Origin of the sequence: Aeromonas sp. s4 (genome assembly GCF_040907855.1) — a bacterium.
In the GTDB taxonomy this organism is placed as follows: Bacteria; Pseudomonadota; Gammaproteobacteria; order Enterobacterales; family Aeromonadaceae; genus Aeromonas; species Aeromonas caviae.
In genome coordinates, this window is sequence record NZ_JBFOCP010000037.1 from 1 (window position 1) to 54,780 (window position 54,780).

The 54,780-nt window shown below is 62.2% G+C and carries 51 protein-coding genes, 6 tRNA genes and 1 riboswitch; of the genes, 26 read left to right on the forward strand and 31 right to left on the reverse strand.

Translation table 11 applies throughout. The features are described from left to right. The first annotated feature begins 4 nt into the window (after positions 1-4). The 3 genes from AB5Y89_RS12210 (at position 5) to AB5Y89_RS12220 (ending at position 621) form a co-directional block, all read left to right on the forward strand. Positions 5-90 (forward strand) — tRNA-Leu (locus AB5Y89_RS12210). Between the two features lie 71 nt (positions 91-161). Beyond that, positions 162-247, forward strand: a tRNA-Leu gene (locus tag AB5Y89_RS12215). A gap of 101 nt (positions 248-348) precedes the next feature. Beyond that, positions 349-621 (forward strand): late competence development ComFB family protein, encoded by a 273-nt coding sequence (locus AB5Y89_RS12220; protein ID WP_029314828.1) that lies wholly within the window; start codon positions 349-351, stop codon positions 619-621. Here the strand turns inward: AB5Y89_RS12220 and AB5Y89_RS12225 are convergent. Then, positions 618-827 (reverse strand): hypothetical protein, encoded by a 210-nt coding sequence (locus AB5Y89_RS12225; RefSeq protein WP_045522094.1) that lies wholly within the window; start codon positions 825-827, stop codon positions 618-620. The two genes, AB5Y89_RS12220 and AB5Y89_RS12225, sit on opposite strands and share 4 nt — an antisense overlap. 300 nt (positions 828-1,127) lie before the next feature. Here AB5Y89_RS12225 and nhaC point away from each other — a divergent pair, with 300 nt between their 5' ends. The 7 genes from nhaC to AB5Y89_RS12260 all read left to right on the forward strand — a co-directional run bounded on the left by nhaC (position 1,128) and on the right by AB5Y89_RS12260 (position 9,243). Further along, entirely contained in the window at positions 1,128-2,537 is a 1,410-nt protein-coding gene (nhaC, locus tag AB5Y89_RS12230) for a Na+/H+ antiporter NhaC (protein WP_368223864.1), read from the forward strand. Positions 2,538-2,642: 105 nt separating this feature from the next. Then, positions 2,643-3,566 (forward strand): LysR family transcriptional regulator, encoded by a 924-nt coding sequence (locus AB5Y89_RS12235; RefSeq protein ID WP_043152857.1) that lies wholly within the window; start codon positions 2,643-2,645, stop codon positions 3,564-3,566. 196 nt (positions 3,567-3,762) lie between these two features. After that, positions 3,763-4,908 (forward strand): ABC transporter substrate-binding protein, encoded by a 1,146-nt coding sequence (locus tag AB5Y89_RS12240; RefSeq protein WP_323950872.1) that lies wholly within the window; start codon positions 3,763-3,765, stop codon positions 4,906-4,908. A gap of 73 nt (positions 4,909-4,981) precedes the next feature. Further along, on the forward strand, positions 4,982-5,995 hold the full coding sequence (locus AB5Y89_RS12245) for an ABC transporter ATP-binding protein (RefSeq protein ID WP_029302107.1): 1,014 nt from the start codon (positions 4,982-4,984) through the stop codon (positions 5,993-5,995). Next, positions 5,992-6,960, forward strand: coding sequence for an ABC transporter permease (locus AB5Y89_RS12250; RefSeq protein ID WP_024944801.1), 969 nt, complete (start codon positions 5,992-5,994; stop codon positions 6,958-6,960). Before AB5Y89_RS12245 ends, AB5Y89_RS12250 begins: the two co-directional genes overlap by 4 nt. A gap of 7 nt (positions 6,961-6,967) precedes the next feature. Next, on the forward strand, positions 6,968-7,783 hold the full coding sequence (locus AB5Y89_RS12255) for an ABC transporter permease (protein WP_323950876.1): 816 nt from the start codon (positions 6,968-6,970) through the stop codon (positions 7,781-7,783). Positions 7,784-7,812: 29 nt separating this feature from the next. Then, positions 7,813-9,243 carry a gamma-aminobutyraldehyde dehydrogenase gene (locus AB5Y89_RS12260; RefSeq protein ID WP_368223865.1) on the forward strand — a complete coding sequence of 477 codons (1,431 nt, stop codon included), beginning with the start codon at positions 7,813-7,815 and terminating at the stop codon, positions 9,241-9,243. 126 nt (positions 9,244-9,369) lie between these two features. On the opposite strand, the gene cyoE is transcribed toward AB5Y89_RS12260, so the two are convergent. The 4 genes from cyoE to AB5Y89_RS12280 are packed head-to-tail and all read right to left on the reverse strand — an operon-like array spanning position 9,370 to position 12,486. Then, on the reverse strand, positions 9,370-10,275 hold the full coding sequence (gene cyoE / locus AB5Y89_RS12265) for a heme o synthase (RefSeq protein ID WP_323950868.1): 906 nt from the start codon (positions 10,273-10,275) through the stop codon (positions 9,370-9,372). Beyond that, on the reverse strand, positions 10,272-11,282 hold the full coding sequence (locus AB5Y89_RS12270; protein WP_323950867.1) for a COX15/CtaA family protein: 1,011 nt from the start codon (positions 11,280-11,282) through the stop codon (positions 10,272-10,274). Before AB5Y89_RS12270 ends, cyoE begins: the two co-directional genes overlap by 4 nt. Positions 11,283-11,341: 59 nt before the next feature. After that, entirely contained in the window at positions 11,342-11,824 is a 483-nt protein-coding gene (locus AB5Y89_RS12275; protein ID WP_048208520.1) for a hypothetical protein, read from the reverse strand. Beyond that, positions 11,821-12,486 carry an SURF1 family protein gene (locus AB5Y89_RS12280; RefSeq protein WP_234935869.1) on the reverse strand — a complete coding sequence of 222 codons (666 nt, stop codon included), beginning with the start codon at positions 12,484-12,486 and terminating at the stop codon, positions 11,821-11,823. Before AB5Y89_RS12280 ends, AB5Y89_RS12275 begins: the two co-directional genes overlap by 4 nt. A gap of 78 nt (positions 12,487-12,564) precedes the next feature. Here AB5Y89_RS12280 and AB5Y89_RS12285 point away from each other — a divergent pair, with 78 nt between their 5' ends. Then, a complete protein-coding gene (locus tag AB5Y89_RS12285; RefSeq protein ID WP_113978217.1) occupies positions 12,565-12,771 on the forward strand; it encodes a DUF2909 family protein in 207 nt (68 codons plus the stop codon). Between the two features lie 8 nt (positions 12,772-12,779). Here the strand turns inward: AB5Y89_RS12285 and AB5Y89_RS12290 are convergent, their stop codons facing one another. The 6 genes from AB5Y89_RS12290 to AB5Y89_RS12315 all read right to left on the reverse strand — a co-directional run bounded on the left by AB5Y89_RS12290 (position 12,780) and on the right by AB5Y89_RS12315 (position 19,716). Then, on the reverse strand, positions 12,780-13,661 hold the full coding sequence (locus AB5Y89_RS12290; RefSeq protein ID WP_103859227.1) for a cytochrome c oxidase subunit 3: 882 nt from the start codon (positions 13,659-13,661) through the stop codon (positions 12,780-12,782). A 2-nt stretch (positions 13,662-13,663) separates the two neighbouring features. Beyond that, a complete protein-coding gene (locus AB5Y89_RS12295) occupies positions 13,664-14,218 on the reverse strand; it encodes a cytochrome c oxidase assembly protein (protein WP_368223867.1) in 555 nt (184 codons plus the stop codon). 9 nt (positions 14,219-14,227) lie between these two features. Further along, positions 14,228-15,826 carry a cytochrome c oxidase subunit I gene (ctaD, locus tag AB5Y89_RS12300; protein WP_368223868.1) on the reverse strand — a complete coding sequence of 533 codons (1,599 nt, stop codon included), beginning with the start codon at positions 15,824-15,826 and terminating at the stop codon, positions 14,228-14,230. Positions 15,827-15,835: 9 nt separating this feature from the next. Beyond that, entirely contained in the window at positions 15,836-16,966 is a 1,131-nt protein-coding gene (gene coxB, locus AB5Y89_RS12305; RefSeq protein WP_324031534.1) for a cytochrome c oxidase subunit II, read from the reverse strand. A 366-nt stretch (positions 16,967-17,332) separates the two neighbouring features. After that, positions 17,333-19,405 carry a tRNA(Met) cytidine acetyltransferase TmcA gene (locus tag AB5Y89_RS12310; protein ID WP_368223869.1) on the reverse strand — a complete coding sequence of 691 codons (2,073 nt, stop codon included), beginning with the start codon at positions 19,403-19,405 and terminating at the stop codon, positions 17,333-17,335. After that, positions 19,402-19,716 carry an HlyU family transcriptional regulator gene (locus tag AB5Y89_RS12315; RefSeq protein WP_048208524.1) on the reverse strand — a complete coding sequence of 105 codons (315 nt, stop codon included), beginning with the start codon at positions 19,714-19,716 and terminating at the stop codon, positions 19,402-19,404. Before AB5Y89_RS12315 ends, AB5Y89_RS12310 begins: the two co-directional genes overlap by 4 nt. A 138-nt stretch (positions 19,717-19,854) precedes the next feature. Here AB5Y89_RS12315 and AB5Y89_RS12320 point away from each other — a divergent pair, with 138 nt between their 5' ends. The 3 genes from AB5Y89_RS12320 (at position 19,855) to AB5Y89_RS12330 (ending at position 21,381) form a co-directional block, all read left to right on the forward strand. After that, entirely contained in the window at positions 19,855-20,061 is a 207-nt protein-coding gene (locus tag AB5Y89_RS12320) for a bacterioferritin-associated ferredoxin (protein ID WP_268451430.1), read from the forward strand. A 131-nt stretch (positions 20,062-20,192) separates the two neighbouring features. Then, on the forward strand, positions 20,193-20,672 hold the full coding sequence (bfr, locus tag AB5Y89_RS12325; RefSeq protein ID WP_010675778.1) for a bacterioferritin: 480 nt from the start codon (positions 20,193-20,195) through the stop codon (positions 20,670-20,672). A 250-nt stretch (positions 20,673-20,922) separates the two neighbouring features. After that, positions 20,923-21,381: a methylglyoxal synthase gene (locus tag AB5Y89_RS12330; RefSeq protein WP_041211864.1), complete on the forward strand. Its 459-nt coding sequence runs from the start codon at positions 20,923-20,925 to the stop codon at positions 21,379-21,381. Positions 21,382-21,445: 64 nt separating this feature from the next. Here AB5Y89_RS12330 and AB5Y89_RS12335 read toward each other — a convergent pair whose 3' ends face one another. Continuing rightward, positions 21,446-22,033 (reverse strand): superinfection exclusion B family protein, encoded by a 588-nt coding sequence (locus AB5Y89_RS12335; RefSeq protein ID WP_041213974.1) that lies wholly within the window; start codon positions 22,031-22,033, stop codon positions 21,446-21,448. Between the two features lie 190 nt (positions 22,034-22,223). Next, positions 22,224-22,330, forward strand: a riboswitch (yybP-ykoY riboswitch). Positions 22,331-22,419: 89 nt separating this feature from the next. On the opposite strand from AB5Y89_RS12335, the gene AB5Y89_RS12340 reads away from it, so the two are divergent. Beyond that, a complete protein-coding gene (locus tag AB5Y89_RS12340) occupies positions 22,420-23,406 on the forward strand; it encodes a sodium:calcium antiporter (protein WP_368223870.1) in 987 nt (328 codons plus the stop codon). Between the two features lie 94 nt (positions 23,407-23,500). Here the strand turns inward: AB5Y89_RS12340 and ansB are convergent, their stop codons facing one another. From ansB to AB5Y89_RS12355, 3 genes are all read right to left on the reverse strand, one after another. Continuing rightward, on the reverse strand, positions 23,501-24,559 hold the full coding sequence (gene ansB / locus AB5Y89_RS12345) for an L-asparaginase 2 (protein ID WP_048208529.1): 1,059 nt from the start codon (positions 24,557-24,559) through the stop codon (positions 23,501-23,503). A 129-nt stretch (positions 24,560-24,688) separates the two neighbouring features. Further along, positions 24,689-24,883 carry a heavy-metal-associated domain-containing protein gene (locus tag AB5Y89_RS12350; protein WP_042015137.1) on the reverse strand — a complete coding sequence of 65 codons (195 nt, stop codon included), beginning with the start codon at positions 24,881-24,883 and terminating at the stop codon, positions 24,689-24,691. A 111-nt stretch (positions 24,884-24,994) separates the two neighbouring features. Next, positions 24,995-25,945, reverse strand: coding sequence for an AEC family transporter (locus AB5Y89_RS12355; RefSeq protein WP_368223871.1), 951 nt, complete (start codon positions 25,943-25,945; stop codon positions 24,995-24,997). A 134-nt stretch (positions 25,946-26,079) separates the two neighbouring features. Here AB5Y89_RS12355 and treR point away from each other — a divergent pair, with 134 nt between their 5' ends. The 4 genes from treR (at position 26,080) to AB5Y89_RS12375 (ending at position 31,017) form a co-directional block, all read left to right on the forward strand. Further along, positions 26,080-27,027 carry a trehalose operon repressor TreR gene (gene treR, locus AB5Y89_RS12360; protein WP_041211765.1) on the forward strand — a complete coding sequence of 316 codons (948 nt, stop codon included), beginning with the start codon at positions 26,080-26,082 and terminating at the stop codon, positions 27,025-27,027. A 186-nt stretch (positions 27,028-27,213) separates the two neighbouring features. Continuing rightward, positions 27,214-28,644, forward strand: coding sequence for a PTS trehalose transporter subunit IIBC (gene treB, locus AB5Y89_RS12365; RefSeq protein ID WP_039039721.1), 1,431 nt, complete (start codon positions 27,214-27,216; stop codon positions 28,642-28,644). A gap of 88 nt (positions 28,645-28,732) precedes the next feature. Beyond that, positions 28,733-30,397, forward strand: coding sequence for an alpha,alpha-phosphotrehalase (treC, locus tag AB5Y89_RS12370; protein ID WP_368223872.1), 1,665 nt, complete (start codon positions 28,733-28,735; stop codon positions 30,395-30,397). Beyond that, the gene (locus tag AB5Y89_RS12375) at positions 30,397-31,017 is read left to right on the forward strand and encodes a sugar O-acetyltransferase (RefSeq protein ID WP_368223874.1); all 621 of its coding nucleotides are present in this window, start codon (positions 30,397-30,399) and stop codon (positions 31,015-31,017) included. Before treC ends, AB5Y89_RS12375 begins: the two co-directional genes overlap by 1 nt. Positions 31,018-31,104: 87 nt before the next feature. Here AB5Y89_RS12375 and AB5Y89_RS12380 read toward each other — a convergent pair whose 3' ends face one another. Further along, complete coding sequence (locus AB5Y89_RS12380; protein WP_039039724.1) at positions 31,105-31,563, reverse strand: Lrp/AsnC family transcriptional regulator; 459 nt, start codon at positions 31,561-31,563, stop codon at positions 31,105-31,107. Between the two features lie 105 nt (positions 31,564-31,668). On the opposite strand from AB5Y89_RS12380, the gene AB5Y89_RS12385 reads away from it, so the two are divergent. Beyond that, on the forward strand, positions 31,669-32,535 hold the full coding sequence (locus tag AB5Y89_RS12385; protein ID WP_368223875.1) for a DMT family transporter: 867 nt from the start codon (positions 31,669-31,671) through the stop codon (positions 32,533-32,535). A 53-nt stretch (positions 32,536-32,588) separates the two neighbouring features. Here AB5Y89_RS12385 and AB5Y89_RS12390 read toward each other — a convergent pair whose 3' ends face one another. Continuing rightward, on the reverse strand, positions 32,589-34,082 hold the full coding sequence (locus AB5Y89_RS12390) for a histidine-type phosphatase (protein WP_368223876.1): 1,494 nt from the start codon (positions 34,080-34,082) through the stop codon (positions 32,589-32,591). A 383-nt stretch (positions 34,083-34,465) separates the two neighbouring features. Between AB5Y89_RS12390 and AB5Y89_RS12395 the strand changes: the two genes are divergently transcribed. Then, positions 34,466-34,798, forward strand: a complete 333-nt coding sequence (locus AB5Y89_RS12395; protein ID WP_039039727.1) for a hypothetical protein — start codon at positions 34,466-34,468, stop codon at positions 34,796-34,798. Between the two features lie 114 nt (positions 34,799-34,912). On the opposite strand, the gene AB5Y89_RS12400 is transcribed toward AB5Y89_RS12395, so the two are convergent. The 7 genes from AB5Y89_RS12400 to plsY form a co-directional block, all read right to left on the reverse strand. Further along, positions 34,913-35,512, reverse strand: a complete 600-nt coding sequence (locus AB5Y89_RS12400; protein ID WP_029314835.1) for a Yip1 family protein — start codon at positions 35,510-35,512, stop codon at positions 34,913-34,915. Positions 35,513-35,749: 237 nt separating this feature from the next. Continuing rightward, positions 35,750-37,093, reverse strand: a complete 1,344-nt coding sequence (locus tag AB5Y89_RS12405; protein ID WP_043152903.1) for a potassium channel family protein — start codon at positions 37,091-37,093, stop codon at positions 35,750-35,752. Between the two features lie 266 nt (positions 37,094-37,359). Continuing rightward, a tRNA-Asn gene (locus AB5Y89_RS12410) sits at positions 37,360-37,435 on the reverse strand. Between the two features lie 8 nt (positions 37,436-37,443). Continuing rightward, positions 37,444-37,519: transfer RNA gene (locus AB5Y89_RS12415), tRNA-Phe, on the reverse strand. A 3-nt stretch (positions 37,520-37,522) separates the two neighbouring features. Continuing rightward, positions 37,523-37,598 (reverse strand) — tRNA-Thr (locus AB5Y89_RS12420). 52 nt (positions 37,599-37,650) lie between these two features. Beyond that, positions 37,651-37,726 (reverse strand) — tRNA-Phe (locus tag AB5Y89_RS12425). 47 nt (positions 37,727-37,773) lie between these two features. Continuing rightward, on the reverse strand, positions 37,774-38,436 hold the full coding sequence (gene plsY, locus AB5Y89_RS12430; protein ID WP_029314836.1) for a glycerol-3-phosphate 1-O-acyltransferase PlsY: 663 nt from the start codon (positions 38,434-38,436) through the stop codon (positions 37,774-37,776). Between the two features lie 171 nt (positions 38,437-38,607). Between plsY and folB the strand changes: the two genes are divergently transcribed. From folB to AB5Y89_RS12445, 3 genes are all read left to right on the forward strand, one after another. Continuing rightward, positions 38,608-38,979 carry a dihydroneopterin aldolase gene (folB, locus tag AB5Y89_RS12435; RefSeq protein ID WP_010675798.1) on the forward strand — a complete coding sequence of 124 codons (372 nt, stop codon included), beginning with the start codon at positions 38,608-38,610 and terminating at the stop codon, positions 38,977-38,979. Continuing rightward, positions 38,979-39,488 carry a 2-amino-4-hydroxy-6-hydroxymethyldihydropteridine diphosphokinase gene (gene folK, locus AB5Y89_RS12440; RefSeq protein WP_041211771.1) on the forward strand — a complete coding sequence of 170 codons (510 nt, stop codon included), beginning with the start codon at positions 38,979-38,981 and terminating at the stop codon, positions 39,486-39,488. Before folB ends, folK begins: the two co-directional genes overlap by 1 nt. A gap of 117 nt (positions 39,489-39,605) precedes the next feature. Further along, positions 39,606-40,088, forward strand: a complete 483-nt coding sequence (locus AB5Y89_RS12445) for a YbaK/EbsC family protein (protein WP_042864868.1) — start codon at positions 39,606-39,608, stop codon at positions 40,086-40,088. 9 nt (positions 40,089-40,097) lie between these two features. On the opposite strand, the gene mdtD is transcribed toward AB5Y89_RS12445, so the two are convergent. The 4 genes from mdtD to AB5Y89_RS12465 form a co-directional block, all read right to left on the reverse strand. After that, the gene (gene mdtD / locus AB5Y89_RS12450) at positions 40,098-41,525 is read right to left on the reverse strand and encodes a multidrug transporter subunit MdtD (protein WP_223919390.1); all 1,428 of its coding nucleotides are present in this window, start codon (positions 41,523-41,525) and stop codon (positions 40,098-40,100) included. 22 nt (positions 41,526-41,547) lie between these two features. After that, positions 41,548-42,675: a GTP-binding protein gene (locus AB5Y89_RS12455; RefSeq protein ID WP_029314837.1), complete on the reverse strand. Its 1,128-nt coding sequence runs from the start codon at positions 42,673-42,675 to the stop codon at positions 41,548-41,550. A gap of 71 nt (positions 42,676-42,746) precedes the next feature. Further along, positions 42,747-44,153, reverse strand: a complete 1,407-nt coding sequence (locus tag AB5Y89_RS12460; protein ID WP_368223877.1) for a D-arabinono-1,4-lactone oxidase — start codon at positions 44,151-44,153, stop codon at positions 42,747-42,749. A gap of 115 nt (positions 44,154-44,268) precedes the next feature. Beyond that, entirely contained in the window at positions 44,269-44,886 is a 618-nt protein-coding gene (locus AB5Y89_RS12465) for a LysE family transporter (RefSeq protein WP_010675804.1), read from the reverse strand. Between the two features lie 76 nt (positions 44,887-44,962). Between AB5Y89_RS12465 and AB5Y89_RS12470 the strand changes: the two genes are divergently transcribed. Continuing rightward, complete coding sequence (locus tag AB5Y89_RS12470) at positions 44,963-45,880, forward strand: LysR family transcriptional regulator (protein WP_302097945.1); 918 nt, start codon at positions 44,963-44,965, stop codon at positions 45,878-45,880. Here AB5Y89_RS12470 and AB5Y89_RS12475 read toward each other — a convergent pair. From AB5Y89_RS12475 to AB5Y89_RS12485, 3 genes are all read right to left on the reverse strand, one after another. Next, a complete protein-coding gene (locus AB5Y89_RS12475) occupies positions 45,877-47,448 on the reverse strand; it encodes an EAL domain-containing protein (protein ID WP_368223878.1) in 1,572 nt (523 codons plus the stop codon). The genes AB5Y89_RS12470 and AB5Y89_RS12475 overlap by 4 nt on opposite strands. A 231-nt stretch (positions 47,449-47,679) precedes the next feature. Further along, complete coding sequence (gene acnB / locus AB5Y89_RS12480; RefSeq protein ID WP_368223879.1) at positions 47,680-50,277, reverse strand: bifunctional aconitate hydratase 2/2-methylisocitrate dehydratase; 2,598 nt, start codon at positions 50,275-50,277, stop codon at positions 47,680-47,682. Between the two features lie 229 nt (positions 50,278-50,506). Further along, complete coding sequence (locus AB5Y89_RS12485; protein WP_368223880.1) at positions 50,507-52,810, reverse strand: patatin-like phospholipase family protein; 2,304 nt, start codon at positions 52,808-52,810, stop codon at positions 50,507-50,509. 273 nt (positions 52,811-53,083) lie between these two features. On the opposite strand from AB5Y89_RS12485, the gene AB5Y89_RS12490 reads away from it, so the two are divergent. Continuing rightward, on the forward strand, positions 53,084-54,780 hold a 1,697-nt coding region (locus tag AB5Y89_RS12490), incomplete at its 3' end, for a methyl-accepting chemotaxis protein (RefSeq protein ID WP_368223881.1).

A 54,780-nucleotide genomic window follows, 5' to 3' on the forward strand; every position in this document is an offset into this window, starting at 1 on the left:
ATGTGCGAAGGTGGCGGAATTGGTAGACGCGCTAGCTTCAGGTGTTAGTGCCCCCCGGGTGTGAGGGTTCGAGTCCCTCTCTTCGCACCATGCTTCTGGCATGTAAAACACAGAAAATGCGCTCCAACCGCATTTAAAAACCAGCTGGAGAAAATCAGTGTGCGAAGGTGGCGGAATTGGTAGACGCGCTAGCTTCAGGTGTTAGTGTCCCACGGATGTGAGGGTTCGAGTCCCTCTCTTCGCACCATTCATTTTGCAAAGGCCCGTTACGAGAGTGACGGGCCTTTTGTGTTTTCATGCCCCATGGCTATGCTGTTGAAGATGCTACGCCACCACGGGGGTTTTCCCATGATCCTGGATACCGATATTCACAACTTCTATGAGCACCTGGTGCTCAAGGAGATAGAAAAACAGGGGTTGGCTCGAACATTGACCCCCTATCAGCTGGCAGACCTCTGCTGCCTGACACTCAACCAGCTTCCTTCCCACTATATCCGCCACGATGTCGACATGATCTACTTCACGACAGACGCCGAACGCAGCGAAATGGAGAAGAAGGTCATCGCCTCCCTGCGCCAGGCCTACGACAAGATCCAGGCCGTCCCCACTCGCCAGGCTTAATGCCAGCCCTGCTGCCAGAGCAGAGTGACGACCCCTGTCATTCCCGCAACCGGCAGCAGGATCAACACCGGTCTCAGCCTGGGTTCCAGCATGACCCAGGCAGCCAGCAAGAACCCCAGGCTCCAGAACCCGTATTCCTTCTCCTGACCCCAGACCAGCACCGCCAGAAGGGCGGCCAAGAGCAGAGCGCGTACTATCCAGTTCATTGGCATTGGTCCGAAAAAACATTAATGATAACTATTATCATCTTTGGTGTTGCCATCTGCAATCGAACTTGCCTATGGATCTCCGGCTATCAAACGGTGTCGATTGAACAGTGAAAAATGCCGATTAGATCAACTATTTTGTGGGATTTTAAAATTTTAAAGCTGTTTTGCCGAATGAGCAGGGATTTTACACCTCCGCTTTATGGTAGATTGCGCCCTCTTTTGGTAAGCCTCTCGGGATCGACGCATCCGCAGGACGAGAGGGGCTGACCTTGGCGAGCAAGAGTTTAGGGAGCGTCTATGCAAAACCAACAACACCACATCCGATTGCCGGGCATGTCGCAAGTATTTGCCTGCCTAGCCATTTTCCTGGCCCTGGCCTTCTCCTTCACCAGCGTGCTGGATCTGCCAATCCAGCTGGCACTGTTCATCGCCTGGTTCGTCATCATGGGACTCGGCATCAAGCTCGGCCATGATTACAAATTCCTGGAACAGGCGGCAGTCGACGGCGTCGCCAAGGGGATGGGGGCCATCCTGATACTGATCTCCGTCGGTGCCCTGGTGGGCACCTGGATTGCCGGCGGCATCGTCCCCAGCATCATCTACTTCGGCCTCAAGGTGATACACCCCTCCATCTTCCTGCTGGCGACCCTGATCATCTGCTCTCTCACCTCGCTGGCCACCGGCACCTCCTGGGGCTCGGCGGCCACCGCCGGCATCGCCATGATGGGTATAGGCCACAGCCTGGGGGTACCCGCGCCGCTGGTAGCCGGTGCCGTGCTCTCCGGCGTCTACTTCGGTGACAAGCTCTCCCCGCTCTCCGACTCCGTGGTGCTGGCCTCGACCATGTCCAACGTCGACGTGATGGAACACATCAAGGGGATGCTGCCCATCAGCCTGTTCTCCTACGTCATCACCGCCGCCCTGTTCACCGTGGTCGGCATGCAGTACTCCGGCAACGTCAGCCTGGAGCAGGTCAATCTGGTGATGGACGCCCTCGACAAACAGTTCAACATCACCCCCATGGCCATAGTGCCCGTTGTGCTGGTGTTGGGCCTGTTGGCCAACCGCAAGCCCGCCTTCCCGGTGATCAGCTTCGGCGCCTTGCTGGGTCTTGTCTGGGCCATAGTCTTCCAGGACATGGATCCGGTGAAGGCGATGCACTCCGCCTACAGCCCGTTTGCCATCACCTCCGGCGTCGATTTCATCGACAACATCCTGGGCCGTGGCGGCATGGAGTCCATGCTGGGTTCCGTGGCCGTCATCATCTTCGGCTTGGGCTTCGGCGGTCTGCTGGAGAAGGTCGGCATTCTGGAAGTGATCGCCAGCGCCTTCGAGAAGCGCATCAACAGCGCCGGCAGCCTGACCAGCCACACCATCGGCACCGCCTTCCTGGCCAACGTATTCGGTTCCGCCATGTATGTGTCCCTGATCCTGACCCCCAAGATCATGGCCAAGAACTACGACAGACTGGGGCTTGCGCGCAAGAACCTCTCCCGCAACGCCGAGTTTGGCGGCACCCTCACCTGTGGCATGGTGCCCTGGAGCGACAACGGCATCTTCATGGCTGGGGTCCTCGGGGTAGCGACCCTCGACTACCTGCCCTACATGTGGCTCAGCTTCACCTGCATCATAGTGACCATCACCCTCGCCTATCTGGGCAAGGGGGTGAACCGTGTACCGGCCACAGAGGCGGTGACAACCCGCTAATTTCCGTAAAAACAACGACAAAGGCGCCATCACGGCGCCTTTTGTCTGGGTGCGATTCGAGGTTAAGCTGGCACTCACCTTGATCCCACATGGCAGGACGCCCAGATGAACTTCACCTTTCGCCAGATCCGCTATTTCGTGGCGGTGGCCGACAGCTTCTCGGTCAGCCGCGCCGCCGCCGAGCTGCACATCTCCCAGTCGGCTGTCACCAGCGCCATCCGCGAGCTGGAGACCGAGCTCGGCGCCGCCCTGTTCGAGCGCAATCCGCGCGGGGTCAGCCTCACCACCCAGGGCCACCAGTTTCTGCTGCACGCCCGTCGCATCCTCGGCGCCATGACCGAGGCCAGCCACTCCCTCAAGGCGGTGGCCCAGCAGGATCAGGGGCGGCTCACCATAGGCGTAACCACGCTGGTGGCCGGCTACTACCTCTCGGAGGCTCTCGGCCGCTTTCGCCGCGCCTTCCCGGCGGTGCAGATCGAGGTGAAGGAGGATGAGCAGCCCTATCTCGAGCACCAGATCGTCAACGGCGAGGTGGACGTGGGGATCCTGATGACCAACCGCACCATCCGCCAGGAGGCGTTCGATACCGAGCTGCTGACCCGCTCGCCGCTGCGGGTCTGGCTCGCCGCCAACCACCCCCTCTGCGCCGAGTCGACCCTCTCCCTCAAGGCGCTCGGCGAGGAGCCCATGATCTCGCTGACCGCCGACCAGCTGGACCAGATCATCGGCGGCGGCCTGCGCCGCTACGGTATCGCGCCGCGCATCGTGCTGCGTACCGCCTCGGTGGAAGCGGTGCGCAGCCTGGTGGCGAGCCAGCTCGGGCTCGCCCTGCTGCCGGACTTTGCCTACCGCCCCTGGTCCCTGGAGCAGGAGCGGGTCGAGGCCCGCGCCATCAAGGAGCCCATCCCCGCCATCGACATCGGTCTGGTGTGGCGGCGCGGCTCGCGCCTTGACTGGGCCGCACGCGAGTTCATCGACATCGCCAGAGATCAGAGCCGGCTACGGGCCCGCCAGCACCTCCCCCGCTAGGACTGAGCCTGAACAGCCGTGACTCCGGCAAAAAAATCAGATTCATCTGCACTCGATATCGATTTTACAGATACCAAAGCCGTTAAAAATTGAAATTCTCATTGCTCCCGGCTTCTCCTACGCTCATGGCTGGTTAACAGGATGTTAATGCCTACTGTGGCGCCGCCACGGTTGCCAATCATGCAAGGAGAGCAAGATGAAATTGACCCCTCTGACCCTGGCCCTGATCCCGGCGCTGCTGGCAGGCCAGGTCCAGGCTGCCCCCACCACCCTCGGCAAGGGTGAAGGCCAGCTCAACATCGTGGCCTGGGCCGGCTACGTGGAGCGCGGCGAGACCGACAAGAACTACGACTGGGTCACCGGCTTCGAGAAAGAGACCGGCTGCAAGGTCAACGTCAAGACGGCCGCCACCTCGGACGAGATGGTGGCGCTGATGAACGAGGGGGGCTTCGACCTGGTGACCGCCTCCGGCGACGCCAGCCTGCGCCTCATCGCCGGCGGCAAGGTGCAGGTGCTCAACCTGGCGCTCATCCCGAGCTACAGCAAGATAGACCCCCGCCTGCAGAATGCCCCCTGGCACACGGTAGACGGCAAGCACTATGGCGTGCCCTACCAGTGGGGCGGCAACATATTGATGTACAACACCAAGGTGTTTCCCAAGGCGCCCGACTCCTGGAACGTGGTGTTCGAGGAGCAGACCCTGCCGGACGGCAAGTCCAACAAGGGGCGGGTACAGGCGTTCGACGGCCCCATCCACATCGCCGATGCCGCCCTCTATCTGATGAGCCACCAGCCGGCGCTCGGCATCAAGGATCCTTACGAGCTCAACGAAGATCAGTACAAGGCCGCCCTCGACCTCCTGCGCCAGCAGCGCAAGCTGGTGGGACGCTACTGGCACGATGCCTTCGTCCAGATCGACGACTTCAAGAACGAGGGGGTGGTGGCCTCCGGCTCCTGGCCGTTCCAGGCCAATACCCTGATCGCCGACAAGCAGCCTATCGCCACGACGGTGCCCAAGGAGGGCGTCACCGGCTGGGCCGATACCAGCATGGTGCACAGCGAGGCGAAGAACCTCACCTGTGCCTATCAGTGGCTGGAGCACTCCCTCAACAACAAGCTGCAGGGGGATCTCGCCTCCTGGTTCGGCTCCGTGCCCGTGGTACCGGCCGCCTGCGAGGGCAATGCCCTGCTCGGGAAAGAGGGGTGCAAGACCAACGGCATCGACAACTTCGATCGAGTGCGCTTCTGGCGTACCCCTGTCTCCCAGTGCAAGAGCCAGGGAACCTGCGTGCCCTACTACCGCTGGGTTTCGGACTATATCGCCATCCTGGGTGGTCGCTGAGATTGCCTGAGTAAATGCCGATATGGGGCCGGACAGGAGTCCGGCCCGCTTCCCACACAGACAAGGACGCCCCATGAATGCCGTACAATTTGACCGGGTCAGCCGCCACTATGGCGAGGTGAAGGCGGTCGATGACATCTCCTTCCAGATCCCGGCCGGCGAGTTTTTCACCCTGCTGGGGCCGAGCGGTTCTGGCAAGACCACCTGCCTGCGGATGATTGCGGGCTTCGAATACCCGAGCGAGGGGGAGATCCGGCTGTTTGGTGAGCCCTGCTCCACCGTGCCCCCCTACGATCGCAACCTCAATACCGTGTTTCAGGACTACGCCCTGTTTCCCAACATGGATGTGCGCGACAACATCGGCTATGGCCTGATGCTCAAGGGCGTCGCCAAGGCGGAGCGTTACCGCAAGGTGGACGAGATGCTGGAACTGGTGCGCCTGCCCGGCGTCGGCAACCGCAAGCCGGGCCAGCTCTCCGGCGGCCAGCGCCAGCGCATCGCCATCGCCCGGGCACTGATCAACCAGCCGCGCATCCTGCTGCTGGACGAACCGCTCGGGGCGCTCGACCTCAAGCTGCGCGAGCAGATGCAGCTCGAACTGAAAGCCTTGCAGCGCCAGCTCGGCATCACCTTCATCTTCGTCACCCACGATCAGCAGGAGGCGCTCTCCATGAGCGACCGGATCTGCATCTTCAATCAGGGCAAGATCGAGCAGATCGCCGCGCCGGATACCATCTACGACGCCCCCGCCACCCCCTTCGTCGCTCGCTTCGTCGGCACCGTCAACCTGTTCGAGGGGGAGCAGGCCCGCCGTCTGTGCGGCGATGCTCGCCAGATGATGGTGCGCCCGGAGCGGATCCGGCTCGCAGAGGCCGGCACACCGGGCTGGTCAGGGGAAGTGCGCGAGGTTGAGTACCTCGGCCCCTTCGTGCGCTACCGGGTCGATCTCGGCGAGCAGCTCGAGCTTATCGTCAACCACCCCAACGAGGGCCAGGCCCGTCTACCCCGTGGCGCCCGGGTCAGCCTCAGCTGGCCGGAGCAGGCGATCCATCGCCTGCACACCGCCCCTCAGGGAGCTCAACCATGAGCGCCCCCCACAGTGCGAGCCTTGCCATGAGCCAACCCACCGCCCCCCTCTCCTATCGGCCGCTGCGGCGCCTCTCCACCCTGCTCTACGGGCGGCCGGGTTTGTTGCTGGCCATCCTGCTCGGGCCGCCGCTGCTGTGGCTTGGCATCATCTATGTCGGCTCCCTGCTGATGCTGCTCTCCAACGCCTTCTTCGGACTGGACGAGTTCAGCGGCCAGATCCGCCACGAGCTGGGGCTGCAGAACTTCGTCGCCCTGCTGCGGGCTGAGAACCTGGACGTGATCCTGCGCACCGTCGGCATGTCGCTGCTGGTGACCCTGGCCTGCGCCCTGCTCGGCTTTCCGGTGGCCTACTACATGGCGCGCTACACCAGCGGCAAGACCCGAGCCCTGTTCTACGTCGGCATCATGCTGCCGCTCTGGTCCAGCTATCTGGTACGGGTCTACGCCTGGAAGCTGATCCTGGCCAAGGAGGGGGTCATCAGCTGGCTGGCAGATACTCTGGGACTGGACTGGCTGCTGGACGCCATCCTCTCGCTGCCGGTGATAGGGGGGCCGTCGCTCTCGTTCTCGCGCATCGGCACCTTCATCGTGTTCGTCTACGTCTGGCTGCCTTTCATGATCCTGCCCATCCAGGCGGCGGTGGAGCGGATCCCGCGCTCCTTGCTGGAGGCGAGCGGCGATCTAGGCGCCACCCCGGCCCAGACCTTTCGCACCCTGATCCTGCCGCTGGCCCTGCCCGGCGTGGTGGCGGGCTCCATCTTCACCTTCTCCCTGACGCTGGGGGACTACATCATCCCCGGCATCATAGGCAACTCCACCATGTACATAGGTCAGGTGGTCTACATGCAGCAGGGCACGGCGGGCAACCTGCCCTTCGCCGCCGCCTTCTCGCTGGTGCCGATCCTCATCATCGCCATCTACCTGACCATCGCGAAACGTCTGGGGGCTTTCGATGCGCTCTAATACCTCCATGAAACGGGACCACGGCAGCCAACCCTCCGGCCTGCTCAAGTACGCGGCCATCGGCGGTCTCCTGTTCCTGCACTTTCCGATCCTGTTCATCTTCCTCTACGCCTTCACCAGCGAGAGCAAGAGCTACCAGTTCCCGCCCCCCGGCCTCACCCTCAAGTGGTTCGAGGTGACCCTCAACCGCCCCGACGTGTGGCGCGCCATCCAGCTGTCGCTGGAGGTAGCGGGACTGGCGACGCTGGCCGCCATGGTGCTCGGCACCCTGGCGGCGGGGGCCATCGCCCGCAGCCGCTTCTTCGGCCAGGAGGTGGTATCGCTGTTGCTGGTGCTGCCCATCGCCCTGCCCGGCATCGTCACCGGCATCGCGCTGCGCTCCGCCTACGGGGTGATGGAGATCCCTTTCAGCTTCTGGACCATCGTCATCGGTCACGCCACCTTCTGCGTGGTGGTGGTCTACAACAATGCCCTGGCGCGCTTTCGCCGCACCAACCAAAGCCTCATCGAGGCGTCCATGGATCTCGGGGCCGACGGCTTCCAGACCCTGCGCTACGTGATCCTGCCCAACCTCGCCACGGCGCTGCTGGCGGGGGGCATGCTGGCGTTTGCGCTGAGTTTTGACGAGGTGATCGTCACCACCTTCACCGCCGGCCAGCAGACCACGCTGCCAATCTGGATGTATCAGGAGCTGATCCGGCCACGGGACAGGCCGGTCACCAACGTGGTGGCGCTCATCATAGTGGCCTGCACCACCATTCCCATTCTGCTTGCCTACTACCTCACCCGCGACGGCCAGGACGTCGCCGGCAGTGGCAAATAACGACTCAACGCGTGCGCAAGGATGCAACCATGAAACTCTCTACCCAACTTTTGATCGATGGTCAGTTCGTCACCGGTGACGGCCAGGCCGAGCCCATCCTCAACCCGGCCACCGGCGAGCTGCTCGCCTCGGTGCCCGAAGCCTCGTTCGAGCAGGTGAACCGTGCGGTGAACGGCGCCCAACGCGCCTTCGCCCAGTGGAGCCGCGCCACCCCGGCCCAACGCAGCAACCTGCTGCTGCGCCTGGCCGATGCCATCGAACGCCACGCCGAGGAGTTTGCGGCGCTCGAATCCCTCAACTGCGGCAAGCCCTACCTGTCGGTGCTCAACGACGAGCTGCCGGCGGTGGTGGACTGCTTCCGCTTCTTCGCCGGCGCCGCCCGCTGCCTGCAGGGGCCGCTGGCGGGGGAGTACATCGAGGGGCATACCAGCATGATCCGCCGCGATCCCATCGGGGTGGTGGGCAGTATCGCCCCCTGGAACTATCCGTTGATGATGGCGGCCTGGAAGATGGCCCCCGTGCTCGCCGCCGGCAATACGGTGGTGCTCAAGCCCTCCGAGCAGACCCCGCTCACCGCCCTGCGCCTGGCGGAGCTCGCCAGCGAGATCTTCCCCCGCGGCGTCATCAACATCGTCTGCGGCCGGGGCGAGAGCGTGGGGGCGCCGCTGGTGGAGCACCCGCTGGTGCGCATGGTGTCGCTCACCGGTGACATCGCCACTGGCCAGAAGATCATGCAGAGCGCCGCCCGCACCATGAAGCGCACCCATCTGGAGCTTGGCGGCAAGGCGCCGGTCATCATCTTTGACGATGCGGACTTGGAGGCCGTGGTGGCCGGCATTCGCACCTTCGGCTTCTACAACGCCGGCCAGGATTGCACAGCCGCTTGCCGCATCTATGCCCAGGGCAAGATCTACGACAAGTTCGTCGCCGCCATGACCGAGGCGGTTGCCTCCATCAAGGTGGGCGGTCCGCGTGAGGAGGGGGTGGAGATGGGGCCGCTCATCTCGGACCGGCAGCGCAACCGGGTGGCCAGCTTCGTGGAGCGGGCCCAGAGCAGCGGTCACGTGGAGGTGACGGCGGGAGGCAAGATCCGCCCCGGCAACGGCTTCTTCTTCGAGCCGACCCTGATCGCCCATGCCCGCCAGGAGGATGAAATCGTGCGTCGGGAGGTGTTCGGCCCGGTGGTGTCGGTGACCCGCTTCAGCGACGCCGAGCAGGTGGTGCAGTGGGCCAACGACTCGGACTACGGCCTCGCCAGCTCGGTCTGGACCCGGGATCTCGGCCTTGCCAGCAAGGTGGCCAGCCACCTGCAGTACGGCTGCACCTGGATCAACACTCACTTCATGCTCACCTCCGAGATGCCCCACGGCGGCATGAAAATGTCCGGCTACGGCAAGGATCTCTCCCTCTACGCGCTGGAGGACTACACGGTGCCGCGCCACATCATGGTCAAGCTCTAGGCTCCACTCCGTCCCCCTGAAAACAAGATGGCCCCAAGGGGCCATCTTGTTTTGCATCAGGTCTGTGCATCCCTGCAGTGCACCAACGCAGCGTCATCATTCATCCGACCGCGACCCGCATCAACATCATGACAACCGCCACAGCCAGTGGTGATCCAGAATCAGCAGACCAAACAGCAACATCAGGTGATAGATGGAGAAACGGAAGGTGCGCATCGCCTGGCCGGGCCGATCCCCGTACTTCAACAGCCAACCATGCCAGCAGAATCCGAGGTTCAACCCAAGGCTGCCGACCAGGTAGACAAGCCCCGACATGCCGATCAGATAGGGCAGCAGACAGACGAGCGTCAGGATCAGCAGATAGAGCAGGATGGCGGTCTTGGTGAAATCGGTGCCGTGGGTGACCGGCAGCATGGGAATATCGGCACCGGCATAGTCATCGCGCCGGTGGATGGCCAAAGACCAGAAATGGGGCGGCGTCCAGGTAAAAATGATCATCACCAGCAGCCAGGGCTCGGCCGAAAGCTGCCCCGTGATGCTGGTCCAGCCCAAGAGCGGTGGCATGGCTCCCGCCAATCCACCGATGACGATATTCTGCGACGTGGCCCGCTTCAGCAGCAGGGTATAGACGACCGCATAGCCTAACAGGCTGGCCAGGGTTAGCCAGGCAGTCAGGGGATTCACGCCCCAATGGAGCAGAACAAACCCCAACAGTGCCAGACAGATCGCAAAATTCATCGCCTGCCCCGGCGTGATCCGTCCCATGGCGACCGGGCGCCAGCGCGTTCTGCGCATCCGGGCATCAATGCCGTACTCCAGAGAATGGTTCATGGCCGCCGCCCCGGCAGCGAGCAGTCCAATCCCCGCCAGGCCCAGTATCATCTCGTCCAGAGAGGCGAGTGTCGGCTCGGCCAGCAGCATGCCCACCCAGGCGGTCAGGAGCAGCAGGGCGACCACCTTTGGTTTGGTCAACTGACAATAATCGTGCACCCGGCGGAGGGCGAAGCGCTGTACCCGCCCTCTCCCATTCATGTCCGGCTCCTGACCATCCCAGGGGATGGCAAGGGGTCGTGATGAGGCAAAGAGAGGCTCCCGCGCGCCAGCACACAACAGGCCAGCAGGTGGGCGGCCACCAGATTGTGTGCAAGGGCGTTGGCCAGCGGCAGGGCCAGATGGACGTTCGCCAATCCCAAGGCAATCTGCACGGTCAGCAGACCCAGCAACAGCCAGCCAAACCCTCTCAGGGGGGTCCGCTGGCAGAGCAGCGCGAGGGCGAAAGCTCCCACCAGCAAGGCCGTGGTCAGCGCTCCCAGGCGATGGGCGATGTGAATGGTCTGGCGCGCCTCCTTGCCCAGCACGCCGAACTCATAGCTGGCGTGCCCCAGAGGGAGATGAAAGGCTTGCGCCCAATTCAGCTCTGCCTGCCAGTCGCCCTGGCACAAGGGAAACTCCACACACGCCATGGCCGCATAGTTCGCCGACGTCCAGCCCCCCAGCGCGATCTGCAGCAGCAGCACGCCGCAGGCCATGCTGCCAAGCCAGGACACACCCTGGTGTACGGGCGGGGGTGAAGGGAAGCCTGCCAATTCGGCCCGATAGAGCCAAAGCAAGGTCAGGATGACGAAGCCGCCCAGCAGATGAGTGGTCACCACCAGGGGATGCAGGGCCAGGGTCACCGTCCACATACCCAGCGCCGCCTGACCTGCAACCAGCACCAGCAAGATCAGCGAGAGGTGACGCAGTCGGCCGCCTGTACGCCAGCCCAAGCCGGACAGGAGCACAATCACGCCTCCCAGCACCCCGGCGAAGTAGCGATGCACCATCTCGCTGCGCGCTTTGTGAGGAACAAGCGGGCTGGCCGGATAACGTTGTGCCGCCAGTTCCGCATGCTCAGCGCGGGGAATGGCCAGGGAACCATAGCAACCTGGCCAATCGGGGCAAGCCAGCCCGGCATCCGTCAACCGGGTATAAGCACCGAGCGCGATGACAAGAACTGCCAGCGCAATGGCCACGGAGGCCAGCCTCTTGTGCATCTTCATATGCCGCCTCGTTGACCGTGCAGTAGCCAGAAGATGCGAGTCCCATGTCGGCTGCATCGTCACTGCACCCCACGCTGATATTTGAGCAGTTGCTGCAGATCCGACAGTACCGCCTTGCCAAGCAACGGCCAGGTCGTCGTGCTGCCGGGTACCTCGTAACGCAAGATGGCCAGCCCGCGGGCGTCCACCAGCAGTATATCCCCCTCCCTCATTTCACTGTTTGCCTCGTGAGGTGGTGTCAACTGGACCAGTTCCAGCTTGTCCAGATTACGGCCAAGTGCGGCCTGGATACGTGCCATCAGCGCGGGGACCTGCCGGCATTGCCCCTCGCAGCGAGGGGCCACCAGATAGACCAGTCGCCATTGGTGCTGATGGGCAGGAAGCGGTTGCAACAGGTAGATCTCCTGGTGCAGCCAGTGCCCCTTGCTGCGCGTGCCGGGTTCATACCAGCCCTGGTGAAGAGTCAGAGCCGCCAGCACCACAGGCAGCAGGATCACCACAGCAAAGAGCGCTGGCACCCGCCAGCGTCGCCATCCGCTCATGGGGAGCACCTCCTCGTCAGCATGACCCCCCCTGACAGAACCACCAGCGCCAAGCCGAGCCATTGCACCGCATAGGCCCGGTGTTTTTCAGGAGGCATGACATTGTGCTGGTAGTGATAGAGGAATGGGGTTCGTCTTTGATACAACACGGCGTCTGCAAGCGGGGCTCCGATTGTCTGTCGCAGGGTCTCGACCCTGATGGATTGCAGCCGGTTCGGGTAGGGGCCTGGTTCTATGTTCTGTCCCAGCAGGAAGCCGCCGGGAGCCATGCGCAGAACACCTTCAAGGGTCATTGCGGCGGGAATGGCGGGATTGGGCAATTGCGACCTGTCGGATGGTGCGGGCACCCATCCCAGGTTGACCAGCAACAGTGAGGATCCCCCCTCTGCGCGTACCGGGATGAGCACGTCATAGCCAACCTCCCCGTTGACGATCTGGTTGTCCAGCAACCAGACATAAGGGCTGACCCACTCGGCTTTCCCTTGCAGAGGCTGGCCATCCAGTGACTCCGGGTGTTGCCAGTCGATCTGGGCCAATGTCCTTGGCCCGGCCTGCTGCATCTTTGCCATCTGCGCCAGCCAGGCCGTTTTTTCCATTCCGCGCTGCCACTGCCAGAACGCCAGCTTGCACAAACCGGCCGTCACCACCAGAGTGAACAACAAGACAAACCAGCGTCTGTGATGCCATGGTCGTCGCTTGTCTCGTGCAGCCGAATCGCGCATATCGAGGAGGATCCCAAGATGTTGATCAAGGTCGTTCTGATACTCATGCTGCTGCTCATCATCGGCCAGCTGTTTCACGCCCTCTGGCTGATGCTCAGTGAAGGCAATACGCAAAAGATGTCGGTACCTCTGGGCCGGCGCGTCTTCTTCTCCCTGCTGGTGGTCATCATACTGCTGCTCTCTCTCGCGATGGGCTGGCTGGAGCCCAACCCGCGCCCCTACTGAGCACGGCATCAAAGCAGGTAGACAAAGACGAACAGACAGAGCCAGACCACATCGACGAAGTGCCAGTACCAGGCCGCAGCCTGGAAAGCGAAATGACGCTGTGGGGTGAAATGATCCCTCAGCATGATGCGCAGCCAGATGATGGTCAGGAAAAGGGTGCCCAGCAGCACGTGCAGTCCATGGAACCCGGTCAGAATGAAGAAGGTATTGCCATAGATGCCGGAATCCAGCCGCAGTCCGAGATCCCGATAGGCATGCAGATACTCATAGCCTTGAAACCACAGGAATGTCAGCCCGAGCACCACGGTTGCCAGCAACATCCCCTTGAGCCGCATGCGTCTGCCGTTTTCCAGACTCATGTGTGCAAACAGCAGGGTCACGGAGGAGCCAAGCAGGATCAAGGTATTGATGAGGGGGATCCCCTGCCAAGGCATGGCCTGGGTCGTGGCCCCGCCGGGCGTCTTGAGCAGGGGCCAGTGAGCGGTGAAATCCGGCCACAGCAGCTGGCCCGTCATCACCCTGTGGCCCGCACCATCCAGCCAGGGCACCGCAAGCTGGCGGGCATAGAACAGCACTCCGAAAAAAGCCAGAAAGAACATCACTTCAGAGAAGATGAACCAGACCATGCCCTGCCTGAAGGATCTGTCCATCTGGGCGCTGTAGAGCCCGGTCATGGACTCCCGGATGATGTGACGGAACCAACCAAACAACATGAATGCCAGCAGGGCGACACCGGCCATCATCAGATACCGGCCGAAACCAGTCTGCCCACTCGCCACTTCATTGACCAGATGTCCGGCCCCCAACGCCAGGAAAAACAGTGCAATGGCACCAATGATGGGCCAGCGACTCTGGTCCGGGACATAATAGGTCTGGTTCACCTTGGACATGGTCATTTCCTCTGTGCGAGTGCCGGTGCAGGTACGGACTCCGTGATGTCATAGAGCGAGTAGGAAAGCGTGATGGTATTGATGCTGTCCGGTAGAGCCGGATCGATATAGAACTTGAGCGGCATCAGCTTGCTCTGCCCTGCCCTCAGCTCCTGGCGATTGAAGCAGAAACACTCCACTTTCTTCAGATAGGCTGCGGCGGGACCGGGAGAGACCGACGGGACCGCCTGACCCACCATGGTCCGCTCCGTGGGATTGAACACCCGAAAGTTGACCATTTTCACCTCCCCCGGCCGCACCGACAGCCGAGCCGTCTCACCGCTGAACTCCCACGGCATCCGGGTATCCGCATGAGCAAGAAACTCGATCTGGATGCTCCGCTTGCTGTCGATCACCGCCCGCTCCCTACTGGCCGCTTGATCAGACGTCTTGCCATTGAGGCCGGTGATCCGGCAGAAGACGTCATAAAGCGGCACCAGCGCAAAGGCAAAACCAAACATGACGAGCACGACCAGAGCCAGTTTTCTGAGCAAGGGGGCATGACTGACCTTGGTCATATGACCTCCCTAACGCTCTTCCGACCGGATATCCGGTGGAGTCTGGAAACTGTGATAGGGAGGGGGAGAAGAGAGCGTCCATTCCAGCCCCTCGGCCCCCTCCCATACCCGATCGCTCGCCTTGGCTCCGCCTCTGATGCATTTGATCACACCCCAGACAAACAGCAGCTGGGACAGGCCGAAGGCAAAGCCCCCCAGGCTGATCAGCATGTTGAAGTCCGCAAATTGCAGGGCGTAATCGGGAATGCGGCGAGGCATGCCCGCCAGCCCGACAAAATGCATGGGGAAAAACAGCACATTGACCGAGACGAGCGAACACCAGAAGTGCCATTGGCCGAGCCGCTCGTCATACATGTGCCCCGTCCATTTCGGCAACCAGTAGTAGGCCGCAGCCAGGATCGAGAAGACGGCACCGGTCACCAGCACATAGTGGAAATGGGCCACTACGAAATAGGTGTCGTGATACTGAAAATCAGCTGGCGTCATGGCCAGCATCAGCCCGGAGAAACCGCCAATGGTGAACAGGGTGATGAAGGCGATGGCAAACAGCATGGGGGTCTCGAATGTCAGAGAACCACGCCACATGGTAGCAAGCCAGTTGAATACCTTTACCCCTGTCGGCACCGCGATCAACATGGTGGTGTACATGAAGAACAGCTCCGCCACCACGGGCAATCCGGTGGTGAACATGTGGTGAGCCCAGACCATGAAGGAGAGCAAGGCGATGCTGCTGGTGGCATAGACCATGGAGCGATAACCGAACAGCTTCTTGCGGGAGAAGGTCGGAATGATGCTGGAGACGATGCCGAAAGCCGGCAATATCATGATGTAGACTTCCGGGTGCCCGAAGAACCAGAAAATGTGCTGAAACAGGACAGGATCCCCCCCACCGGCCGCATCGAAGAAACTGGTCCCGAAATACTTGTCCGTCAGCACCATGGTCACCGCAGCCGCCAGCACCGGCATGACAGCGATGAGCAGAAACGCCGTGATGAGCCAGGTCCAGACAAACAGTGGCATCTGCATCCAGCCCATGCCCGGCGCCCGCAGGTTGAAGATGGTCACGATGACGTTGATGGCCCCCATGATGGAGGAGATCCCCATGATGTGAATGGCAAAGACAAACAGGGCCGTGCTGTTGCCGCTGTACTGGGTGGACAGGGGGGCATAGAAGGTCCAGCCAGAACTGGGGCCGCCTCCCTCCATAAACAGGCTCGACAGGAGGATGAGGAAAGCAAACGGCAGGATCCAGAAGCTCCAGTTGTTCATGCGGGGCAGCGCCATGTCAGGGGCCCCAATCATGATGGGGATCAGCCAGTTGGCGAGGCCGGTGAAGGCGGGCATGACGGCACCAAAGACCATGATAAGGCCGTGTACCGTGGTCATCTGGTTGAAAAACAGGGGTTCCACCAGTTGCAGTCCGGGCTGGAACAGTTCTGCCCGGATCACCATGGCCATGGCGCCACCGGTAAAGAACATGGTGAGGGCAAAGCAAAGATAGAGGGTACCGATGTCCTTGTGATTGGTGGTGTAAAGCCAGCGCCTCAGACCGGCCGCCGGCTGGTGGACATGTTCGCTGTGCAGGGTATCCGTGATTCCATCACTCATGCCGACGCCTCACTTGTCCTTGTCCGGATTGGCCGGGTTGAGAAGGGACTGCACCTCGGCTGGCTGCACAAGGTCGCCGGTCTTGTTATCCCAGGCATTGCGTTCATAGGTGATGACGGCGGCCAGTTCCTGCGCCGTCAACTGTTTGCCAAAAGGCTGCATCGCCGTGCCGCTCTTGCCATGCAGGACGATGTCCAGATGCTGGGCCCGATGTTCCGCCTGTGTGGTCACCTTGCTGCCATTGAGCGCCGGGAAGATGCCGGGCAATCCGGTACCCGCGGGCTGATGACAGGCAGCGCAGTGCCCCAGATAGACTTTCTCCCCCTGCGCCATGGCTTGTGGCAACGTCATGGTCTCCGCTGCCTGCGCCTGTTGCTGTGCCTTGGCAGTTGCCTGCTCGTCTCCCTTTCTGGCAATCCACGCCTCGAACTCCTCTGCGGATTTGGCCACCACAACCACGGGCATGAAACCGTGATCCTTCCCGCACAGCTCGGCGCACTGCCCACGATAGGTGCCCGGCTTGTCGATCCGGGTCCAGGACTCGTTGATGTAGCCAGGATTGGCGTCTTTTTTCACGGCGAAGGCGGGAACCCACCAGGAGTGAATGACATCGTCCGAGGTCATCAGGAAACGGATCTTCTTGCCGACCGGCAATACCAGAGGGTTATCCACCTCCAGCAGATAATTGCCGCCCTTGGGGGCATCACCGGAGATCTGCTGTTTGCTGGTCGCCAGCAGGGAATAAAACGCCACTGGATACTCTAGGTATTTGTAATGCCATTTCCATTGCGAGCCCGTGACGAGGACGGTGAGATCGGCCTTGGAGGTATCCTCCATCTTCAACAGGGTCGAGGTTGCCGGTGCCGCCATCGCGATCAGTATCAACACGGGGATGGCCGTCCACAGCAACTCGATGCGGGTGCTTTCGTGAAACTGGGCGGCTTTGGCACCGCGCGATTTTCGATGGTGCACGATGGACCAGAACATGATGCCGAAGACGAGCAGACCGATGACGCAACAGATATAGAAAATCGTCATGTGCAGGTCATAGACCTGCTGGCTGATGGCGGTCGCCCCGCGCGTCATGTTGAACCGGATCTCATTGGCAAAGGCGCTGCTGCTGATGAACCACATCATCATTCCGGCACCTGCCTGAGCTGCATCGTTTCTCACATTGCACTCCCTGTGCACGTTGGAGAAGATGGCCTGCATTCAATACGCCCAACGCTAACCATCTGAAAATAATGCATTTATTAAAATTCATTTCACATTCAAGTATTAGTCCATATTCAGAAAAAACCAAAATGCAGACAGTCCTGACCAGGCTCATCAGAGCAGTGGCAATGGGCAAAACGCGAGCAGGGAAGAGGGAGAAACGGGTCCCGGGGTGGCCGCGCCTTGAACGGAGAGAGCTTCAGCCATGGTGAGTCGAATCGATGTGCAGAACCCGGAGGGCCCATTGGTTCCTCCCGGGCTCCGTGGTTTTCTGCCGTGCCAGAGGCGGGGTCAGCCCGCTGGTGCTTGCTGAGCCAGCAGTCTGGCCAGCAGGGAGCGCAATGCTTTTATCAGGGCGGGTTTGCCCGCGACACCCTGTCGGGCAGCCAGCTCTGACCAGGGCGCATATTGCCAGATGGTGGCGATCAGCAACCGTCGTTCATCCTGACTCAACCCGTCCAGCATCATCACTCGCCGGAGTAGCCAGCGTTGCAGTGTCGCCTGGCACAATTCGAATGGCTTGTGATGGTGGGCAAAGCAATCGAGTTCCCGATGTTCGAATTCATCCAGATCCGGCACATGAGTGACAGGTCCGCCTCTGAGGGATAGCCAGACCAGTTCGGTATCCAGCCTCTTGAGTTCACCCGCCAGCAGGGCCGGCAACTGGCTCATGAAACGCTGTCGCCATTGCGCCAGCTCGGCGTGATATTCCGATTGCAACGGCATCAGCAGCAAAGCTGCATGACTGCCGCTGGCCGCATCGCGCTGCAGACCAAGACGCAGCACCTTCAATCCCGCCTTGAGCCAGAATGGCAGCAGATCTGGACTGGCGGAGAAGGCAGATCCCAGATAATCGACCCCTAGTGCCCGATAATGTGATACCAGCTTGTCCAGCAACCGGGACCCCAGCCCGAGACGATGAAGGGCAGGATGGATGGCGATGCGCATCACCCTGGCATAAGAGCGCTCCCCCGCCGTCACGAAACCGGCGTGGGCCAGCAGCGACTGGGGCAGCAGATGTCCACGAGGGCGCCTTCGTCCGGCCCAGATCGCATGCGCCAGATCAGGGGGGATATTGCCCTCCCGCGCGACCAGCGCCACCCCGAGCAACTCCTGTCCCTGCTCCATCAGATGAATGTCGAGATCCGGCCCCTCCAGCAAATACCGCAGATCACTGGGGCTGGTCTGGTAGTGAGCCAGCACGAGCAGGCCGAACACCCGATTGAGCAGCGCGTCATCACGGGCCAGCTCATCTTGTCCGACCAGGCGCCAGGTCGGTGATGTCGGGGGATGAGGTGCCGATATGTCGGCATTCAGACCAAGGAGCCGGAAGATCAGAGGCTCCAGCGGATCGCTCAGGCTCCAGCGAATGGGCTCCACCAGGTGCAGCTCCTGCCAATCCGGGGTTTGCTCATCGAGTACCCTCTTGAAGCGCAGATGAAAGCCGCGCCCCGTCCCCTCATAGCCGTGCTCCGTTGTAGCGAAGACAATGCGACTGTGACGGGCCAGCATGGCTTCCAGCAGCGGGGTCGGGATGGCGGCGGCCTCATCCACCAGCAACAGATCCGCCAGCACGTCTCCTTGAGCGGCCCGATCAGGGGACACATAGCTCAGACCGGCCAGCCGCTCAGGCATCTCTGCCAGCGCTCGCTCTGCATGGGCAAAAAGTGTCGCCACTGTAGCGTGGGAAGGGGCCGTCACCGCTATCGTCAAGACCGGATCCCGACTCAGCAAGTCGGCGCTCGCCAGCCCCAGCACGGCGCTCTTGCCACGACCGCGATCGGCGCTCAGCACCAGGGGGCGACGGCGATGGCCGTGCAACACGTTGTGGATGGCGGGTAGCGCACGGGCCTGATCCGCGCTCAGCGGCCGGTCCCCGTCGAGAGGCTGCCAGGTAATATCACAAGAGGCAGGCGTCAGATCTCGCGCCGGATCTTCTTCCAGCAACCGTACCAGACGGGAGATGAACCCCTGCCCGGCACGATCGACCTCCTCTGGCTGGGCGACCAGCCTCTGACGATCAGGGTCTGGGTAGGTCGGCCATGCCTCCCGCGGCGGGGTCAGCAGAAGCAAGAGCCCCCCAGCCCTCAATGTCCCCGCCAAGGCACCGAATGCATCGGGGTGAAAACCGCTGAAGGCATTGAATACCAGGGTGTCGCACTCCTGACCGAGCCGTTGAAGCGCCTTGGCGGCAGGCTGCGGAGCATGACGCTCAGGACCCTGCCCCAGCCAGAACACCGCCCCCCACAGCAAGGATTCGGCACGAACGATGCAGTCATCCTCCTCCCCTTCCAGCCAGATCAGACGCCGCTCGCCGGCAGAAGCGATAGCGTGGCGCAAGGCGAGCAGCTCGGCTGACATCATGGAGCTGGGCTGGCGTCTGGCTTCACACGGGGTTCAAACATGCGCTCCCCCATCTGGTCGATGAAGGTATGGGCCTTTTGCACCATGAAGCGCTCGGCATCCGCCGGGTTGGCAAAGAGATCGGAGCGGATGAAGCGATGGGTCTGTAATTGCCCGTCGATCTCCCTGGTGATGCGACCTGCCAGCCTGTATTGCCCCCCTTCCGCCATGGGCTCGGGATAGATGAGATAGCCCATGTATTCGATGGGCTCAACCTCGGGGCTCTGGGCGATCTCTCCCTTGAACAGGGCATTGAATAGTCTTTTGAACATGTTCGCATCCTCTCTGATGAAGGCATTCTCCCCAAGGGTGGAATCACTGGCAAGCTCGGGATCTTATTACCATTCGTTCTTTGCACTACGAACTATTCTCATTTAGATTTCATCTCATTCCAACATGAGGTCCAGATTATGTACGTGTGTTTGTGCCGCGGCATCACAGATAACCAGATCCGCAAGGCGGTACAGGCAGGCAAGACTGAATTCCGACAGTTGAAACAGTCGCTGGAAGTCGGTGCTCAATGTGGTAAATGTGTGCGCATGGCGATGGAGATCATCGCTACCGAAATCGACAAGATGCAGTCAGAGCAGGCACCGCTCTATTACGAAGTGGCGTAAAATCGCCGACTTCTCGTCTTCATCTCTCCTTCTGCCCTCCAGGGGACGACTTTCCCCATCACGTTATGGTCATGTTTCTGGACTAAGCTCTAGTGATCGTTGCCTAGGCTCGAAAACGAGGAGTAATGTCGATGAAAGGAGATCCCAAAATCATTGCCCACCTCAACAAGGTGCTGGCCAATGAGCTGGTTGCCATCAACCAATACTTCCTGCATGCCCGCATCTATGATGACTGGGGCCTCAAGGGGCTGGGGCACAAGGAGTATCACGAATCCATCGATGAGATGAAACATGCCGACGAGCTGGTCAAGCGGGTGCTGTTTCTGGAAGGGCTGCCCAACTTGCAGGATCTGGGCAAGCTACGCATCGGTGAGACGGTGGAAGAGATGCTGCGCTGTGACTTGTCTCTGGAGATGGACGCCATCCCCGACCTGAAAGTCGCCATCACCTATGCCGAGTCCGTGCAGGACTACGTCAGCCGCGACCTGTTCCAGGAGATCCTGGAAGATGAAGAGGAGCATGTGGACTGGCTGGAAACCCAGCTCGATCTCATCGCCCGTATCGGTCTGGAAAACTACCAGCAATCCCAGCTCCATGCCGAGTCATCCTGAATCGCGATGACATCAAGAGACAATCCCAACCCGCCCAGGCGGGTTTTTTCATGGCACCAGCGGCAGAGATCTTGCCCAACGATACGGTAGCCAACCTGGTTGCTGACAAGGCAGGCCAGAGGCTGTCAGGATGGCAGGCGCCGGATTGAACCGCCTCCGGGATCACAGTTACGATGCATGGGGCAGCGGCAGGCGCCGCTTTCGATTAGGATACGACCCCATTCCCATCATTTTGCTACGGATGACCTCCATGGAACTGATTGCACGCGAGATGGCGCCCCACAAACGGGTTGCCCTGGTGGCTCACGACAACATGAAAGCCCCTCTGCTGAACTGGGTGCTGCGCCGCAAGGAAGAGCTCAAGCTCCACCACCTCTATGCGACCGGCACCACGGGCACCCTGCTCGGCAAGAAGGCACAGCTGCCCATTACCTGCCTCTTCTCCGGCCCCATGGGGGGGGATCAGCAGCTCGGCGCCCTCATCGCCGAAGGGAAGATAGACGTGATGATCTTCTTCTGGGATCCCCTCAATCCCGCCGCCCACGATCCTGACGTCAAGGCCCTGCTGCGCCTCGCGGCCGTCTGGAACATCCCGGTCGCCACCAACGAGGCGACGGCGGACTTCATCATGGACAGCCCGCACATGCAGCAGGCATTCAGCGTCCAGGTGCCCGACTACGCCGGCTACCTCAAGGCCAGAACCGAATAAGCAACGCCAGACAGCAAAGAGCCGGAACAGATGTCCGGCTCTTTTCTTTCATGGGGGGAGAAGGTCAGCGCTGGAGGCTTTTCTGCGCGAATTTTGGCCTGGCATTCATGATCTGCTCCACCTGCTCGTCGCTCATCTTGCCCCGCGACAGTCCCAGAACCTTGTAGGTCAGCAGAGGGCGCGCCGGCAAGGCGATCATCAGGGCGCGGATCTGGTTCTCGTCCTCCTTCTCTCGCGCCGGCTTGCCGTAGGCGTAGGTGAGCACGCCGGCATCCATCAGGTTTTTGACGGCGGGTTCGGTGATCGGCAGGTTTATGACGCTTTTCCGTTGCAGTACGAACTCCCGCAGCACCGCCTTCTCGTTGAAGTCGAGGAAGCCAATCATCTGGGCCAGTTGATCCTGCTGGCGGCGGGACTGCCACTCGTCACAGGCCCACTCCCAGGCGATCAGGAAGCCCTGACTGCAGAAATAGGAGATGGCGATCAACATGCCGACCCCAAGCCAGGCCGCATGAGCCGTGGCCCACTGGCTCACGGCGCCTTTCATCAATCCGGCCGGAAACAGCAGGATGATGCTGCAGCAGAGCAGCAGCCAGACCATCAGCCAGTTGAGGCGATTAAGCTGGTAAAAATGTTGGATCCACCGTTTCATCGTTCACCCTTCCCAAGTCAATGTGGACAGTAGCCAACTCGTAGCAATCGCTGTGCCAGCACAAGGATCCTCGTAAAAAGATCAGGATCCCGGACGGGAGAGTCGAGGGGTTGTCACATCCTTTTACAACTTGTCGCGCGGATCATCCCCTGTTGGCCTTGCGCCTCACCGAGCCACTTGGTAAAAAGCCCGCACTGTCACTGGGGAGTAGCAACCCGCCCGAAATCCGGGCAGGGCCCATGTCAACACTCTTGGATCCACAGATCCATGGCATGGGCGGCGATAGCACCTATCGTCCTGCAAGACCTTTGGCCTCGATATGCACGCCAGCCGGGCGAGCCGTATCGGGTCCATCGGTTGTTCTGCTCGCCTGGCGGTTACTCATCATGCTGATCACCCTGCTGTTATTTCTGATCTCTGCCGTCACCATCTATCTGGCCTGCGAATACTTCGTCAACGGCATCGAATGGACCGGCCATCATTTCAAACTGTCCCAAAGCGCCACCGGTTCTCTGCTGGCTGCCCTCGGCACGGCCCTGCCCGAATGCATCGTCACCCTGACCGCGCTGCTGATGGGGGATGCCCCCGCCCAGCAGCAGATAGGCATAGGTGCGGCCCTCGGCGGCCCGCTGGTGCTGGCTACCATAGGCTATGCTGCCGTCGGCGTGACCCTGCTGCTGTGCATGAGCCGGGAGCACAGAGCCATCAATGGCGAGGTGCAGCGCGAGATAGGCCGCGATCAGGCCTGGTTTGCCGGCATCTTCCTGTTGGCCGTGCTGCTTGGCATGGTGGCCTTCACCGGTAAAACCTGGCTGGCCCCCCTGTTCGTGTTGATGTACCTCCTCTATGTGCGACGTGAGCTGAAACAGACCGACAGCCACGATGCGGAATTGCCCTCCCCCCTCATGCTGGATCCGCACGCCAGGATCCCGGCGCTCGGCAAGGTGCTGCTGCAAACCCTGGTGGCGCTCGGCGTGGTGGCGCTGGCGGCCCAGCTGTTCGTTCACCAGCTGGAGAACATGGGCGAGCTGTTCGGCCTCTCGCCGGTAGTGGCCGCCCTGTTGCTGAGCCCGGTGGCCACCGAAATGCCCGAGCTGATGAACGTGCTCATCTGGGTGCGGCAGGGCAAACACCGGCTGGCACTGGCCAATATCTCCGGCGCCATGATGATCCAGGGCACCATTCCCAAGGCGTTCTGCCTGCTGTTCACTCCCTGGCTGCTGGACAGCACCATGATGGCCTCCTCGCTGGTGACGCTGCTGGCGGTCACGCTGCTGTGGTGGGGGTTCAGTCGGGAGCGGATGACGGCGGGCAGGCTCGCCCTGGTGGGACTGGTTTACCTGGGTTTCTGCGGCTGGCTGATGATGAGCTGAGGGCCGGCCTCTGCCTCTGGCGCAACAAGAAAGGGCAGGATCCTATCCTGCCCTTCATCTCACGGGGTAGTGTCAATCAGACCGATCCGAGGTCTTAGAACTGCTGGAACCAGCGCTGGATCTGGGCCGGATCCTTGCTCTGGGTCAGGGCGAGCATCAGCAGCACCCGCGCCTTCTGCGGGTTGAGGGTCTCGGCGGCGACGAAGCCGTACTTGGCGTCATCGATCTCGGCATCCAGGGTGGTGGAACCGGTCGGCACGCGGGCGGAACGCACCACGCGAATGCCGTCCTTGCTCGCCTTGGCCAGGGTGTCGAACAGGGTGTGGTAGAGGTTGCCGTTGCCCACCCCGGCGCTGACGATGCCGTCGAACTTGGCATCCACCAGGGCCTTGGCCGGCAGATCCGAGGCGTTGGCGTAGCTGTAGACGATGCCGACCTGGGGCAACTTGTCGAGCTTGCTCACATCGAACGGGGTCTTGCTGGTGTGCTGGCGGGCCGGGCTGCGCTGGTAGTCGATCTTGCCGTTGTGGATGTAGCCGAGCGGGCCGAAGTTGGGGGAGGCGAAGGTCTGCACTCCTGTGGTGTTGGTCTTGGTGACGTCGCGGGCATCCAGCACGGTGTCGTTCATCGCCACCATGACGCCACGTCCCTTTGAGGCGGGGTCGGAGGCAGTCACCACGGCGTTGTAGAGGTTCATGGGGCCGTCGGCGCTCATGGCGGTGGAGGGGCGCATGGCGCCCACCAGCACCACCGGCTTGTCGCTCTTGACGGTCAGATTGAGGAAGTAGGCGGTCTCCTCCATGGTGTCGGTGCCGTGGGTGATGACGATGCCGTCCACGTCATCCCTGGCCAGCAGCGCGTTGACCCGCTTGGCGAGCGTGAGCCACACCTCGTCGTTCATGTCCTGGGAGCCGATCTTGACCACCTGCTCACCCTGCACGTCGGCCACGTTTTTCATCTCGGGCACGGCGGCGATCAGCGTCTCGATGGCCACCTTGCCGGCCTCGTAGTTGGACTGTGTGGCAGACTGGCCCGCCCCGGCGATGGTGCCGCCGGTGGCCAGAATGTGCACGCTGGGCAGCGCCATGGCCATGGGGGAGAGGGTCAGGCCGAGTACGGCGGCGATCAGGGTCTTGCGAATGGGAAGGGTCATGCTGCAATCCTTTTGGATGAGGGAATTGCAGCATTTTTATTCTTTTTAAACGGGATTTAAGTGATCACTCTCACCAATAAAAAGAAGTAAACAGAATATTAGTCTGATTTATACCAATTAAGTGATAATTCACTCTACCTGAAAGCCTCTCGCCTCGATCAGGGCGATCAACTCGGCTTTGCTCAGCTCGCTCTCGATGACGGCCTGGCGGCTGGCAAAGTCGACCGTGGCGGTGCGGACTGCTGGCTGGGCCAGCAAGGCCTTTTGCAGGCTGGCAGCGCAGCCGCCGCAAGACATGCCGGTAACGGTGAGTTCGATGGTCATGGGCTCTCTCCTCTGTCGATGTGCAATCAGCCTAAAGCTGCCGCCTCCGGCAAGGTCAAGGGCGAATGCCGATCCCGTCAACCCCGGGTCGTGCATCATGGCGGCGCCCCATCACCCCATCAGTCCCAGGTAGTTCATCAGGGCGGCCCCCAGGCTGGTAGTGACGAGCGAGCCCAGGGTGGTGGTGGCGATGATGTTGGCCGCCAGGGCGCTGTCACCCCCCATGGCGCGGGTCATCACATAGCTGGCGGCGGCGGTGGGGGTAGAGCTGATGAGAAACAGGATGCCGAGGGCCTGCGGGCTGAAGCCGAGCGCCCAGGCCCCCAGCACCAGCAGCACGGGGATGCAGCACAGCCGGTTGACCGTGGCCCAGCCGGTCAGCATGGCGCCGCCGCGCAGGGCCTTGAGGTTGAGGCTGGCGCCGGTGCAGAGCAGGGCCAGCGGCAGGGTCATGTTGGCGAAATAGTTGCCCGTGGTGATGACCAGCTGGGGCAGTTCGATGCCGAGCAGACCGAAGGGCAGGGCCGCCAGAATGGCGATGATGAGGGGGTTTTTGACGATCCCCTTGAGTATGGGTGTGAGCCCCTTTCCGCCCCCCAGGCTGCGGGTCAGGGTGATCACCGCGAGCACGTTGTAGAGCACAGTGATGGAGCCCACCAGCAGGGCGGCGGCCCCTATCCCCTCCGGGCCGTAGGCGTTTTGCACATAGGCCAGCCCCATGATCCCCATGTTGCCGCGAAAGCTGCCCTGCACGAAGATGCCTCGCAATTTCTGCTCGCTGATGAAACGGGCCGCCAGTACCTCCAGCACCAGGAAACCGGCGAGGGTGCCGAGCAGGCCGTAGAGGATGAGCCAGGGGCTCGGCATGGTGGAAAAATCGGTGCGCACCATGCTCAGGAACAAGAGAGCTGGCAGGGTGACCTGGAACACCAGACGGGAGGCGGACTCGACGAAGCTGTCGGGCAAGAGACCCAGCCGCTTGAGCCAGATGCCGAGTACCAGCACCAGACAGATGGGGCCCGTGATGGAGAGAGAGAAGTGCAGACTTGCCAACAGATCCATGATGCGCGTCCTGTGCAACGGCGAAGAAAGTCGCCTGGGAAAGGGCATTCTAACGCCATGGGCTTGTATTCACAGGAGTTAATCACAACAATGTCTGCATCCCGATTGTCGCCCTCCCCTGTCACGGATCCCCCATGGAAAAGAAACTGACCATCCTCGATATCGCTCGCCTCAGCGGGGTCGGCAAGTCGACCGTCTCCCGGGTGCTCAATCAGGATCCCAAGGTCAATGCCCAGACCAGGGCCAGGGTCGAATCGGTGATCGCCCAGCACGGTTTCGTCCCGAGCAAATCGGCGCGGGCCATGCGCAGCCAGAGCCAGCAGGTGGTCGGCATCGTGGTGTCGCGCCTCGACTCCAGCTCCGAGAACCAGGCGGTGCGCGGCATGCTGGAGACCCTCTACCAGCGTGGCTACGACGCCGTGCTGATGGAGAGCAAGTTCTCCCCCGCCAAGGTGAGCGAGCACCTGGCGGTGCTGGAGCGGCGCGGGGTGGACGGCATCATCCTGTTTGCCTTCAACGATCTGGACTATGCCGCCATGGCGCCGCTCAGGGAGAAACTGGTGCTGATGGCCCGCGAGCGCCCCGGCTTCTCGTCGGTCTGCTTCGACGATGACGGGGCGGTGCGCGCCGTGCTCGCCCACCTCGGGGAGCGTGGCCTGACCGAGGTCGCCTATCTCGGGGTGGAACGCAGCGATCTCACCACGGGGCTGCGTCGGCATCAGGCTTACCTCGACTACTGTCGGGAACAGGGGCGCACACCCCGCAGCGCCCTCGGGGATCTCGGTCTGCAAAGCGGCTATCGGCTCGCGGCCGAGCTGCTCACCCCCACCACCCAGGCCATGGTCTGTGCCAGCGACACCCTGGCCATCGGCGCCGCCAAATACCTGCAGGAGCAGGGTCGCACCGACATCCTGGTGAGCGGCCTTGGCAGCAATCCCATGCTGACTTTCCTCTTTGCCAACACCCTCAGCCTGGATTTCGGCTACAAGGACGCCGGCATCCTGGCCGCCAGACAGCTGCTCGACCAGATTGAAGAGGGGCAGCCCCCCAGAGCTACCATCGCCCCCTGTCAGCCCCTGTAGTCTATCTTTTCCTCCATTCCCGGCGTTTTGCGCTTTTTGTGACCAGTGCCACGAATTGGGAACGTTCCCATTGCCGATACCAGCCACTGGCTTCATGCTGATTGGGAACGATACCAATAAACGGGCGGTCCTTGGCCAGCCGGTAAAGACACGACCATTATTCATGGAGTCACAGAGGGAAGGCTCATGTCAAAAGTCAACACACAGCATCTGGCGCAGCTGATCGAGCGGATCGGCGGCAAAGAGAACATCACCACTGTCAGCCACTGCCTTACCCGGCTCAGGTTCGTGCTGGCCGATCCGGCCAAGGCCGACCCCAAGGCCATCGAGACCATCCCTTCGGTGAAGGGAAGCTTCACCCAGGGCGGCCAGTTCCAGGTGGTGATCGGCAACGAGGTGGATCAGTGGTACAAGGCGCTCACCCAGGAGATCGGCGTGAGCGGTGGCAGCAAGGAGGCCGCCAAGCAGGCCGCCCGCCACAACATGAACCCGTTGGAGCGCGGCATCTCCCACCTGGCGGAGATCTTCGTCCCCCTGCTGCCCGCCATCATCACCGGTGGTCTGATCCTGGGCTTTCGCAACGTCATCGGCGATATCAAGATGTTCGACGACGGCACCCACACCCTCACCGAGATCAGCCAGTTCTGGGCCCAGGTGCACGCCTTCCTCTGGCTGCTGGGTGAAGCCATCTTCCACTTCCTGCCGGTGGGTGTCTGCTGGTCTGCGGTGAAGAAGATGGGCGGCTCCGAGATCCTCGGCATCGTGCTGGGTATCACGCTGGTGTCGCCGCAACTGATGAACGCCTATGGCATCGGCCAGCAGACCCCGGAAGTGTGGGACTTCGGCCTCTTCGTCATCCAGAAGGTGGGGTATCAGGCCCAGGTCATTCCGGCCCTGCTGGCGGGTGTCTTCCTCGCATGGGTGGAGACCAGCCTCAAGCGCATCATCCCGGCCTATCTCTACCTGGTGATTGTGCCCTTCATCTCCCTGCTGCTGGCGGTGATCGTGGCCCACGCCCTGATCGGTCCGTTCGGCCGCTGGATTGGTGACGGCGTCGGCTTTGCCGCCAAGGCGGCCATGACGGGTTCGTTTGCCCCCATCGGCGCAGCCCTGTTCGGCTTCCTCTATGCGCCCCTGGTCATCACCGGCATCCACCACACCACCAACGCGGTGGACCTGCAACTGATGCAGAGCATGGGCGGCACCCCCATCTGGCCGCTGATCGCCCTCTCCAACATCGCCCAGGCGTCTGCGGTCGTCGGCATCATCCTGATCAGCCGCAAGGAGAACGAGCGGGAGATCTCGGTCCCGGCCGCCATCTCCGCCTATCTCGGGGTGACCGAGCCGGCCATGTACGGCATCAACCTCAAGTACAAGTTCCCCATGTTGTGCGCCATGGTGGGCTCAAGCTGTGCGGCTCTCATCTGCGGCTTCGCCGGTGTGATGGCCAACGGCATCGGGGTGGGCGGCCTGCCGGGCATCCTCTCCATCCAGCCGCAATACTGGGGCATCTACGCCATCGCCATGCTGGTGGCCATCGTGGTCCCCGCCCTGCTGACCCTGCTGGTCTACAAGCGCCAGCAGGCTGCCGGCAAGCTGGATCTGGCCACGGCCTGATCCACACAACCTTGGCGGAGCCCTGGCTCCGCCCTTTATCGTTGCCCTGTTCCAACTAATCCGGTTTCAACCAATGAGCGAACCAACCATGACACAGACACCCTGGTGGCAAAGCGCCGTGATTTACCAGATCTACCCCAAAAGCTTTCAGGATTCCGGCGCCCGTGGCACCGGTGATCTAAAGGGGATCATGGCCCGCCTCGACTACCTCAAGACCCTCGGCGTCGATGCCCTCTGGCTGACCCCGGTCTATGTCTCCCCCCAGGTGGACAACGGCTACGACATCGCCGACTACCTGAATATTGATCCGGCCTACGGCACCATGAGCGATTTCGAAGCGCTCCTGGCCGCCGCCCATGCGCGCGGCATCCGCATCGTGATGGACATAGTGGTGAATCACACCTCCACCGAGCACGCCTGGTTCAAGTCGGCGCTGGGGGACAAGCACAGCCCCTATCGCGACTACTACATCTGGAAAGATCCGGTGGACGGCGGCGTGCCGAACAACTGGCAATCCAAGTTTGGCGGCAGCGCCTGGGAGCTGGACCCGGCCACCGGCCAGTACTACCTGCACCTCTTTGCCCGCGAGCAGGCGGATCTCAACTGGGAGAACCCGGCCGTGCGCGCCGAGGTGAAGAAGATCATCCATTTCTGGGCGAAGAAAGGGGTCGACGGTTTCCGCCTCGACGTCATCAACCTCATCTCCAAGGATCAGGCATTCCCTGACGACGAGGTGGGGGATGGCCGCCGCTTCTACACCGACGGGCCGCGCATCCACGAATTTTTGCAGGATGTGAGCCGCGACGTCTTCGCCCCCGTGGGGGCCATGACGGTGGGCGAGATGTCTTCCACCAGCCTGGAGCACTGCCAGCGCTATGGCGCGCTGGATGGTTCCGAGCTCTCCATGGTGTTCAACTTCCATCACCTCAAGGTGGATTACCCGGGCGGCGACAAGTGGACCAAGGCACCGTTCGATTTCCTCGAACTCAAGCGCATCTTCAACCACTGGCAGTGCGGCATGCACGGCAAGGGGTGGTCGGCGCTCTTCTGGTGCAACCATGATCAGCCGCGCATCGTCTCCCGTTTCGGCGATGAGGGCGAGCATAGGGTGGTCGCCGCCAAGATGCTGGCCAGCACGCTGCACGGCCTGCAAGGCACCCCCTACATCTATCAGGGGGAGGAAATCGGCATGACCAACCCCGGCTATCAGCACATCGACGACTATCAGGATGTGGAGAGCCGCAACATCTTCGCCATCAAGCAGGCGGAAGGGATGAGCGAGGCCGAGATCCTCGCCATTCTCGGCGCCAAGTCCCGGGACAACTCGCGCACCCCGATGCAGTGGAGTGCGGCCCCCAAGGCGGGCTTCACCGCCGGCACCCCCTGGCTCAAGCCCGCCGCCAACTATTCCGAGATCAATGCCGAGGCGGCGCTCGCCGACCAGCACTCGGTGTTCTGGCACTATCGGGATCTCATCGCCCTTCGCAAGGCGCACCCCATCTTCACTCAGGGGGATTATCAGGAGCTGCTGACCGGGCACCCGCAGATCTGGGCCTATGTCCGCCGCGCCAACGGTCAGACCCTGCTGGTGGTGAGCAACTTCTATGGCAAGCCGGCGGCCTTCGAGCTGCCGGCCGAGCTGGCCGGTGGCAAGGGGCAGCTGCTGCTTGGCAACTACCCGGATAGCCCGGCCCGCCCGCAATCCTGCAAGCTGCGCCCTTACGAATCCCTGATCTGGCTGATGGAGCAATGATGACTGACGCAACAACAGTGCAGCGGCCCGCCGTGCGTGGCCCCGAGTGGCAGAAGATGGTGGCGGGAGCGCCCTATGATGCAGGGGACCCCGAACTGCGGGCTGCGCGGGAGCAGTGCCGCGCCCTGCTGGGAGAACTGAACCGAGAGCGAACCGATGCCCCTGGCTGGGATGAGCGCCTCACCCGCCTGCTGGGTGGCCGCGCAGAACGCTGTTTCATCACGCCCCCCTTCTTCTGCGACTATGGCACCAACATCTTTGTCGGCGAGAATTTCTACGCCAATTTCAACTGCACCATCCTGGATGTGTGCGAGGTACACATAGGCGACAACGTGCTGCTGGCCCCCGGAGTGCAGATCTACACCGCTACCCACCCGGTGGCGGTAGCGCCTCGCATCAAGGGGGTGGAGCTCGGCAAGCCGGTGCGCATCGGCAACAACGTCTGGATTGGGGGCAGCGTCGTCATCTGCCCGGGCGTCACCATAGGGGACAACAGCGTCATCGGGGCGGGGTCAGTTGTCACCAGAGACATTCCGGCAGGCGTGGTGGCGGTCGGCAATCCCTGCCGGGTCTTGCGCCCCATGACGGCAGAGGAGCTGGCGCCCGGAGAACCTGGCTGACACAGAAGGGGCAGGCCGTACCTGCCCCTGTTCGTTTCCCTGACGGCGCTCCCGCAATGCCGGCAAGGCTTCGGCGCAACCCCCTCTTTACCCGGGCAGCAAGGCGCCGCAACGCTTGTGCTGTCCCATGACCACCAGAGTCTTGAAACTGCGCACCTGGTCCCTGGCATGGAGCACCCGACGGGTGAACTGCTCGTAACTTTGCATGTCCCTAGCGGCCACTTGCAGCACGAAGTCCTGCTCCCCCGTCACATACCAGAGATCCATCACCTCGGGTTCCCGCTGCAGGCTGGCGATCATCTCATCGACGATGCGGCCATGATCCCGCTCCAGGGTCACCAGCACCAGCATGGTGATGGGCCAACCCATGGTGGACGGTGCCACCAGCGCCACTTCCCGCTCGATGAGACCGGACTCCCGCAAGGCGCGGACGCGGCGGTAGCAAGCTGGGGCGGAAAGACCGACCCTGTGGGCCAGCTCCGGCGTGGGCAGACGGGCATCCTGTTGCAGCTCGGCGAGGATGAGCAGATCAAATTTGTCGGTCATGGGGTTCATTAGATAAAAATTATCGCACAAGGCCAGTATTAGACCGGTTTTACCCAAGTCTCCAGATATATTTTACTGCCCATCGTCCTGCCCGGTATGAACACCATGCAACTCAATCCCAATGCCCTCTCCTCTCTTCTGGCCGTCTTGCTCGCCATGTTGTCGATCACCCTCGGCGCCTCCCTGGCCAAATCCCTGTTTCCCCTGCTCGGAGCCGCAGGCACGACCCTGTTCCGGCTGGGGTGCGCCGCCCTCCTTCTCTCCCTGGTGTTTCGCATCTGGCGTGTCCCCCTCGACCGACGCACCCTGCTGGGCGCCATCCCCTACGGCCTGTCGCTTGGGGCCATGAACCTGCTCTTCTATCTGGCCATCGCACGCATTCCCCTCGGCGTGGCGCTGGCCATCGAGTTCATCGGCCCGCTGACGGTGGCCCTGCTCTCCTCACGCCACCGGGCAGACTTCATCTGGCTGATACTGGCCATCGCCGGGCTGCTGCTGCTTTTGCCCCTGCGGGCAACACAGCAGGCCATCGATCCCCTGGGTGCCGCACTGGCTCTCGGGGCTGGCCTCTTCTGGGGGCTCTATATGCTCACCGGAAAGCGGGCAGGAGCCTTGCTGGGCGCACAGGCTCCGGCGCTGGGCATGTGGGTGGGCACCCTGCTGGTATTGCCCTTCGGGCTGGAGGGTGCGATCGAGGCGTCATTCACCGTCCCCGTGATCCTCACCATCATCGGGGTGGGGCTGCTCTCGAGCGCCATCCCCTACTCTCTCGAGATGTTTGCCCTGCGCCGCCTTCCCCTCAAGAGCTACGGCATTCTCACCAGCGGTGAACCGGCCATGGGAGCCTTGATGGGACTGGTATGGCTGGGCGAACAATTGCCCCCGTCCCAATGGCTCGGGATAACCGCCATCATCGCCGCCTCCATGGGCACCACCTGGCAGGCGGGTCGTCGACAAGCCGGCTCCGCCTGAACCAAAAAAAATCGGGGCCGGCGATGACCGGCCCCGGGGATGGCACGAGCGCGTCAGGACGAGTAGTCGTAACAGCGTTTGAGCTCGCCGAAGTCATAGAAGAAGCTGCCCACCGCAATGGGGGCGCAACCTGCCTTGAAAGCGAGCTCCTTCTCGTTGTAAAGCATCTTCACCAGCACCCGGCCGGCCTCGTTGCGGTAGACATCCCACTGGATGTTGGCCGCATAGGGAGAGACCCAGCCGCCACGCCATTCGTTGTTTTCCTGGCTCATCAGCACGCCGGGCTGGGCGCTCTGGCGGCTCCCTTCCAGCTTCATCAGGGCCGCCAGCGGGATCAGGGTCTCCGCATGGGCGAAGCGCAGCTTGGCGACATGCTCACCCGCCTCTTCCACCACCTGGGTCTGAACCTCGTTGAAGAGGCCGTCAAGCAGGGGCTGGGCCACGGCGTAGGTGACGCTCTGGCTGGCAAGACTCGGCCCCTTCTCGTAGAAGTCCTCGGCATCGGAAAGGTAGGAGAACCAGGCAGACTCCTCTGGCGTGATGAACTGCTCGAGATCCCAGGACCCGCCTTGTGCCTGCGCCTCCCGGATCATCCCCGGGCCGATGATGAAGAGGTTGTAGAGCATGAGGGCGGCGTCCACCTCGTCGCGCACATGGGTCTTGCCGCCGTCTTCCGGATTCACCGCCACGTAATCCACCCCGGCGGCCAGCTCGTCGACGAAGGCCTTGCTGTAGAGACGCTCGAGCATCTCGCGGGCCATCACCCGGGTCCTGGGCAGGGCCTTGAGCGCATCGAGGGCCTCGGTCAGCTCGGGAGCGGAAGCCACCCCGTTGTCTTCGTCCCCGACAAAGGCCTGATAGGCCTGGAAGGTGGGCAGATACCGGGTGTACTCCCCCTGCGGCTCGGTCTTGTGGAAGTAGAGCTCGAACTTGTTGCGCAGCCCCTTGTCGATCTCGGAAGGGTTCTCCTGGCTTACGTAACAGTCGGGGCTGTCGGTCACCAGAGAGACCCGTTTGGCCAGGCTCTGCATGAAGAAGTAGGCGCTTTCGTTGGCGCGATCCTTGCCCGATGTCTCGACCTTGAGGCAGAGGGGAGTCGATTCAGCGGTCAGCAGGGTGGGCAGCCGTTCGGCGAGCCGGGTCGCCAGGTTGACGTGCTCCTCCTTACCGAGCGCACTCAGCAGGCCATAGCCGAGGGTCTGGTTGGCAGCCGTGACGGCGTCCACCTTGGCGCCGAGCCGTTGGCCCAGCTCGGTCAAGGCCCCCTGCCTCGCGGCCTCCTCCCACACCAGCTTGGTCAGCACATCGTATTTGGGGCTCGACAGCGAGCGGGAGCCGTGGCGTGCGACCAGCTCGGTGAAGACGGGACTAAAGCCTTCAGGGGCAACCTCATAGCTGTTCATTGCCTGACGGGCGGCATAGACCGCCTTGGTGCTGTATTGATAGTCGCCGACGGCGGGCGAGGAGGAGTCGTTGCCCGAATTGCAGCCGCTCAGCAGGGTGGCCGCCACGCAGGCGGCAAGGGAAGAGACGCGAAACATAGTCATCCTTGAACCAGTGTGAAAATGAAGCCGCACAGTACGCACCGGATGTGACAATCCGGTGTCAGGTCTGGGACATGCACCTCTCTCCTGAAGGGTGAACACCCTCCAACCGGCCTGCTTCCTCCCCACAAAACATCATTCATATTTTTTGAACGTGTAGGCCAGTTTATCTCGCTAACAATGGCCGGGTGAGGCGCTTAATATTCACACATCGCTTAGGTAGGAGCGCCAAGCCGCAAAACAACTGGTCGTTCATGGCCGTCCCCCATCCATATGGGCGACAAACATCCGTGACAAAACAACACACCATTTGAATGACCTCTTGCAAGGATGCATTGATGCAGGCCTGTCAGGCCTTGCCAATGACATAAAAACCAAGAGAGTGAATGAACATGAAAAACGTGATCAAGATGCTGGCCGTTGCAGGCCTGATGAGCGCCGGTGTTGCCCAGGCTTCCGTCCCCGCCGACTTCAACGCCACCCCGGGTGTGCTGTTCGTGAACTGGCATGCCAGCGCCGCCATGGCCGGCAAGGCCAACCCCATGCTGGAGGTGCGCGATGAATCCGGTGATCTGGTAGCCTCCGTCCACGCCAACCTGATGGGTACCCAGCAGGTACAGATCCCGAGCCGCGCCCAGGGCAACCTGACCGTCAGCCTCGGCGATCAGAGCAGCGATTACCGCATCCCGTTCGGCATCGGCAGCGGCAATCCCCGCTGATCAACGCAGACGACGTCCCTCCCGGGTCTGGCAAAGACACGCCGACCAGGCGAGAGATCAACGACAAGGGCGCCATCAAGGCGCCCTTGTCGTCGTTGCCGTCGGCACGCACGGCTACTGGGTGAAGACGGGACCGAAGCCGGATCCCCACAGGATGGCCGTGGCAGCCAGCACGCAGACCAGCAGCACCAGGCCGACCGTCACCACTGAGCTGGCGTAGATGAATCCCTGCTCCTTGGTGATGTGCATCAGGATGGGCACGCCGATATAGAGCAGGTAGACGGAATAGGTCAGCCCGACCAAACCGATGAGCATCACGAACCAGAGATGCGGGAAGAAAGCGGAGAAGCCCACCATGAAGAGCGGCGTGGAGGTGTAGGCCGCCAGCTCCAACGAGGTCGTGTAGCTGGGATCCGAGCCGAAGGTATGCCCCATCCAGTGCACCAGATAGGAGAGTGCCAGCACGCCGATGATAAGGGTCACGTACATGGCGACCGACAGCTTGAATGCGCTGTTGGCGGTCAGGGTGATGGGATCGCCGACCCCGATGCTCCAGCCGATGTGAACGGCGGAATAGTAGGCGCAGATGGGAGGGATAAGGGCCACGAGCAGGATGTGGGTCAGACTGTTTCTGAAGCTGTCGTGCCGCTCGTCTATGGTATGCCATTCGGTGTGGGGATGGGCATACAATCCCCATAAGTGATTCAATATCATAGCGTTATTCCTTCTCTACATCGGTGGTTGGCGGATCGATACCGGGCTTTCTCCTCTGATTGCGTCATGTCCGGGCGCTGGTGGCGCCTTCGCTTGTCATGGCATGCGATGACTTTAAATAAAGTCGCTCCACCGCCGCTGCGTCAAGCAAGGTCGCCGGGACAGCCGGGAGGGATGGGAAGACAGCAGGAGGGCACCGGAGGCGGGCACTGATGGCACCCGCCGTCGGCGTTCCCGTCAATACTGCTTGGTTTTAGAGGCAAAACCCGCGAGGAAGAGACCGGTCAGGAACATGCCGCAGAAGGCTTCGATGGCCGACAGCAGTTGCAGCGGCGAGGAGGTCTGGGAGATGTCCCCATAACCCAGGGTCACGAAGGTGACGATGCTGAAATAGAGGGAGCGCCCCAGATGGCCGTGGGTTGCAGACTCCGGTGCCAGGAAATAGGTCAGGGTCGCCAGCAGGATCACCCCCATCGACATCAGCAGGCTTCTGATGGGACGCTCCCCAAACCCCCAGGTGATGAAGCTGATGAACTTACCCGCGCACTTGAGATAGCACAACAGGGAGAGCCAGCACTTCGTCATCGGACCGCTGCGCAACCAGCGCTCCCGGAACAGCTCCCGCGGGCTCGCCAGGGACTTCATCTCGTGCAGCTTCTCCTTGTAGTAGCACTCGCCGGCGTCGACGGTGTCACCCACGCTGGAGAAGAGACGCTTGGCATTGCGATAGAGTTTGCTCGCCTCGTTGTGGTCGATCCGCCCATTGTCGTTGTAGACCACCTCCACCTTGTCCAGGTTGGTGTGCTCCATGGTGGCATCGAAGTTCTTGGCGCTGACGCTGAAGTTTTTCAGCACCGCTCGGGAGGAGTGGAAGCGGATCTCCTCGCACTCTATGGTGAAGTCCTGAAAGACCCCGTCCTCCAGCGCCAGCTCCCGCTTCTTGGCCCAGGCCCTGTGGTCCCACAGCAGGGAGTCGAACAGATCGAGCCCGATCACCCCGCCATTGACCCTGACCCCCTTGGCCGAGCAGTGCCACAGATAAACCTTGGAGTTGTTGACGGCCCCATCGAGAGAGAGCTCGTCGAGACAGGTAAAATCGAGCAACCGCCCGGAGATGATGGGGCTTTTGAGGGTAACACCGCCGATGTTGAGCAGACGATGCTTGCCCAGCACCTGGGCCTCCCCCTTGTTGTTCTCCGAGACCGAAAGCAGGCTTTGCACCCGTTTCACCTCGTCATTGCCATGTTTTCCCGCCAGCCACATGCTGTAAGGCTCGAAACGGGTCTCCGAGCGGATGAGGCCGCTCTTGCGCAGGGATTCCAGTGCACTCGAGGCGCTCTCATACAGGCGGACCTTGTCGTCGCTCATGTAGACACAAAGGCTCAGCACGCAGCGGGAGCTGATGAAGCGGGCGATGCCGATCTGGAAGATCACGCTTTTTTCTATCTTCTGCTCCGCCATCCAGTCGTCGAAATGGGGCAGCGACGCCACCAGCAGCGCCCAGATACGGGGATAATCGTTCTCACGCCGCCACTCGTTGAATTGCTCGGGGGAAAGCTGCCAAAGCTCTGTTGCATTCATGCATGACCTCACTCAAGAAACCGATCCCGTTTTGCCGGGCCGGGGTGACGGCAGGCGTCGATCACGACAGGGTGATCCGGCGGGCGCAGCATAGGGACTCACCACGCCATCATACTCGGCAGACGGGCCAAGTCACTGGGAGGAAAGATTCAAGAGGAGCGCTGCGACAGCTTTGTCACCGGACGGGACGCTTTTCGAACAGCGGGAAGCGGGACATGGAAAAACGGGAAAAGAAAAAGCCCAGCATTGCTGCTGGGCTTTTTAATTGGCTCCTCCTGCTGGGCTCGAACCAGCGACCTGCGGATTAACAGTCCGTCGCTCTACCGACTGAGCTAAGGAGGAATTATTCGTGGTGCCCAGAGACGGAATCGAACCGCCGACACGGGGATTTTCAATCCCCTGCTCTACCGACTGAGCTATCTGGGCAAATGGTGCCGGCTACCGGAATCGAACTGGTGACCTACTGATTACAAGTCAGTTGCTCTACCTACTGAGCTAAGCCGGCACACTTCAAACCATTGTGCATGAACACGTTTTTATTTCATGGCACCAAAATATGGTGCCCAGAGACGGAATCGAACCGCCGACACGGGGATTTTCAATCCCCTGCTCTACCGACTGAGCTATCTGGGCGTGGGCGCTATTAAACGGATTTTAGGGCAGGTGGTCAACGGGAAATTTCACTTTTCGTCTCGTTCGTCTCTTTTTTGCGCAGCATCATCCATTTTCATCACTTCTGCTGGTGGGACCGCTCCCCGGCGCCCCCAGAGGCGGGACTCCTCCCCCTTGAGCAGGCGGGTAATATTCTCGTGATGACGGATCAGGATGAGACAGGAGAGCAGGGAGACCGGCAACGTGTATTCCGGTTTGAGCAGATAGGTAAAGAGCGGAGTCAGCAACACGGTCACGATGGACGCCAGTGACGAATAGCCGCTCACCAGCAGCACCAGCAGCCAGGTGGTGATGACGGCGCCCCCCATGGCAAAGCCGATGGGCAGCATGGTACCGAGGGCGGTGGCGACGCCCTTGCCGCCACGGAAGTGGAAGAAGAGGGGGTACATGTGGCCCAGACAGGCGGCCACCCCGATAAAGCCGAGGTAGACGGGCTTGATCTGCAGATACCAGGCGAGGTAGACGGGGGCCATCCCCTTGAGCACGTCGAGAAGCAGTACGATCAGCGCCGCCATCCGGCCGCCGAGGCGCAACACATTGGTCGCCCCCGGGTTGTGGGAACCATGGTCACGGGGATCCGGCAGACCCGTGATGCGGGAAACCAGCACGGCACTGGACAGCGAGCCGCCCAGATAGGCCAGAATAATCATCAAAATCGTCAGGGCCGTCATCTTGGTCGTTTTTACCACGATATGAATGGGGTATGATGCGGGCCACATTCCCAGGCCCGGGCTTGCCCGAAAGCGTGTCGCCCAAACCGGCCGCCAGCGGCAATCTGCTTGCCGGGCCTGCATCCCTGCGCTGTTTTCACAGCCCATCAAGAGTAAAGAAGAAGTACTGTCATGGACAAGGTGTTTATTCGCGGACTCGAGGTTTTGACCACCATAGGGGTATATGAGTGGGAGAAGGGCATTCGCCAGAAGCTCTGTTTCGACCTCGAGATGGGGTTTGACAATCGCCCAGCCGCCGCAACCGACGATATCAATCTGGCGCTGGATTACGCCACCCTCTCTCGCAAGATCTGTGATCACGCCCAGGGCAAGATAGTGGAGCTGGTCGAGACCATGGCCGAGCAGGTCGCCGCCCTGGTGCTGGAAGACGAGCGGGTACAGTGGGTCAAGGTGACCCTGACCAAACCGGGTGCCGTGCCCAATGCGGCAGGCGTCGGGGTCGAGATCTTGCGCCATCGCACGCCGGCTGCGAGCGCCAACTGATGACCCGCATCTATATCAGTCTGGGATCCAACATCGAACGGGAACGCCATATCCGCGCCGGCCTCGATGCCCTGCACGCCGAATTCGGCGAGTTGCAGGTCTCCCGGGTATTCGAGAGCGAGGCAGTGGGCTTCAACGGCCGCCCCTTCTACAACCTGGTGGTGGGTGCCGATACCGAGCTGCCCCTGGCGACCCTGTGCCAGCGGCTGCGCGCCATGGAGTTCGCTCACGGCCGCGAACCGGATGCCAAGAAGTTCGCCCCGCGCACCCTGGATCTCGATCTGCTGCTCTACGGCGAGCTGGTCTGCGAGACACCGCTGGTGCTGCCGCGCGGCGAGATCCTCACCAACGCCTTCGTGCTCTGGCCGCTGGCGGAGCTGGCTCCCACATTCCGCCATCCCATCGATGGTCGCACCATCGGTGAGCTGTGGGCAGGTTACGACAAAGCCTCCCAGCGCCTTGACCCCATTCCCTTCCACTGGAAAGCGGGCGAATTGCAGCATCACTGAACGACAAGGGCACCCTCGGGTGCCCTTGTTGATGACTCCGCTGATGATGGATAAGAAACGGTGATTGGGCCTGCGCCGGTGCAAGTGGCAGGATGACCGCCATCACAGGAGAACCCCATGCCACTCGATGCCATCCACGACTTCAACCGTCAGTTGCTCACCGACCTGCCCCACCAGCGCTTCGAGCACGAACCCATCCTCGATTACGCCACCGACGAGCGGGTCAAGGCTCGCCTCGGCTGGCAGGCCGAGTTCAGCAAGACCCTTTTCCTCAAATTCAAGGATGGTCGCTTCGCCCTGCTGCTGACCCACAGGGACGGCCGGCTCGACAGCAAGGCGGTCAAGGCGGCGCTCGGTGCCAAACCCTCCATCTGTACCGCCGACGAGATGCAGACCGAGATTGGTTGCCTGCCGGGAGCCGTCTGCCCCTTCCTGCCCCGCGCCGACATCCCCCTGCTGGTGGATCCCGTGCTCATGAATCACCACGCCTTTACCTGGACGCCGGGCCACCCCGAGCAGACTTTCCTGCTGGAGACCACCCACCTGGCCGGACTGCTGGCCCGATTACCCTGCGACGTGAGCTACCTGCCCGCCCCCTGAGCCTGGGACTCAGCGCTTTTCCCGCGCCAGCTGGGCGAAGATCAGCGCCGCCAGCATGGACATCAGGCCGATGCACAGATAGGTGAGGTGGAATCCCTCCAGCCAGCGGCCACTCTCCTCGGGCTGGCCGATGGAGAAGAGCCCCAGCAGGCTGGCGGCGATGGCCACCCCCAGGCTCATGGAGAGCTGCATCACCACCGACAGCAGACCGTTGCCGCTGCTGGCGTGCTCGCTGCTGAGATCCTGCAGGGTCAGGGTGTTCATGGCGGAAAATTGCAGGGAGTTGATGGCGCCAAAGACCGCCAGCCACACCAGCAGTACGCCGTGGGGCACCTGGTTGTCGATGAAATAGAAGCTCGCGATCATGGCCCCGAGCGCCAGGGTGTTGCCGATCAGGATGCGGCGATAACCGATGCGCGGAATGAGCTTGTTCACCAGCGTCTTGGTCAGCATGGCGCCGATCACCGTGGGGATCATGGTCATCCCCGCCTTGCTCGGGGAGAAGCCGAGCCCCAGTTGCAGGAAGAGCGGGGTGAGAAACGGCATGGCGCCGCTGCCGAGGCGGGCAAACAGATTGCCCCAGATACCGATGGCGAAGGTGGACGTCTTGAACAGCGCCAGACTGAACAGGGGCTGCTCCGCCGTGGCGGCATAGAGCCAGTAGCTCGCCATGGCGGCCAGGCCGAACAATACCGCAAACAGGGCCCAGCCGGTTGAGATGCTGTGCTCCCCCAGGCCTTGCAGGCCGACGGATACCAGCACCATGCCGACACTGAACAGCACAAACCCCTGCCAGTCAAACCTAGCGGTGTGTTGGCGAAGGTCGGGCATGAAGTGCCAGCTCGCCACGAAGCCGAGCAGGCCCACCGGCAGGTTGATGAGGAAGACCCAGTGCCAGCTCGCCACCTCCACCAGCCAGCCCCCCAGGGCCGGGCCGATGAGGGGGCCGAGCAGACCGGGGATGGTGACGAACGACATCACCCTCAGCAGCTCATGCTTGCTGTAAACCCGCAGCACCGCCAGACGCCCGATGGGCATCAGCAAGGCCCCCCCGACCCCTTGCAACACCCGGGCGATCACCAGCATGGGCAGGGTGTTGGCGATGGCACAGGCCAGGGAACCCAGGGTAAACAGCAGGATGGCGACCAGATAGACCCGGCGGGTGCCGAATCTGTCCGCCAGCCAGCCGGAGGCGGGAATGAGCAGGGCCACCGTCAGCATGTAGGCGATGATGACGGACTGCATCTGCAGCGGACTCTCGCCCAGGGCCTCGGCCATGCTGGGCAGGGCAGTGTTGAGGATGGTGCCATCCAGGGTCTGCATGAAAAAACCGACCGCCGTCAGCCAGGGCAGCCATTTGCGCTGGGCGGGCGTCACCATCGGGGAGCTGTCAGGCATGGTTCTGTCTCTCCTCATCACATAAGAAAAGACCCGCACGAGCGCGGGTCATATCAGCATATCAGGCATCCGGCTGGCCGAGCATGGCCTTGAGGTGCTCTTCCAGGCTGGGTTCGGGGGCCTTGAGGGTTGAGAGGAACAACTGTTCTATGCCTACCCTGTCCTGGCTCTTCACGATGAACACCAGCCGGGACTGGGCCTTGCCTTCGGGCCACTCCCCCAGCGCCTGCAACGGATAGAGCTGGCCGTGCACGCCGTGGATCACCACGGGCTGGCTCTCCCCTTCCAGTTGCAATATCCCCTTGAGACGCAGCAGGGCATCACCGTATTGCGCCTGCACCGCATCGATGGCGGCCAGCAGGCGGGAGGGCTTGAGCGGCTCGCCGATGCGCAGGGAGAAACTTTCGATATTGCCGTGCTCGAAGCGGGTGGGCGCGGCCGTCCCCACCTTGGCGGCAAACGGCGTCATCTTCGGCTGCATGGGCGAAGCCAGCCCCTGTTTCGGGGATTCGGTACGCAGCCAGGCCAGCAACTGGCGCACGTCGCGCCCCGCTGCCTCGTTGTAGGCGCCGAGTTTCTCCAGCACCGCAGGTGAGAGCACCCCATTGCTGACCCGCTGGATGGGGGCTGCCGGATTGAGGGCCGCCAGTTGGGCTTCCACCCGAGCAAGGGTCTCTTCATCCACCAGATCGCCCTTGCTCACCACCAGCAGATCCGCCAGCGCCACCTGTTTGACCGCCTCATATTGAGCGGCCAGCTGCTGCTCGATATGACCGGCATCCACCACGGTGACGGTGCCGTCGAAGCGGTAGCGCTGGGCGATAAAGCCCTCTTCCCTCAACGTGAACAGCACGGGGGCCGGATCGGCCAGACCAGTGGTTTCGATGATCAGCCGTTTGAAGGGTTTGATTTTGCGCTGGATGGCCTTCATGAAAAGCCCCTGCAGCGCCTCCACCAGGGAGCCCTGCACCGAGCAGCAGATGCAGCCGGAATCGAGCAGCACCACCTGCTCGTCCACCTGCTGTACCAGATGGTGATCCAGCCCCACGGAGCCGAACTCGTTGATGAGCACGGCGCACTCCCCGAGCTCGGGCTGCTTGACCCAGTGGTTGAGCAAGGTGGTCTTGCCGCTGCCGAGAAAACCGGTCAGCAGGGTCACGGGGATGCGGGTGTCTTGCATGTCTGTCATCGGGTTGCCCCCCCTCTGATCGGCAGGAGGATGAGTAAGCGAGTGTCTTGCATATCGGTCATGTCAGATCCTTACCGGTTGGCGAACAGGTCGCCGAGCCAGCGGTTTTCGAAACGGCCATGGGGGTCAAGCTCCCGCTTCAGGGCCAGGAAGTCGTGCCAGCGCGGCAACAGGGCCGGGAAGTCGTAGAGGTCCATCGCCAGGTGCTTGCCGAAATGGGGAATGCCGCCGAGGGGCACCAGCAGTTGCTGCAACTCGCGCATCTGCTCCATGGAGCCCCCGACGAAGGTCCCGTCCGCCGCCAGATAGACCAGAAAACCTATCCAGCACACCGACTTGTCATGGGCGGCACTGAGCCAGGCCACGGAGGGACCGGTACAGCGCAGAATGAAGGGGTAGTGCAGCACGCCGGGGTTCGCCTCCTGCCATGCCTGCAAGATTGCAAGGGCCTCCCCCATGCGTTCGAAGGGCACGGCCACCTCGCAGTTGATCTGGGGAGCAGGGATCCCCTTGCAGAGGATCTGGTAGACGTTGCCCACCAGATCCGAGGCGTCCTTGAAGCGGCGTACCGTCTCGAAGTGCTCGCCTGCCCTGGCCTCGTCCTTGGTGTCTCTGGCCATCTTCTGCAGGGTCGCGTCTATGGTGGCATTGAGCGCCAGGTTCATGCGCTCGTCCATGTCTCCCTCCAGCACCAGCGGCTCGCTGCCCCCGGCACGGTAGCGGGCCACCTCGTCATCGGAGGCGGGATCCACCAACCAGATGTGGCTCTCGCCGGTCCAGGCGAACCACCAGCTCTTCACGAAGGCGTGCTCCCGGTTGAGGCGCTCGTTGTGTTCCAGCAGGAAGGGGTAGTCGGTGGTGAACTTGGTGCAGCGCATGATGCGGTTGGGCACTGTGTTGAGGGTCACATCCAGCAGGATGCCGAGCATCCCCATGCCCATCACGAAGGCGCCGAAGCGCGGATCGGTGCGATCCACACGGATGATGTCGCCGCTCGCCAGCATCACGGTCAGGGCAGCCACCGCATCGCACAGGGCGGACTGGTGCAGTCCCTGCCCATGGGTGCCGGTGCTGAGCGCACCGCCCAGGGTCTGGATGCCGATGACGCCGGGGGACGCCGGCAGCATGCGATCCATGGCGATGAGGTCGGCATAGACGGTATCAAGCGGCGTCCCCGCCAGGTAGGTCACCGTATCGGCAGTCTTGTCCAGCTGGCCGCGCAGGTGGTGCAGGTCCACCAGCAGCGCCTGGCTGCCTTCGGCGTAGACACTGTGGATGGGTTCGAAAGAGAGGCCGGAGCCGATGAGCCGCAGCTTGCGCTCGGGGTATTCCCGCAGCAGTTGCTGCAGCTCGTCACGGGTCGTCGGGCGCCACACCTGATCAAGGGCGCCGAGGGGGTTGGTTCTGGACCAGTTGAACAGCACCTCCCGATTGCCAATCGCCTTGATGCTGTGAAATGCCTGGAACCTGACCGTCATACCGCGCCTCATCTGACTTCAAAATGAGCGCCAATTCTACCGAAAAGTGGCTGCCAAGGCATGAAAAACAAGACCCTACAGTCGGGGGTGGATAGGGGGAGCCCCCCTCCCCGCCTCAGCGCGTCTGCTGGGTCAATGCCAGCAACATGCCGAATCCCACCAGCAGGCCCCCGAACACCCGATCGATCCAGTGGCGTACCGCCAGCAGTCGGTCCCGCACCGCAGGGGTGGAGAAGAAGAGCGCCACCGCACCAAACCAGAGGGCGTGCGCCAGCGCGATGAAGGCGCCATAGCCGATCTGGACCGCCAGCGGCGTCTGCGGCTGCACCACCTGCATGAAGAGGCTGACGATGAAGATGGTGGTCTTGGGATTGAGCACATTGGTCAGAAATCCGGTGCGCAGCGCCCCCAGACTGGAGAGGGCAGGCTGACAGATGCTCTCTTCATCGGCAGCCGGTTTGGCCCGCAGCATCTTGATGCCGAGGAAGATGAGATAGGCGGCCCCTGCCAGCTTGATGAGGTTGAACAGCCAGAGGGATTGCTGGATCAGTAGGCCCACCCCCAGCAGGGTGTAGGCCACGTGCACGCAGACCCCGGCCGCGATGCCGATCGCCGTCAGCACGCCGGTGCGGCGCGAGAGCAGCAGGCTGTTGCGCGATACCATGGCAAAGTCGGGCCCGGGGCTGATGACGGCAAAGAGAGTAATGGCGACAACGGCTAACAGTTCGGTCATGAAAACAGTCCTGATTAGAGGGGATATCGGCTATTTTATTTGCCAATAACACCAATAACGAACGATGATTTCTGACATGAATGGTGAAAAAAACTCACAAAAAGCCCTCTCGCTTCCCTCCCTCACCGCCCTGCGCTGTTTCGAGGTGGCTGCCCGCACCGAGCATTTCGGCCGCGCCGCCGACGAACTGCACCTCACCCATGGCGCCATCAGCCGGGCGGTACGACTGCTCGAGGAGGATCTGGGGGTCATGCTGTTCGAGCGGCGCCAGCGCCGGGTCTTTCTGACCAACGCGGGTGAACGGTTCTATCAGGCGGTCAGAGAGGGGCTGGGCAGCATCCGCCAGACGGCGCAGGCCCTGCGCCAGCAGAGCCGTCCCCAGTCGCTGGTGCTCTCCTGCGAACCCACCCTTCTGATGCGCTGGCTGATCCCGCGCTGGCCCGCCTTCCAGGCCCTGCACCCGGAGCTGGACGTACACCTGATGGCGGGCGGCGGCGCCCTCAGCTTTGGCAGCGGCATCGATCTCGCCATCCGGCGCAACGACTTTCACTGGCCTGCCGAGCTCTACAACCAGTTGCTGTTCGAGGAGCGGACCGGCCCTGTCTGCCCGCCGGGCAAGGTAGCGCACTTTTTTGAATCCAGGGGGGATGTGCAGGCCCTCAGGCCAACAGCCCCCCGTCTGCACACCAAGACCCGTCCGGGCGCCTGGTTGGAGTGGCAGCAGCACGCAGGCATGTCCGCCGACGAGGAGGTGCCGGGTCAGACCTTCGAGCACTTCTATTTCAGCCTGCAGGCGGCAGTCGCCGGGCTGGGAGTCGCCATCGGCCCCTACCGCCAGGTGTGCGATGATATCGAGGCCGGTCTGCTGGTGGCACCGCTCGGCTTCGTCCCCGACGGCACCGGCTATCACCTGCTCGCCCCCGCCCCTCCCGAACCCGGCAGCCCCCACGACATCCTGGTGAACTGGCTGCACAGCCTGGTGGGCGCGGCCTAGCCCTGGGCGGTGCGCCCGGCGGCGACCTGTATCTCTCCCGCCGTCAGCTCCCGGCAGAACTGGCGTATCGGCATGGGGCGGGCAAACAGGTATCCCTGCAGATACTGGACCCCCTTGCCTCTCAGATAGGCGGCCTGCTGCTCCGTCTCCACCCCTTCGGCCACCAGGGACAACCCCAGCCGTCCCCCGAGGTCGATGACGTTGTCCACGATGTGCTCGGAGAGGGACTCCGTCCCGATACGGCCGATGAAGGAGCGGTCGATCTTGAGATAGTCCACGTGGAATTGCTGCAGATAGATGAGGCTGGAGTGGCCGGTGCCAAAGTCATCGATGGCGAGCTGCACCCCCATCTCGTCGAGCTGGCGAAACAGGGAGAGGGTCTGCGGGCTGGTCACCAGCAGCTCCCGCTCCGTGAGCTCCAGCACCAGCACCACCCGTCCCGGCACGAAGTGGCCGAGGAAGTCGCGGCACTCCGCCACCAGGGAGAGGTCCCGGCAGTGGATGGCACTGATGTTGAAGCTGATGTGAAATGCCTCGGGCAACTGCTTCTGTACCGGGTGGAGTGTCTTGGCCACCGTCTTCATCAGGTTGACCGTCATGGGCACGATCAGGCCAGACTCTTCCGCCTGGGGGATGAAGAGATCGGGGCGGATCAGCCCCTCGGTGGCATGTTGCCAGCGCATCAGTACCTCGGCTCCCACCATCTTGCCGCCCTTGCTGGCGATCAGCGGTTGCAGATAGGGGACAAACTCCCTGGCTCGCAGCCCGCGTCTCAGCTCGTCCGTCAGGGCCCCCGGCCGCCCAAGCAGCCACCACACCAGCAGTGAGAGCACCAGCGAACTGGCTCCCAGCCAGATCAGCTGCAGATGGCGAGCCTCCCACAGGGCACGCCAGTAGATCGGCATGGCATAACCGGCGTGGATGGTGAAGGGGTAACGCTGGGAGGCGAGTATCAGGGCAAACTTGCTGTGCAGTTTCGGCGGATCGCTTTGGAAGTGGCCGGACTCATCGAGCCAGGCGGACCCCACCTGCAAGAACAGCTCGCTGGGATCGCTGCTCAGGGTGAGCATGAAACTGAGCTGGCTGCTGTCAATGGCGCTCAGTGCCGCATCACGCCCCCGCTCCTGACGCACAACCAGCAAGGGGTGATTCTTGCGCACCAGGTTGCCGCTCATCAGCAGCAACTTGCGATCCGTGTAGCGGGAGCCGTCATCCACTTCCCTGGCAGGCCCGAACAGCGAGGTGCAGTTGATGATCCCCTGTCGCACCAGATTGATGGAGCGCAGGAACGGCTCCAGCGCCACCCGCTTGCGCAGCAGCAACAGGTTGTCGCTGCAGGAGCGACCGGCCAGCGGCAATACCTCGAGGTTGGCCCGCTCGGCCTGATCCAGCATGCGCTCCAGCAAGGTTCTGGCCTTGCTGGCTGACGCACTGGCATCGTTCTTCAGCTCCTGCTCGTAGCTGTCATGCACCATCCACCCTCCCACCACCAGGGGCAGGGCCAACACCAGCAGGGCACAACCAAGGCGCCACTTCATACGGGCCAGATCAATCCGGAACAGAAACATAGCAACCACGCCGCAATGCGCGGGCCCGCTTCGCAGGTACCGCGGTATAAAAATGCCCACCAGGAAACGGTGGGGCCATCATGGCCAGACAACGAAAGCGCAACGCGCGTACCAGGCAAATCGACGACGCCGTTGCTGGGCATGGCGGGTCATTATCGCGCAGCCCCCTGAAATGGAAAATGCCGCGTCGAGACGCGGCATTGTTATTTTCAGTGGTCAGACCGGCGAGTCTCAGACCGCTTGCTGCAGGATCACCGCATCGGCCTTCTTGGTGTAGGAGGCGATCTCGTTGAAGTTCAGGTAGCGGTAGGTGTCGGCCGCAGTGGCGTCCAGGGTCTTGGCATACTGCAGGTACTCTTCCACGGTCGGGATCTTGCCGATGATGGCGGCAACCGCGGCCAGCTCCGCAGAAGCCAGATAGACGTTGGCACCCTTGCCCAGACGGTTCGGGAAGTTGCGGGTGGAGGTGGAGACCACGGAGGCCCCTTCCGCCACGCGCGCCTGGTTGCCCATACAGAGGGAACAGCCGGGTATTTCGATGCGAGCACCGACCCGACCAAAGATGCCGTAGTAGCCCTCTTCGGTCAGCTGATCCTTGTCCATCTTGGTGGGGGGGGCGATCCACATGCGGGTCGGCAACTCGCCCTGATACTTCTCGAGCAGTTTGCCAGCGGCGCGGAAGTGGCCGATGTTGGTCATGCAGGAACCGATGAACACCTCGTCAATCTTGTCACCCGCCACGTCGCTCAGCAGACGGGCGTCGTCCGGATCGTTCGGCGCACACAGGATCGGCTCCTTGATGGTGGCCAGATCGATCTCGATGATTTCGGCGTACTCGGCATCCTTGTCCGCTTCCATCAGTACCGGGTTGGCCAGCCACTCTTCCATCCCCTTGATGCGGCGGGTGATGGTGCGCACGTCGCCGTAGCCTTCGGAGAGCATCCACTTCAGCATCACGATGTTGGACTTCAGATACTCGATGATCGGCTCTTTATCCAGCTTGATGGTGCAACCAGCGGCAGAGCGCTCGGCGCTGGCGTCCGCCAGCTCGAATGCCTGCTCCACCTTCAGGGTTGGCAGGCCTTCGATCTCGAGGATGCGGCCGGAGAAGATGTTCTTCTTGCCCGCTTTCTCGACGGTCAGCAGCCCTTTCTGGATGGCGGCGTAGGGGATGGCATGGACCAGGTCACGCAGGGTGATGCCCGGCTGCAGCTCGCCCTTGAAGCGCACCAGCACGGATTCCGGCATGTCCAGCGGCATCACGCCGGTGGCGGCGGCGAAGGCCACCAGACCGGAGCCCGCCGGGAAGGAGATACCGATGGGGAAACGGGTGTGGGAGTCACCACCGGTACCCACGGTATCCGGCAGCAGCATGCGGTTCAGCCAGGAGTGGATGACGCCGTCACCCGGACGCAAGCTCACACCGCCGCGGTTCATGATGAAGTCCGGCAGAGTGTGGTGGGTCTGTACGTCGATGGGCTTGGGATAGGCCGCGGTGTGGCAGAAGGACTGCATGGTCAGATCGGCAGAGAAGCCGAGGCAGGCGAGGTCTTTCAGCTCGTCGCGGGTCATGGGGCCCGTGGTGTCCTGGGAGCCGACCGTGGTCATCTTGGGTTCGCAGTAGGTGCCCGGGCGGATGCCCTCAACGCCACATGCCTTGCCCACCATCTTCTGGGCCAGGGTGAAGCCCTTGCCGGTGTCGGCGACAGGCTGCGGACGACGGAACACGGTGGAGAACGGCAGACCCAGCGCTTCGCGGGCCTTGTCGGTCAGGCCACGGCCGATGATCAGCGGAATCCGGCCACCGGCACGCACTTCGTCGATCAGCACGTCGGTTTTAAGTTCAAACTGGGCCAGCACCTGGTCGGTGCCGTGCTTGCAGATCTTGCCCTGGTACGGGTAGATGTCGATCACATCGCCCATCTCCAGTTTGGAGACGTCCACTTCGATGGGCAGGGCGCCGGCATCTTCCATGGTGTTGAAGAAGATGGGGGCAATCTTGCCACCGAGGCAGACGCCGCCGGCACGCTTGTTCGGCACGAACGGAATGTCGTCGCCCATGAACCAGAGCACGGAGTTGGTAGCGGATTTACGGGAAGAGCCGGTACCGACCACGTCACCCACGTAAGCCAGCGGGAAGCCCTGCTCTTTCAGGGAATCAATGGTCTTGATGGGACCGATGACGCCATCCTTGTCCGGGGTGATGCCGGGACGGGCGTTCTTCAGCATCGCCAGGGCGTGCAGCGGAATGTCCGGGCGGGACCAGGCGTCCGGCGCCGGCGACAGATCGTCGGTGTTGGTTTCGCCGGTCACCTTGAACACGGTGACGGTGATCTTCTCGGCCAGGGCCGGGCGGTTCAGGAACCACTCGGCGTCGGCCCAGGATTGCAGCACCTGCTTGGCGTGGGCATTGCCCGCCTTGGCCTTCTCTTCCACGTCGTGGAAGGAGTCGAACATCAGCAGGGTGTGGGAGAGGCCCTTGGCGGCAAGAGGAGCCAGGGTCGCATCGTCCAGCAGGTCGATCAGCGGCTGAATGTTGTAACCACCCTGCATGGTACCGAGCAGCTCGACGGCTTCGGCGGCAGTCAGGATGGGGGAATGGGCCTCGCCCTTGGCGACGGCGGTCAGGAAGCCGGCTTTCACATAGGCCGCTTCATCAACACCCGGGGGAATGCGGGAGGACAACAGTTCTTTCAGAAAGTCCTGTTCGCCGGCGGGCGGATTCTTGATCAGCTCAACCAGGGCGGCGACCTGCTCTGCGTCCAGAGGTTTGGCAACCACGCCTTCGGCGGCACGTTCTGCGACGTGTTTACGGTATGTTTCAAGCACGACTAATTCCTCTTTGGTCTTTTTTTTGGGGTTCGCCCAAGCTCGCGGCGATCGTCCTTGCGGGACACCCGTAGGGTGCCCCCCACTATATAAGTTTTAACGACTAATTAAAATCCAAACCCTGTGCAGTTATTCATCAAACCAGCATAACCATATAAACCCATTAGGTTTTTTTAGAGTGACAAGCCGCCCACCCAAGGTGAGTTAACAAAAAGGCAGCATTTCGCCCTTATTGGAACGTAGTGCCCAATTGCAGATAGAACATGTCGTGCCCCCCCTCCGCCACGCCATAGCCGAGGAAGATGGGACCGAGGAAACTCTCCACCCCCATATAGAGGGAACCCGAGGTATAGGAGGATTCGATGCTGATGTCCTCTCCCTTGTCCCAGACCCCCCCTTGCTCGAGGGAGCCCCCGAGGAACAGGGGCGCCTTGAAGGCACCGAAGTCATTGTCCGCCACCCGGTAGATGTAGCGCAATCCGCCGAACAGGCTGTAGCGACCGCTCAACTGGTAATGCTGGAAGCCGGACATGCGGAACAGCCCGCCCAGATCCTGCACGAACAGCGGTACCGTCTCCTGGGAGCTTGAGCCGCCCCCTTCCAGCATCAGGTTGAGGCTGTGCCTGTCCCAGGACCAGGGCTTGATCATCACCAGCCGGTAATTCACCCCCTCGGCCTGCTCGGAGGGCGCGTCCGCGGGGTCGAGATCGACGTAGGAGTAGCCCCCCTTGATGTCCCAGTAGACCCCCTGATAGGGGAAGTAGCGGCTGTCGAGGGTGTCGTGCTCGAAGCGGATGTAGGGGCCCCAGGCGGAGGCATCGGCATCCGCGTTGGTGAGGTTCTGGATCTCCACGCTGCCGATCTTGCCCTCCAGCCCAAGGGAGAAGCGGCTCCAGGGCTGGCGATTCCAGCCGACGGCGAGATCCACGCTGGTGAAGCTGTACTCGGAGTCCAGATAGCTGACCCCGGACGACGACCTGCTCTCTTCCGGGAAGAAGACCCGTCGCTGGGTCTTGTCGTAGGCCAGGCTCGTCTCGCCGAAGTAGGTCTGGGAGGGCTCCAGCGGGGTGTAGAAGTCGGTCTTGAGGTGCTTGGCGGTCCCGAGGGACGCCTCGGTCAGCCACTCGCCTCCCCAGTCGTTCACGTTGGTCAGGGTGTAGGACATGCCGACGTTGTAGTTGGAGCTGCTCTCGAAGTCATCGGAGAAACCGAGCTGGAAGTTAAGATAACCCGGCCCCCAGTTCTTCTCGCTGGCGTCCACCACCAGCACGTTCTCCCCGTCCCGCTCCTCCACCTCGTAGGTGATGCGATCGAACGACTCCAGGGCGTAGAGGCGACGGATCCCCGCCTCCAGGCTCTCGTAGGTCTGCACCTTGTCCGGACGCACGTTCAGCATGGCCCGCACCGTGTCGTCGGAGAGGCGCGACTTGTTGATGATCTCCACCTTGTCGATGTAGTAGGCGGGCTGGCCGCTGCGCTCGGCGCGCCGGCTCAGCTTGCCGTTGCGATAGTCGGCGTAGGCGGCGGGCGAGAGAGAGAGCGCATCGAGCCGGGCCGCAGCACTGTTGGCGACCGCCTCCCCGATCTTGATCCCCTCCGGCATCAGGGCGAAGTCGGCGATCCCCATGTTGCCGAACTCGGGGGTCAGCAGGATGTCCCCGGGGCCCAGCAGCGCCTTCTGCTTTTCGGTCCCCACCTGGGTCATGTAGGTGGTGAGCTGATCGATCATGGCCAATCCCGACTTGAGGGACTCCCGGGTACGCAGCTTGGCGCTGATGTCCACCGCGATCACCACGTCGGCCCCCATGGCCTTGGCCACGTCCACCGGCATGTTGTTGACCGTGCCACCGTCGGCCAGGATGCGGCCGTCCCAGTCCACCGGCTTGAGGGCACCGGGAATGGACATGGAGGCCTGCATCGCCTTGGCGAGGCTGCCGTGCTCCAGCACGAAGGGGGTCACCGTCTCCATGTCGGTCGCCACCGCGCGATAGGGGATAGGCAGGTTGTCGAAGCTCTTTTGCGCCGGCAGGTTGGAGGTGGCGTGGCGCAGCAGGCTGGCCATGGACTGCCCCTGGAAGAAGCCGTCCGGCAGCTGGGTCTGGTCACCGTTGACCCCGATGTCGGTGCGCAGCTGGTACTTCTCGGTCTGCTGCTTCTTGCGCAGGGAGAGCTCGTCGCGCCCCACCTTGTCCTGATAGCCCTTGTTCCAGTCGATGGCCAGCGTCGTGCGCTCCACCTCCTCGGCGCTGAGCCCCATGGCATACATGCCCGCCACATAGGAGCCCATGCTGGTCCCGACGATGATGTCCACCGGGATGTGCTTTGCCTCCAGCACCTTGAGCACCCCGATATGGGCCGACCCCTTGGCCCCGCCGCCGCTCAGTACCAGGGCAATCTTCGGACGATCCATCTTGGTTGCCCCCGGGTTTTTGGCCGAAGGCGCGGGATCATTGGCTCCGGCCGCCGCCATGAACGGCAGGGTCGCCAGCAGGAGCACGAGCAGGTGGGTCCATCCCCGATGAAAGATGTGCATATGAGAGTCCATAAATCCGGTGCGGGTCGAGCGGGCAGGCCGCCAGTCAGGTGCAGCCTACTATAAGTGCAAGCACTTTAACCGCAAGCCGGGGTGCTGGCGAGGGGTCGCCCCGCTTGCGACGATGTCTTGGCAAAATCGGGCGCCAATCCAGTCCAATCCGGGTGTGAGCGCAAACGTTAATCGACAATAAACGCCCCCGCCGCCTCAAGAGCGCGCCAAATCAGCCGCTATTATGAGTTCAACCCTGGTTCACACTTCCGAGTCACCCTTATGTTCGCAAGCCTGACACTGAAACAGAAAATTCTGGCCACCGTCATCCTCGCCGTGGCCCTCTCCTGCCTGCTGGTGGGCTATTTCAGCCAGCGTTCTGCCCAGCAACTGATCGAGAACCGCATGTTCGAGCAGGAGCTGCCCAACCTGACCCAGCGCATCGGCAAGGAGATCGAAAAGGATCTCACCTCGGTCGCCAATGCCGCCAGACAGCTTGCCAACGACCGCTTCGTGCTGGACTGGGTCGAGCGCGGCATGCCCAAGGAGCAGGAGTCCATCCTCATCAACCAGCTCAAGGACATGACGAGCCAGTATGGCCTGGTCACCGCCTCCTTCGCCGATCGCCAGAGTGCCGCCTACTACAACCAGGACGGTTTTCTGCGCATCCTGAACCACGAGCAGGACAACTGGTTCTATGACTACACCAAGAGCCGCCAGGATCTGATGCTCAGCATCTTTCGGGAGAGCAATGGCGAGGTAAAACTGTTCGTCAACTTCCAGCAGCTCGACGGACGCGGCCTCGCCGGCCTCGCCAAATCCCTCGACAGCATGGTCAGCATGCTCGCCAACTTCCGCATCGGCGACAGCGGCTTCGTCTTCATGACAGACGGCAGCGGCAAGGTGAAGCTGCACCCCGACGCCGCCCGCATCGATCGGGACAACCTGACCCAGCTGGCCAGCGGCAGCAGCACCAACCTGCTCAACAAGCAGCCCTTTGCCGCCACCCGTGCCGAGGTCGACGGCCAGCCCGTGATCCTGGCCAGCAGCTACATCCCCCTGCTCGACTGGTATCTGGTGGCCCAGGTGCCGGAGGCCGAGATTTATGCCGAACTGGACAGAGCACGCCTGCACATGGTGCTGGTCAGCCTGGCCATCGCCGTCGGCATGGGGCTGCTCGGCGTCCTCCTGGCCGGCTCCGTGAGCCGCCCCCTCAACGAACTGGCCCGCCTGTTCCGCGAACTCGGCAGCGGTGATGGCGACCTCACCCATCGCCTCAAGGTCGATGGCCGTGACGAACTGGCCCAGGTGGCGACCGGCTTCAACAACTTTGTCGCCAAGATCCACGGCTCCATCGAGCAGGTGGCGAGCAACTCCCGCCAGCTCGCCGCCACCGCCAACGAGGTGGCCGCCAAGGCCCAGCTCACCCAGCACAACTGCACCGCCCAGCGGGATCGCACCGTCCAGGTCGCCACCGCCATCCACGAGATGGGAGCCACCGTCAGCGAGATCGCCGGCAATGCGTCTCTCGCCGCCGACGTTGCCAAGCAGGCCAACGAGCAGGCCGATGCGGGGGCCCAGGTGGTCGCCCAGGCCCGTCACGGCATCGTCGGCCTCTCCGGTGAAATCGAACAGGTCGCCGGGGTCATCGAGTCTCTGGCGAGCCAGACCGACTCCATCGGCAGCATCCTCGACACCATCCGCAGCATCTCGGAGCAGACCAACCTGCTGGCCCTCAACGCCGCCATCGAGGCCGCCCGCGCCGGCGAGCAAGGCCGTGGCTTCGCCGTGGTGGCCGACGAGGTGCGCAACCTCGCCAGCCGCTCCGCCGCCTCCACCGCCGAGATCCAGGGCATGATCAACAGCCTCCAGGAGCAGAGCGCCCGCGCCGTCAGCGCCATGGCCCAGGGCCGCAACCAGAGCCTGCGGGTGGTGACCCAGGCCGACGAGGCCAACGGCGCCCTCGACCAGATCACCGG

Coding starts and splice junctions, on each gene's coding strand:
- ansB (WP_048208529.1), bottom strand. CDS start 24,559: ATGACCCTTCCCATTCGCAAGACCCTGATCGCCGCCGTACTCGGCCTG.
- AB5Y89_RS12340 (WP_368223870.1), top strand. CDS start 22,420: ATGCTGATCACCCTGCTGTTATTTCTGATCTCTGCCGTCACCATCTAT.
- AB5Y89_RS12255 (WP_323950876.1), top strand. CDS start 6,968: ATGAAACGGGACCACGGCAGCCAACCCTCCGGCCTGCTCAAGTACGCG.
- AB5Y89_RS12225 (WP_045522094.1), bottom strand. CDS start 827: ATGAACTGGATAGTACGCGCTCTGCTCTTGGCCGCCCTTCTGGCGGTG.
- ctaD (WP_368223868.1), bottom strand. CDS start 15,826: ATGAGTGATGGAATCACGGATACCCTGCACAGCGAACATGTCCACCAG.
- AB5Y89_RS12275 (WP_048208520.1), bottom strand. CDS start 11,824: ATGAGCGGATGGCGACGCTGGCGGGTGCCAGCGCTCTTTGCTGTGGTG.
- AB5Y89_RS12390 (WP_368223876.1), bottom strand. CDS start 34,082: ATGACTATGTTTCGCGTCTCTTCCCTTGCCGCCTGCGTGGCGGCCACC.
- AB5Y89_RS12405 (WP_043152903.1), bottom strand. CDS start 37,093: ATGAATGCAACAGAGCTTTGGCAGCTTTCCCCCGAGCAATTCAACGAG.
- AB5Y89_RS12335 (WP_041213974.1), bottom strand. CDS start 22,033: ATGAAACGGTGGATCCAACATTTTTACCAGCTTAATCGCCTCAACTGG.
- AB5Y89_RS12475 (WP_368223878.1), bottom strand. CDS start 47,448: ATGTTTCTGTTCCGGATTGATCTGGCCCGTATGAAGTGGCGCCTTGGT.
- AB5Y89_RS12350 (WP_042015137.1), bottom strand. CDS start 24,883: ATGACCATCGAACTCACCGTTACCGGCATGTCTTGCGGCGGCTGCGCT.
- AB5Y89_RS12285 (WP_113978217.1), top strand. CDS start 12,565: ATGTTGATCAAGGTCGTTCTGATACTCATGCTGCTGCTCATCATCGGC.
- AB5Y89_RS12465 (WP_010675804.1), bottom strand. CDS start 44,886: ATGACCGAACTGTTAGCCGTTGTCGCCATTACTCTCTTTGCCGTCATC.
- AB5Y89_RS12270 (WP_323950867.1), bottom strand. CDS start 11,282: ATGAAGATGCACAAGAGGCTGGCCTCCGTGGCCATTGCGCTGGCAGTT.
- AB5Y89_RS12380 (WP_039039724.1), bottom strand. CDS start 31,563: ATGACCGACAAATTTGATCTGCTCATCCTCGCCGAGCTGCAACAGGAT.
- AB5Y89_RS12245 (WP_029302107.1), top strand. CDS start 4,982: ATGAATGCCGTACAATTTGACCGGGTCAGCCGCCACTATGGCGAGGTG.
- folK (WP_041211771.1), top strand. CDS start 38,979: ATGACCCGCATCTATATCAGTCTGGGATCCAACATCGAACGGGAACGC.
- plsY (WP_029314836.1), bottom strand. CDS start 38,436: ATGACGGCCCTGACGATTTTGATGATTATTCTGGCCTATCTGGGCGGC.
- treC (WP_368223872.1), top strand. CDS start 28,733: ATGACACAGACACCCTGGTGGCAAAGCGCCGTGATTTACCAGATCTAC.
- AB5Y89_RS12400 (WP_029314835.1), bottom strand. CDS start 35,512: ATGATATTGAATCACTTATGGGGATTGTATGCCCATCCCCACACCGAA.
- AB5Y89_RS12460 (WP_368223877.1), bottom strand. CDS start 44,153: ATGACGGTCAGGTTCCAGGCATTTCACAGCATCAAGGCGATTGGCAAT.
- cyoE (WP_323950868.1), bottom strand. CDS start 10,275: ATGAATGGGAGAGGGCGGGTACAGCGCTTCGCCCTCCGCCGGGTGCAC.
- AB5Y89_RS12395 (WP_039039727.1), top strand. CDS start 34,466: ATGAACATGAAAAACGTGATCAAGATGCTGGCCGTTGCAGGCCTGATG.
- AB5Y89_RS12375 (WP_368223874.1), top strand. CDS start 30,397: ATGACTGACGCAACAACAGTGCAGCGGCCCGCCGTGCGTGGCCCCGAG.
- bfr (WP_010675778.1), top strand. CDS start 20,193: ATGAAAGGAGATCCCAAAATCATTGCCCACCTCAACAAGGTGCTGGCC.
- AB5Y89_RS12320 (WP_268451430.1), top strand. CDS start 19,855: ATGTACGTGTGTTTGTGCCGCGGCATCACAGATAACCAGATCCGCAAG.
- AB5Y89_RS12445 (WP_042864868.1), top strand. CDS start 39,606: ATGCCACTCGATGCCATCCACGACTTCAACCGTCAGTTGCTCACCGAC.
- AB5Y89_RS12220 (WP_029314828.1), top strand. CDS start 349: ATGATCCTGGATACCGATATTCACAACTTCTATGAGCACCTGGTGCTC.
- AB5Y89_RS12485 (WP_368223880.1), bottom strand. CDS start 52,810: ATGCACATCTTTCATCGGGGATGGACCCACCTGCTCGTGCTCCTGCTG.
- AB5Y89_RS12385 (WP_368223875.1), top strand. CDS start 31,669: ATGCAACTCAATCCCAATGCCCTCTCCTCTCTTCTGGCCGTCTTGCTC.
- AB5Y89_RS12235 (WP_043152857.1), top strand. CDS start 2,643: ATGAACTTCACCTTTCGCCAGATCCGCTATTTCGTGGCGGTGGCCGAC.
- AB5Y89_RS12355 (WP_368223871.1), bottom strand. CDS start 25,945: ATGGATCTGTTGGCAAGTCTGCACTTCTCTCTCTCCATCACGGGCCCC.
- coxB (WP_324031534.1), bottom strand. CDS start 16,966: ATGATGATGTGGTTCATCAGCAGCAGCGCCTTTGCCAATGAGATCCGG.
- AB5Y89_RS12470 (WP_302097945.1), top strand. CDS start 44,963: ATGAATGGTGAAAAAAACTCACAAAAAGCCCTCTCGCTTCCCTCCCTC.
- AB5Y89_RS12310 (WP_368223869.1), bottom strand. CDS start 19,405: ATGATGTCAGCCGAGCTGCTCGCCTTGCGCCACGCTATCGCTTCTGCC.
- treR (WP_041211765.1), top strand. CDS start 26,080: ATGGAAAAGAAACTGACCATCCTCGATATCGCTCGCCTCAGCGGGGTC.
- AB5Y89_RS12290 (WP_103859227.1), bottom strand. CDS start 13,661: ATGTCCAAGGTGAACCAGACCTATTATGTCCCGGACCAGAGTCGCTGG.
- nhaC (WP_368223864.1), top strand. CDS start 1,128: ATGCAAAACCAACAACACCACATCCGATTGCCGGGCATGTCGCAAGTA.
- AB5Y89_RS12295 (WP_368223867.1), bottom strand. CDS start 14,218: ATGACCAAGGTCAGTCATGCCCCCTTGCTCAGAAAACTGGCTCTGGTC.
- AB5Y89_RS12315 (WP_048208524.1), bottom strand. CDS start 19,716: ATGTTCAAAAGACTATTCAATGCCCTGTTCAAGGGAGAGATCGCCCAG.
- AB5Y89_RS12455 (WP_029314837.1), bottom strand. CDS start 42,675: ATGACAGACATGCAAGACACCCGCATCCCCGTGACCCTGCTGACCGGT.
- AB5Y89_RS12240 (WP_323950872.1), top strand. CDS start 3,763: ATGAAATTGACCCCTCTGACCCTGGCCCTGATCCCGGCGCTGCTGGCA.
- folB (WP_010675798.1), top strand. CDS start 38,608: ATGGACAAGGTGTTTATTCGCGGACTCGAGGTTTTGACCACCATAGGG.
- AB5Y89_RS12260 (WP_368223865.1), top strand. CDS start 7,813: ATGAAACTCTCTACCCAACTTTTGATCGATGGTCAGTTCGTCACCGGT.
- AB5Y89_RS12250 (WP_024944801.1), top strand. CDS start 5,992: ATGAGCGCCCCCCACAGTGCGAGCCTTGCCATGAGCCAACCCACCGCC.
- AB5Y89_RS12330 (WP_041211864.1), top strand. CDS start 20,923: ATGGAACTGATTGCACGCGAGATGGCGCCCCACAAACGGGTTGCCCTG.
- treB (WP_039039721.1), top strand. CDS start 27,214: ATGTCAAAAGTCAACACACAGCATCTGGCGCAGCTGATCGAGCGGATC.